We start from the raw sequence: 57,671 nt of genomic DNA, 5'->3' as shown, positions 1-57,671 counted from the left end.
GGGTTTCCCCGCCGGTGGTCTTGCCAACGCCACCTAGTCTGGATAAAGCCAGTCCGGCAGTACGCCTACTGTCTCAGGTTCATCTGGTGTCTTCGGCCCTGTCGGTGGCCTTGCTAGGTCTGACCTTGGTGAGCTATGGCACATCGGTTTACGTTAACCATCAGCTGAGCCAGGCCAACCGACAGCTCAACCGTCTGCAGCGCAGCGAACAGCAACTCACCAACGCCAACGAGATGCTCAAAAACCATCTGGCCCAGCAGGTGGAGGTGAGCGCCATGGGGTTTCAGCCACCTCAACCCGGCAACGTGATTTTTTTGAAACCGGCGCAGCCAACAGCGGCGGTAGCACTGCCTAGTCAGGGGTCTACCTCAGCGCTGGGGCGCTTTGCCCTACCCAAGGTAGATGTACCCCTAGGGTATTAAGCACTAGCCCAATTGTTTACTTGCTGTTGCCCCTATGGCTAGTTCTGCCTATTCTGCCCGTCGTCGTCGTCGCCGTCGTCTTACGTCTAGCCCTCCGGTGGGCGTGGCTCCCACGACAGCTGCGACGCGAGTGCGAGTGCTGTTGGTGTGGGGGTTGTTGGTACTATCGCTCATGGCGATCGCCGGTCGCTTGGCGTGGCTACAGCTAGTGCAGGGAGACAATCTGGCCAGTTTGGCCCAACAGCAGCGCCTCTCAACGCCAGTGCAGCGGCAGTTGCGCCACTCGATTGTCGATCGCCAGGGCAATGTGCTGGCTGCTGACCATGTGGTGTATACGCTCTACGTGCACCCGCGACTGTTTACGCTGTCGATGCAGGAAGTGGCAACGGCCCTCAGTCCCCTGTTAGAGACGCCAGTCTCTAACCTGATGGGTCAGTTTAGTCGCCAGCCCACAGGCATTCGCTTAGTTGATGGTCTGTCTGAGGCCACCGTCGATCGCATTCGTGCCCTACGCATGAATGGGTTAGAGCTGCACCCGCAGCAGCAGCGATTTTACCCCCAGCAGCAACTGTTTGCCCCCATCGTGGGCTTTGTCAATTTTGATGGGCAGCCCCAGGCGGGCTTAGAGCTGGCTTACCAAGAGCAGCTCTCCCTGCTGCCCCCTAGCGACGACACGGCAGTGACGGCAGCCGAGGCCCTCTCTGATCCAGCAGTTTATGGGCCTCCAGACAGTCTTTTTGCCGAAAATGCCGCTACCCCCGACTCAGCTACCGATACCCCACCTCAGCATTGGCCTAGTGGTAGTGCCAGCCTGCACCTGACCCTCGATAGCCGACTGCAGCGGGCAGCCCAGCAAGAGCTACAGGCGGTCGTCGATCGCCATCGAGCGAAGCGGGGCACGGTCATGGTGATGGATGCCCACACCGGCGAAATGCTAGCCCTGGCCAGTGTGCCTACCTATGACCCCAACCAATACTTCCGCGCTGACCTCAGCGATCTGCGCAGCTGGGCGATTAGCGACCTCTACGAGCCAGGGTCTACCTTTAAGCCGATCAACATTGCGATCGCCCTAGAAGCCGGGTTGATTACCGCCGATGAAATCGTCAACGACAGTGGTCAGATTCAGTTTGGCGAGTGGAAAATTAGAAACCACGACTTTGTCACCGCAGGCGGACGCGGTCTCATTTCAGTCACCGATGTGCTGAAGTATTCCAGCAACATCGGCATGATTCGGATTATGCAAAAAATGCCTGCCTCCGACTACTTTGCCTGGCTGCAACAGCTCAGCTTAGATGGTCTTACCGGCATTGATTTGCCCGCCGAGGCAGCTGGGCAAATGAAAAATCGTGAGCAGTTCATCAACAGCCGGGTAGAACCGGCTACTACGTCCTTTGGGCAGGGGTTTTCGCTCTCGCCCATTAAGATGTTGCAATTACAGGCTACATTGGCGAACGGTGGCAAGCTGGTAACGCCCCACGTGGTGCGCGGCATGATCGCCCCCGATGGCCGAGAACTGTGGGTGCCCGATCGCCCTCAGCCCAAAACTATCTTCTCGCCCCAGACCACTGAGCAGGTGCTGACCATGATGGAAGCTGTCGTGGCCACCGGCACCGGTGATTCGGCGAAGGTGCCTGGCTACCGCATTGGGGGCAAGACGGGCACAGCGCAAAAAGCGGCAGCGTCGGGGGGGTATGGCCGGGGTCGAGTGACCAGCTTTGTGGGCATTTTGCCGATCGATGCGCCCCGTTACGTCGTGCTGGCGATCATTGATGAACCCCAGGGTGACGATGCCTACGGCTCCACTGTCGCCGCTCCTCTCGTGAAAAAAGTAACTGAGGCGCTGGTGGTTTTAGAAGGCTTGCCTCCCACCGACAACTAATGTCTAGGCCTTGAAAATCAGGCCCTAAAAATTAGGCTCTGAGACCATACCGCCCAAGTTTTCTACAATGGCTCGGGTGTTGGCCACCATCATGTTCAAGTAGCTATCGCCCTCGCTGCCGGGAGCCCCAATCGAGTCAGAATATAGCTCTTGGGAAGCCAGCCTAACGCCAGCCTCCTCGGCCACGGTGCGAATCAGCTGGGGGTTGATGGTGGTTTCGGCGAAGATGGCGGGCACCCCCAACCCCTGAATAGAGGCTACTAGCTGTTGCACGGTGCGGGCGCTGGGTTGTTCTTCGGTGCTGAGGCCAATTAGGGTGCCGACTACGTTGAGCCCGTAAGCCGTAGCGTAGTACTGAAAGGCATCATGGGTGGTGACTAGCTGCCGCTGCTGGGCGGGAATGGTGGCGGTTTGAGTCTCAATCCACTCGTGAAGTTGAGTCAGTTCGGTGATGTAAGCCTCGGCATTAGCCGTGAACAAGGCCTCGTGATCGGGGGCCAGCTCAATTAGCTCGTCGCGAATCGCTTCGACCATGGGCACTGCGTTACTGACATCGCCCCAAACGTGGGGATCGGGCACTGTGCCGTTGCCGTCAGCTAAATCTAAGGGGGGGACCACTTCGCCCACAGCGACCTGACGAGCACTGACCCCGGCGGCGTTGAGCAGACGAATTAAGTTGGGTTCTAAGTTGTAGCCATTGTAGAGAATCAGGTCGGCTTGCTCAAAAGCAATGGTATCGGCGGGCACGGGTTCGTAGACGTGGGGATCAGCTCCGGGCTGCAAAATACCGGTGAGATCGATCTGTTCGCCGCCGACCTGGGCCGCCCAGTCGGCAATTAAGGTGCTGGTGGCCACTACAGCTGGGCGACCGTCGGCGACCACCGCTGGAGGAGCCGATGCCCCTCTTTCGGCGGAGTCGCAGCCGTTTAATCCTAACCCTAGGGCCATTACCACGGCGGCCAGGCTTCCATACTGTGAAAGTAGATTATTTCGTTGCATTGACTGCATTTCATATTCCTTTCATTTTTACGATACAATATTTTTCATATTCCTTTCATTTTTGAAGAGTGTCTTCCCTCTATGGGGATGCTGGTCAGGCCGAAGGAGTCGCCGCCGCTGGCTTTCTCGGCCATAACGTTTCCCGGTGGGAATTAAACCCCGATTGGGCTACAGATTATCTGCTGGAGGTAGGTTTATGGTGGCTGTTCCTAAAATGATGGTTGACCACCTTAGTGTCAACTACCGTGACGTGCAGGCCTTGCGCAACGTCAACTTAACGGTACGAGCCGGTAAGGTGGTGGGCATTTTTGGTCCTAATGGTGCGGGCAAGAGCACCTTGATCAAGGCGATGCTGGGGCTGGTGCCAGTGGTGACTGGGCGCGTGACCTACGGCGATGACATTCTTGCCCACCAGCTTGACCGGGTGGCCTATGTGCCCCAGCGATCGCAGATCGACTGGACCTTCCCGGCCACGGTGTGGGATGTGGTGATGATGGGCCGAGTGCAGAAAACCGGTTGGTTGAGACGCTTTTCGGCTAGTAGCCGTCAGATTGCCCGAGAGTCGCTAGAGCGAGTGGGCATGGCGGAGTTTTGCGATCGCCCCATCGGAGCGCTCTCGGGCGGTCAGCAGCAGCGGGTGTTTCTGGCCCGTGCTCTGGCTCAGCAGGCTGAGATTTTCTGCTTTGACGAACCCTTTGTGGGGGTTGATCAAAAGACTGAAACGGTCATTTTTGAGATTTTTCGCGAGCTGGCCGCGGCAGGCAACATCGTCATGGTGGTCAACCATGACCTAGGCGAGTCAATTACCAACTTTGATCAGCTGGTGCTGCTCAACAAAGAGCTGATCGCCGCTGGTCCCCGCGACTGGGTACTCACCCGCGACAACATGACTCGCGCCTACGGCGGCCATGTGGGCTTTTTTGGCCATGTCGCTTGAGATGGCGGTGTTGAACTTGGCGGTGCTGGACTGGTTTTTTGAGCCGCTGCAATTTGCCTTTATGCAGCGATCGCTGGCGGTGGCGATCATGGTGGGCGTGATTTGTGCGGTGGTGGGCAGCTACCTGATGGTGCAGCGCCTGGCCCTGCTAGGAGATGCCATCAGCCACTCGGTGCTGCCGGGGCTGGCGATCGCCTTTTTGCTGGGAATTAACATTTTTGTCGGGGCCTTTATCGCCGGGGTGATCAGCACCGTGATGATTGGGTGGATCCATACGCGATCGCCCATTAAAGAAGATGCCGCCATGGGCATTGTGTTTTCGGCCTTCTTTGCCTTGGGCATTACCCTAATCACCACCATCCAGCGGGATAACAAAATCGACCTCAACCACTTTTTGTTTGGTAATATTCTCGGCGTCACCGCTGGGGATGTACGAGATACAGCCATTATTGCGGTTTTGGTGCTGTTGGCGGTGGCGTTACTTTACAAAGAGCTGCTGTTCTATAGCTTTGACCCCCTGGGTGCCCAAGCCGGCGGCCTGCCCACCGGGCTGCTCAACGCCGGGCTAATGGTGCTGATTGCCCTCACCGTGGTGGCCAGCATGAAGGTGGTTGGGGTGATTTTGGTGCTGTCGCTACTGATTGCACCGGGGGCGACGGCCTACCTGCTGGTGCCCCGCCTGCACCAAGTGATGATTTTAGGAGCGGCGATCGGGGTCTTCTCCAGCGTGAGCGGCATGTACTTGAGCTACTACATCAACTTGCCCTCAGGACCAGCCATTGTGCTGGTGGTGTCTACACTGTTTGCGGTGGCGTTTTTGTTTGGCCCCCGCTACGGGGTGCTGGTGGGGCCAGGGCGCGATCGCCCCTGGCGACGACTTCAGCGCCTCTGGCGACCCAGATCGTCTTAAGCAGGGTCTTGGATCTGGGTCTGGTAAGGAGCGAGGGCATTGTCTAGGGCAGGGAAGAACACCGGGGATGTAAATAACGGCGCAAAGAACTGCACCACCGGAATATTTTCTACACGGGGTAAAAAGTCGGATGGGATGGGGCCATCGACCTGACGGCTGAGCACGCCAAACCCAAGGCGTTCGCTGCGGGGCTGCCAGTTGGGGGCGGTGCGCTGAAGCCAGTCGGTAAAGTCAGTGGCATTTTCCATACTGAGCACCAGGTTGGTGATTACCTCGGGGGGCGGCAAGGCCTGGGTAAGGTCGTCCATATCTGCGGGTTGAGTGACCCAGGCTTGCTCTAGCAGGGCTTGGCGCTGAGCGGGGGTCTGCCAGGCCAGGATCGCGTATTTAGCTGGGGTTTCAGGCCAAGGGCTGACGTCAACCGGTTGTCTGGTAGAGAGGGCCAACATACCTTGCTGAAGGTCGCCACCGTGGGGCTGCCAGTCTTGAGCAGCGGCCGCCAGATCGCCCAGCCACCAGCGGAGGCTACCCCTAGCTTGGTGTAGAAAGCGCTCTAGGGTTGGGTCTTCGGTCTGTTGCAGCAGTTCGCCGTAGATCTGCTCAAGGCGATTGAGCACCGCTGGGTACAGGTTAGCGAAGGGGTTCACGCGCATCAAGGGGCTGGTCAGCAGGGTTGGATGGCGCACGATCTCTAGGGCTAGCGCCTCGGTGGCGCAGTTAACATCGCCGGTTTGCAGACAGGCGACGCCTAGGCCAAAGAACAAACCCATTTTGGCGGGCACTAGGGCGATCGCCTTGGTAAACGAGGCTCTGGCATCGGCGGGCTGACCATTCTCGATCTGTAACCAGCCCAGGTTGGCGTGGCCAAATTCTTGGTAGGGCACTGCCTGGTTACCGGCCTGAAACCAGGCGATCGCGTCGTCTAGCAATACCTGACGCAGATCTGGGTCGTCGCCCGATCGCAAAGACAACTCCCCCAAGTTGTAGCCCAGTTGATAGGGGTAGTAGGGCTCCCAGGGGGCCAGGGTGTGGGCCTGTTCGAGCTGAGTGGCGAATCGATCGATGTCCGGGGGCTCGTCGGTGAGGGCTGAGAAGCCATTGCTGGCAGTGCTCCAGGCCCGATGAGTGGGCATTATCCCCAGGCTCATCGCCAGGGCGAGACCCAGGCCCACCCCTGCTAGCCAACGGTGGCGAAAGGGGCCAGATGGGAGGTCGGTGGTGCTAGCACCGGGATGAAACATACGGGCCAGCACAGCGAGGTAGAGAGCGAGGCTACCAGCGATCGCGGGAATGTCGAGTTGGTAATCGGTCAGACTGATCATCCCGAAGGCGAATAGCCCCCCTACGAGGCTCCAGGCGAACACTGGCGGCAGCCCCGCTGGCGTGGTCTGAGCCCCCTGGCGCATCCATCGCAACACCAGCAGGATTAGCGCTGCCCCCAGAGCCAACGGCACAACTATGCCCCAAAGCCCTAGTTCGCCCCACAACTGTGCTGGGGTGCTGTGGAGCTGAAATTGAAGCTCCGCATCGCGCCCGGCCCAGTGGGGGCGGTACTGCTGATACACTAGAGGCACGCTACCCGGTCCTACTCCAGTGAGAGGATGGTTCAGCCCCATGCGCCAACCTGTGACATTGGTAACCACTCGGTAGGACAGTTCGCCCCCGGCAAAATTGCCCTGGGCCAGGTTGCCCAGCATCTGCCGCAGCCGAGGGTTGGCAACCAAGCCCAGCACCAGTAACCCCAGCGCAGAACCGCCTAAGCCCAGGGCCAACGGCTTGGGCAACCGGTTGTAGATCAGAGAAATGCCTACCGCAATGAGGCCGGTGACCATGAGTGCCAGCCAGCCGCCGCGCGAGCTGGTGGTGTAGAGATTTAGCAGGCCCAGCACTACCCCTGTCAGCCACAGCCAGCGCTGCCAGCCCCGCTCGACCCAAGCCAGCGCTGCCAGCAGGGGCAACACCAGCACTAAATAGCCTGCTACGTAGTTTTGGTGGCCAATCGGCTGCCAGTTGCGCAGACTCGTGAGCCCAAAGTTAAAAGCTTGATCGATTCCATAGCCCTGGAGCGTGGACAACCGGGCCAGCTCGGGTCGATAGATCTGAGTTGTCCACAGTACTAGGCTGAGCAGAATGAATCCCAGGGCAATGTAGCCCTGCCAACGCAGTAGGGTGTGCAGTCGCTGAGGGTAACGCAGCCAGCCGCCGAGAGCATAGATCGCGGCGATCGCCCCTATCGCCGCCCAGCTATACCATCGCGCCTGAGCTGGAAACTCGGCCCCCAGGGTAGATACCACTAGGCCGACCACTGCCAATAACGCTACCCAGTCAAAGCCATTGCCCAGCTTGGCTAAGGGTCGATGCCACAGTTGCCACAGCAGCCACAGCATCGGCAGGGTGAGGCCCACCTGCCACAAAAACACCCAGGGCCACGACACCATTAAGGTGCTGCTGCCCGGTATGAGGGTGAACAGCGCATAGAATGTCGCCGTTAGTAAGGCCAGCAGTGTGCCGTCGCTGGGGTCTTGGGCGATGGGTTTGGGCTGGGAAAGAGCGTCCTCGGGCATGGCAAAGAAAAGAGTAGAGGGGTAAGGGGTTGGATAGTTAGCGATTGGGGTGCTTGTGGTTAGTAAAGTATTCCCGCAAGCATCTCCGGCAGAAAAAGGGGGCTAAGCAGCAAGCCTGTGGGGCTGTTCGGCAGATTAATTCTGGCAGACTAATCTAGATCCGAGAGGCGAAAGCGATTGTGGGTGGGGTGGGGCAGCCCTAAAGCCTGAGTTCGCAGGGTTTCAATGCGGCGATCAAGGGAAGGAAACTCGCGGGGCCAGGCGGGGAAGAGGTTGAGCTTGGCTACTAGGGTATAACGCTGAAGGTTTTGCGGCGTCAGCATGAGCGTGATTTGCTTAGCCTGGTAGTTGCGGTAGGCAAAGGTCAACGCACTCCGATATCCTTCGTCTGGGTGGGTGATCAGGGATGTCAGCCACAGGCGCAGGGGCTGGGTGCGCAGACTTTCTTCTATCAGTAGGGTGTCGAGATCTGGTAGTGCATCTTGAGGCTGGGGTGGGGTAGCAGCATAGCGATCAGGGTTGAGCCAGGCAGCGAGCAGCCGTAGCTCGGGGGGCTGCTGGCCTAGGCGCAGATTGTGCGTTACTAACTCTAGGGCGGCGGCGGGATCAGAATCTGCTAAGAGCAACCCCGAAACCACGGGCCGCAGCAGGTTGGGATCGACCTCTATGATGGGTTGCTCGGTCCACCAGGCCAATAAGGTGTGGGTTTCATAAAGAGTGGCAAAGCCAGGCTCGCCGGGAGCGACGTCTCTGAGTAAAACATCATACTCGGCCAGGGTAGCCTGTACCACAGCGGGGTAGATGGCTTGATAGGGCTGCTCTTGCCACTGGGGATGGGTGAGGGCAGCGGGGTTAACCAGGGCTTCTAGGGTAAAGGCGGCAATGGCTGCTGCATCGTTGCCCTGTCTTAACAGCACGTCGCCCAGCAGCCAGTAGCCATAGTGGCGGTGGCGGGGCAACAGCTGCACAGCGCGGGCGGCGTAGGGTAGAGCAGTGGCCGGGTCGGTGGTCTGGTGCAGCACCGCCAGGTTGTGGTTAAACCAGGCATCGTTGGGGGCCGCCTGCTGGGCTTGCTGGGCATAGTCGAGCATGAGCGATCGCACATTCTCCTGGGTTTCTGACTCACCCAGCACCTGCTCTAGCCCCCACAGAGCCTCGCTAGCCACCGCTGAAGCAGTTGGATCCCAATGACTAAGGCGGTAGGCCTTGTACCAGCGGGTATCCGCCAAATTGAGCTGCTGGCTATAAAAGGCCCCATCGGCCAACGCCCCAAAGGCTACGGTGAAGGTAAACGGTAGCCACAGGGGCAGAACTAGCCCCAGCCCCAGGGTGACGGCCAGCCGGGTTGGCGAGGCTATGCCCCACCAGTGCCGCCGTTGCCTAGGGCTGGCAAGGGCGGTCTGATCTGGCAGGTAGCGATCGCCCAACGCCAGCAGCAGCACCACCAATCCCAGCAGCGTGCCTGCAATAGGAATATTCTCGAGTTGATAGTCGGTTAGGCTGGCTGTGCCGTAGGCCAGCAGACTGCCACCAATGCCCCCCAGCAGCACTCGATCGGTCGGGGTGAGGGGTTGTTGCCAAAGCCTGCCCCACAGCCGCACTATCAGAACGATGCCAGCGAAAAACACCGCCAGCCCCAGCCAGCCCAGTTCTCCGGCTACCTGAACCGGCGTGTTGTGCAACTGCTGAATGTGGTCGAGGCCAGCCCCAGCTTCGATCGGGCGATAGAGGTTGGAGACTCGGCTCATCACTCCAGGGCCAACGCCAACCAGGGGGCGATCGCGCAGAATATTGCCCCCTAACCGCAGCATAAACCAGCGATCGAGGGTGGGGCCGTCGGCAGTACCGCCACCACTAAACCAGCCGCGAATGCGGGGATTACTGGCTAAAACTAGGCCCACAGCTACTAGGCCACCCAACCCAGCCCACCCCCAGCGCCACCGCTGGGCAGAGGTGACCCGGCCCAGACGGCTCAGCCACATGGCCAATAGCCACACCACTAGCCCTAGGGCCGCCCCGCGAGAACCACTAATATAGAGCGCGATCCCAATCAAACCACTGGCTCCAGCCGCTGCCCAGCGCTGCCACCCTCGGCTAGCCACGGCCATTGCCACTGCTAGAGGCAAAGTCAAGACAAAATAACCGCCTACAAAGTTGTGGTGCCCTAGGGGCTGGTGATTGCGTAGGGCCGTTAAGAAGTTGTCTGCTGCCCACATGGTTTCGTCGGGTCGCCACAGGGCCAGACTAATGATGGCACTGCCGGTGGCGATCGCCACCAGCCCCCAACCCAGTCGCTGGCGAGTCAGCCAGCTGCGGTCAACACTGTTGCGGTAAAAGTACAGTGCTGCCCCGTAGACCACCACCAAACTCACATTCCACAGAGCCACTCGGGGAAAGGGTGAGATAAGGGACGAGACCCCAAGAATTAGCCCTAGCCCCAGCCCAACTCGATCTAACCCGTAGCCCAGACCGTAGACTGCCCGCTGCTGCTGCCTCCATAGCCCCAGCAGCAGCAGCAACCCCCCGGCCTGCCACAGTACAATCCAGGCCCAGCCCACCATGCGGTAATAGCTTAGGGGTAGCCAGCTAAACACCAGCAGCACCAGTCCCCCTACCAGCCCCACCTGGAGCCACGCTGGGGTAGGCCTGCGCCAAAGGAATGCCCCTGGGCGATCGCAAGTAAGGTCTGTATCCTTTGCCGACGACGGTTCGAGAGAATCGGCGGTCAATAGGCCCCCTTGCCCCAGAGCACAATGCCCAGGGTGGCCGTGAGAATTTCTAGATCTAAGTTCAAAGACCAGTTGTCGATGTAGTGCAGATCGAGGCGAGCGACGTCGTCAAAGGTGTCAATATCAGAGCGACCCGAAATTTGCCACAGCCCCGTCACCCCCGGCAGTACCTGGTGGCGAATGTTATGCCAGCCGTCGAACTTAGCCACGTCACGCACGGGCAGAGGGCGCGGCCCTACCAGGCTCATCTGGCCGCAGAGCACGTTAAACAACTGAGGCAACTCGTCAAGGCTGGTGCGGCGCAACAGACGACCCACCCGAGTAATGCGGGGGTCATACTTGACCTTGAAGAGCACCCCATCCGCCGACTCATTGTGCTGCTCTAGCTCGGCCTGGAGCCGAGGCGCATCGACGACCATGGTGCGAAATTTCCACACCTGGAAGGTTTTGCCGTGCAGTCCTACCCGCTCTTGACGAAAGAAAATTGGCCCGGCTGAGTCGAAGCGAATGGCCAGGGCGATACCGGCCAGCACTGGGGCTAGGGCGATCGCCCCCAGCCCCGCCCCCAGGTAATCCATCCAGCGCTTAAAGCGGTAGTCCCAGCCGCCCATCAGAGGGGCATCGAGACGCAGTGTGGGCAGACCAGCCACGGTTTCGGGGGTGCCCCGGCGATAGAGCATGTCGCGGCTAGTGGGGATGAGTTGCATGGCAATGCCCGCCCGCCGCAGTTTCCAGTACAGTTCTGACGCTAAATCGGCGGAGGGAATGCTCTCGGCCAGCACTAGGGTAGCCCCCGAGGCCACGATCGCATCGTAGGTAGTCGGTGAGTTGGCCGTGGTGGCTAGGGCAGCCCCAATCACCGGCAATTGAGCCCGCTGCGAGAGCACGTCGGCCAGACGCTTAATCTGAGGAGCTGGGGCAATCAAAAAGACTGAGGTCGGTTGCTTGGTTTGAGGGAATGGACTCAGCAGCAGGGTGGCCATGAGCCGTAGGCCTACCACCAACCCTACTCCGCTGAGCCAAGCCGAGAAAAACAGCGATCGTGGCAAATCGAGCTTGGGGTCGTAAAAATACATCAGCACCAGTGACCCTAAGTAAACTAGGCTGAGCAATTTGCCTGCCCGCAGGTGCTTTTGCCCCTGAAACTTGGTGTCGTAGAGACCACCATATGCAAACAAACCCACGGTGCAGACCACCAGTACCCAAAAGGGGCTGGGTAGGCCCAGCCAAGTCCACCATACAAGCTGGGGCGGAATGGGCGAGAAAAACTGGTTGAGCGATCGCGCAATGTACCACGACAGTCCCAGGGCAAGACTATCTGTAGCCAGCAGCACCAGCCCCCGTCGCCCTGTTCCGGTAAAAGCATCGCGCAGCTGAAATCTAAGTCCTCGGGGGGCGCGAATATCTCGGCGGTGGTGAGGCCGCTGTTGCATCACAGCGGGTACAGCACGGTGACAGTGGATAACGGGGGCCATAGCAGTGGGCAGACACACAAAGGGGAGTTGCCCTCAGTATTCCGCAATTGTGCTGAGAATCCATCATGGAACGCCGAGGACCTGGTTATTAGTCTTTTGGAACTCAGTCTTTTAGAACTCAGTAGGTTTGAAGGTTGGCCATTTGGCAGGCTAGCCAATCAAACCTTCAAACCTTTCAACCTGCATAATTGTCAAACCCCAACCTCTTCTCTTACCCATCCAAACGGGCTATCCTAGCCTCCCCCTAAAATCCGATACTTAACGACCTGCGCTCCAAACAACAGCACAAACATAGGATTATTCACCAAGTAGCGCTGCCACAGGCGGCGTGGCTCTTGGCCAAAACGGTAGAGCCACTCCAGCCCCAGGCGCATCATCCACCGAGGCGCTTGGGAGACCTCACCGCTAAAGAAACTAAAGGCGGCTCCGACCCCGATCATCACAGCGTTGACCTGGCCCTGGTGGCGGTGCATCCACTGCTCTTGCTTGGGGCAGCCTAGGCCCACAAACACCACCCGCGCCCTCGACTGGTTAATGCGCGCCACATCGGCGGCGGCTTCTTCGGCGGAAAGCGGGTGAAATGGCGGGGCATGGGCACCCGCAATGGGCAGACCGGGAAATCGCTGCTGGAGATAAGCTGACATCTTCTCCAGCATGGGAGTGGTGCCGCCATAGAGATAGATGGGCAAACCGCATTGGACGGCGCGATCGCACCAGGCCAGCATCAAATCTGGTCCGTAAACCCGGCTCTGGCCAGGGATACCCAGCAGCCGTAGCCCGATCACCAGGGGCATGCCATCGGCCGTTACCAGAGCAGCATCTTCGAGAATACGCTGGTACTGCGAGTCCCAGTAGGCGGTCATCACTACGTGCACATTGGCGGCAACCACGTAGCCCGATCGCCCGGTAGTCGCCCATGTTTGAATGCGATCGCAGGCATCCTCGTAGCTGGTGGCATCCACCCGAGTTTTGAGAATGTACCTGGATTGTAGATCTAACTCCACCATAGCAATACCCCTTTTCCAGTGGTAACTGAGGTTTGGCCCTTTAGCTAATACCCCTAGCACACTCACCGATTTAGGATTGTGAGCGGCTTTCCCAGAAACGCAAAGGCCCCGCTTCAAATTGCCATGATTTGTATCATGCGTCGAGGTTTAGCGCATTTTGTCCACTCCACTCCTCACCTTACCTTGTACATATACCCTTTCTACCTTCTTGCGTCGTAGACATCGATCTTCTGTAGACCGATAAACGACTTCGACCACACACAGGCTTTACATAGACTTTTGTGCCTCCTAAGGGGGCACAAAAAGGGCAATATTATCTAGCAGAGTCCATCGCTTCAATAATTACAAAGCTTTGGATTGCTGCTAAACAGTAAGTCGCCCTGTTGCCAAAGCCCTATGGCAACAAGGATTTCATCAGCTAACCCAGGAAGTTTGACAGCAAGAGGGAACCGTAATTCTGCAAAATCCTGGTGGGAGAACTAGTGTTCTTTAACAGTACATCTACCGACAGATAGGTATTGACACAGTCTGAGGTTAAGCGTATATTAATCTAAGGTTAATTTAGTGAATATACAGACTAAGGCAGTCTCAGAATACGCCGTCTCTAAGTGAAAGTTGTACTGATCCTCGAGTTGTAAATCAGTGTCCAAGGGGAAAATTTCTGTGTGTTCATGTCCCACTTGAATAAAAGGTTACCTGTGGACTGAAGGCGAAACTATATTGAAAAGCCAGTTTTATCCATGCGATCCATGGAGTTTAATGGTTGGTGGAATTCAGGCCACTATTAATTCTTTTATTTTGCTTCACACAAGATTATGCTCATCTATTCAGATATGACTCCAGTGGAAGTGGAGCGCCAAAAAAATCCCGTTTCTTGGTAAAGAAGTGCGGAGTGTGACTTAGATAGCCAGAGATTGGCGGAAGTTAGAACTTAGTCATGATGTATGTTACTCAATTAGGATCCACCACATTATGAAATTGCTACTGGCTTGTACGTCTGGAGGTCATTTCTCAACCATGATGGGTCTCAGATCCTTTTGGGAGAATCATGAGAGAGTTTGGGTTACTCATGAGCATGGAGATACAACTTCTTTATTAAATATGGGAGAAGTTGTACATTGGATACCATACCAAGCTCCCCGAGATTTAACTAGGCTGGTCTTAAATATTCCAAAGACCGTACAACTCGTGTTACAGCATTCTCCTGATATTGTGATATCAACAGGAGCTAGTATTGCTATAAACTTTGGTTATACAGCAAAGATCTTAGGGAAAAAATTTATTTATGTAGAAAGTGTTTCACGGGCTCATCAGCTAAGCATCACAGGTAGGCTCGTTTATCCAGTATCAAATGAATTTTATGTTCAATGGGAAGGTCTAACTAAACAATATGAGCATGCCCAATTCAATGGTTATACAGGCTAAATAACACAAATAGCCTGTTTATAGTAGTTCTTGCAGAGTATAGGACAGATGTTTAAATCTATTAATCTTCAAGGTTTCTTCCAGTCGTAATATTATTCTTAATGGCAACCGAAACTTAATAGAGTTTTTGTGTCTTTTTTTAATAGCTCTTAAGTTTGAGATTTTAAAATTATTATCCTCGTCAAGCATTAAGGATGGTTGCTCTCGGTTGAAGTGTATCTTATGCGTTCAGGAATTATTAAAATCTATAGATTTAACATTAATTACAAAAAAATATTTAGAACGAATGATTAGCGTTACTGTCGGAACAATATCTTTTCCGTTTGATCGATTAATTGAATGGGTTTCTGATTCTTTAGAAGACGGGATAATCCAAGAACCTGTATTCCTTCAGTATGGCTGTAGCAATATTGAAAGAATAGAAAAACATCCACTTGTGACGGCTGTATCAAAAGTTTCTAAAGAGATTCTACAAGAAAAACTAGATGAGTCTAGACTTGTAATTTCTCACGCTGGCCAGGGCTCAACTCGCTATCTTTCATCTAGAGGAATGAGCTTTATAATAGTGCCAAGACTAGCTAAATATAGAGAACATATTGATGATCATCAGCTTCTTTTTTCTGAAGCCGTTGAAGATTTAGGTGTGATAGCGTGCTACTCTAAAGAGCATCTTCAAGATGCAATTATTAATTCACCAGTAGGAGTCAAGAGAGACCTTTTTGACGGCCCAAAATTAGGAGAATACCTCAACAAAAAATACCCTCAAGATTTCTTATTAAGTGCCAGAGAAAATAGTATTAATCGTAGCGTCACTAAATTTGATGGTTACTTGCTAGCCAAAAAAATAAAATTATTTCTAAATAAATGTCAAGAAGTAGTTTCTAACCCTAATATTTTAGATGATAGGGAGTAGTTTGCGTGATAACTTCAATTTTACTGCAAAGTTATTGGCTTGCTAAAATGTATATCCTTAATCATAGTAATACTTCCTGCGATGGCTAAAAAAGATAAAAAACTATCAAGATAATACCCATAAAAACAAATTAATGTTGATTTGCGAGATTGGCCCTGTACTTTGAGTGCCTTGACAAGAAGGGATCGGCGAAGCGATGATTTAACGCAAAAAATCAGCGCCGTCATTTTGCTGAAGACACCGATGCCTATGTACTATTACTCTTCAATGGCTCTCAGGTTCAAAGTGCTGAATCCTCTCGATCTGGTTGGCAGCGAGTATGAAAAATTACATGTTTACGCTATTTTGCTCATTCTCTAATTAGATCAATGAGGAATACTACAACAGTTCTTGAATAAGTAAGAAATGCCCAATGCAGGGAAAACACCGCACATATTACAGTAATAGTCTCCCCTCAAGAGAATATGACGAAAGCCTATTCTTGGTGATTTACAGAAAAATCTTCTTGATGCCTGATTTGTAGAGCAGTTATTGGTTCGCGAGCTTGATAAGTGGTTTAGTGTATCAAAGATTATTCTTAAAACTTTGCTGTAGCGTGTTCAAAAAACAGATAATATTCTATCTAATCCACATAGGGATGTCTTCGACCTAAACTCAATTTGGAAGAGTTGAGGCTTGTGAAAGCCCTGGCTAATACAATAGTAATACGGCCTTAGACACACTTTGTGAGTGCATAGCTACCGAAAGCTTGATTTCAATAAGTTTGTCATTAGTAGGATGGTCTGCTTTGAAATGATTGTTATTCTACTTTATCTAAATGGTAACCGCTATAATTATTCTCTATAGCCGATCGAATCAAATACTTATTGTTGAATCTTGCAATTTAGACACAAGCAATTTCTCAAAACTAAAACTTGACAAATCGCTTACTAAATTTTCATATTTATAAAGATGGATTTAGCTTACAATTTGCCTAAAGTTATCTAAGCTGAAGATCATGCTTCCTGTGGATTTTTGGAAATATAATGAACCGATTTCTTGCAGTTGCAAAAAGACATTGGATGCCTCTTGCCGTCTTTAATCTGGCTGTTGCGGTTATTGCAGGATTGAATGCTCAATCAGTAGAAGATATTTGGTCGGCAAAAGCAAAACTTATTTTGCCCAGTACACCAACAGATTTAAATCTTAATTTGGGTGTATTAGGAGATTTAGGCGGAAATGATGGTTTGATTTTTTCACAGCAAGTTGATTCTCGAAAAATTATAGCTTCGATTTTATTGAGTAATGATTCTTTGATAAAAGTTAGGGAGTTAGATCCAGAAAAAGAGCTTTATGGCCGCATTGATGAGTATAAATCATTATTTAATGTTCAGCCTGATGATAGCTCAACTATCATCACGCTGAGTGTTGAAGCATCAACTCCTGAAATTGCTCATCAACGCCTTGAAACCTTAATAGAAATATTTCAACAACGTTTGAATCAATTGAGAAGAAGTGATGCGGATCAGAGATCAGAGTTTATTCAAAAAGAACTAATTTATGCGGAGTCAACGCTAGCCGAAGCAGAAAGAGAACTGGTCTCCTTTAAAGAAAAGTATAATTTAGTAGATAGTGATAGCCAAACCAAAGAGTTAGTAGGAGCAATTAGTTCTCTTAGGGTAATTCAAGGTGAAGTGAGCGCCCAATTTGAAGCGAGTAAATCTCAGGTGTCTTCCTTATCATCTCGTTTAGGACAAACTCCAGATCAGGCTATCCGTGCTTTGCAGTTATCTGAGGATCAAGATTACCAAGCAATTCAGGAAAGATTATCTGAGCTAGGAGTTGAAATTGTAGATGCAAGAGCCCAATTTACTGATGAGCATCCGCAAGTGCAGTATTTACTGGATCAGAGAGATACATTACTTAAACAACAGCAAGAAGCCATTAACAAAGCTGCTGAAACCACCGCTGGAATTAATCCTTCTATTGGCCAAGGCTACTCAAACTTGGTAGAAAGAATGATTTTAGCGGAGAGTGAAAAAAATGCTTTACAGCAACAAGTTATACAGCTCCAAAGCCAAGTTGGTCAACTAAACCGCCAACTACAGGCCATGCCTTCTGCCCAAGCTCAACTGGCTGTACTACAACGCCGATACGATATTGCTGAAAGCGTTTATAACGGCCTCACAGCTCAGGTTCAAGTTACACAAGTTAACGCTTTCAGTATTTATCCTAATGTTCAAGTTCTTGATCAACCGGCAGGAAGTCCTACGCCAGTTGGCCCTGGCCGTAAGCCCATTGCTCTCGGTGCACTACTAACTATTATTTTTGGAAATACCGCAATTATCTTATTTTTAGAAAGTCGTAATCCTTTGTTAACAGCCAATGATGTTTTAAAGACTGGTTTGCCAATTGTCGGTAAAATTTCTTATTTACGCCAACTCCCCAGGGAAAACTATGATTGTAAAAATATATATCCTGGATTTCAACGTCTTGCCTCTGTGATTAGTATGACATCCCTAGAAAGTCGTACACTTATCATTACTAGTGCAAGCAAAGGGGAAGGTAAAACAACGGTTACCATAGGTTTAGCTAATGCCTTACTGAGCTTAGGATTTCGTGTTCTTGTCGTGGATGCTGATTTCCAAAATTCTCATTTGAAGCTTATCTTATCCTATGAAAACCAAAAAGATGAACATTCAAAAAATCAACCCATTTCTATTAACTCTGGATTAGATCTTTTAGTTCCCAAGCCTAATAAACAAGGAGTTTTTGAGTTCTTGGCACGTGGAGGATTTGAGCAGGTATTAAACTTTGCACAAATGCATGGAAAGTATGACTATGTATTGATTGATACGCCTCCTACTAGCCTAGGTGATGAGACAATGTTAATGTCTCAGTTTATCCATAACATATTACTTGTTGCCTGGCCAAGTATGAGCAACTACAATCCTTTTCATGATAGCCTTGAGCAGCTTAATAGACACCAAGCTAATGTCCTAGGGCTAGTCATTAATGGAATAGGAAATAGGAGGGAAAACTATCTTTATCGCCATCGTGAGGTAGAGATAATATGAGCTATTCTCGCTCAGCCCTGCCTACCCAGAAAAATCAAAATAATGCTCAGCAGATTAGCCTCTTTAACGGTTTCTTTCTGCGTTGGAATGCTCTGGTTCAATCAGAGAAAGTAGTAGTCTTAGGGATCGTCCTAATTCCTCTTTGGTGGTTTTGGGGATGGAGCTATTTACTTCTATTTTTGGGACTAGGTATCCTTAGTCATGATATTTATAGATACGGCTCTATCCGCATTCAAAGACCTAGTCTATTTGTCATAGCCTTAGTTTTATATGGTTTATATGATATCATTTTAACTATTTTTCATGGATTAAATAATAGCACTGAACTTGGGATGCGTGACTTGATTGAACCCGCTAACACTATTTTTAGCCCTGCCTTTATTTTATGGTATATAAAAACTAGAGATATTCGTGTTCGACCACGGACTGTTATTTGGTCATTTTCCTTCTTGGTATTATTAATGGTGGCCGTCTGGGCCTATATTTTCTTCATTCATCGGCAGGCTACTTTTTTGCCTCCACGAAGTTTATTTGGAGCGTTGACTAATAAGCCTTTGCAATACGTACCAGGCTTAGGCAATACAAACTATCTCATTCCTTTTCGACCAGAAGATAGCTCTATCTCAGGTTTATCAAGATATTTTTACTTCTTTCATGGTCCTGAATCTCTAGCTCTCGTAAGTGCTTTCATCTGCCTATTATCTCTTGAGGAAAGATCTAAGCTGTGGAAATATTTACTATTTTTAACTACTTTTTTTTTATTGCTTACTAGTGGGACGAGATCAGTCTGGATAGTTTTACCTTTTGCTTTATTCATATGGTTTCTTCTTAGCGCAGCTAACTCAAAAAGTTCATGGCTTTTTTTCGCTTGCATTGCCACTACTAGCGCTTTAGTTCTAATGTTTCCTGTTGTTACTGATGTCACCACAAATATATTAGCTGGAACTGCGGAGTCAACTAGCGAATTCCGAGGTGATTCTACAGCTGTCCGTTCAGAGATCTATAGGCGAACATACGAGGCTATTCTTAATAGCTCAAATTTTCAGCTTTTTTTTGGCCATGTCGTACCTGGAGAAACGGTATTGCCAGGTTATGCTCCTGCTATGGTTGGTACTCATAGCTTTTATTTAGGCAGCTTATTGTATATCCGAGGCATTTTGGGGAGTGTTCTATTTCTAACATACTGGACATCATTAATTTCTTGGCTTATTCAAACGCGGAAGTCAAGACCTTTTGGATGTGTGATGATGTTTTTGATCTTCAGCCTAACTTTTTGTGTGATGGCGTTTGAATCAGTAGTCATGCCAATTATGTTGATAGCCGTAGTTACTCAGGAACGCGACTATCAGCTAAACAAATTTTAACCCATAAAACCTGCAAGTAAATTAGAAACTATGAATAGTTTAAAAATCTCTCTATCACCATTGAAAACAGTACGATCATTAGTGACCATCATAATTTTTCTTATGGTCATCTCTATCATCGGTCAATTTGCAGTTTACTTTTTGCCTGACTTTCCACTTAGAGATGCTTTTGCAGAAGAGTTCAATGTTGATGCAGAAGGAAATTTTCCATCTCTTTTCTCGTCTTTTATGTTACTATCGTGCTCATTTTTTCTGAGCCTAATACATAGGGCAAAGCGCCAAACTCGAGATCGACACTCTAAATCTTGGATGTTTTTATCTTACATATTCTTCTATTTGTCTCTTGATGAATTGTTAAGTTTGCACGAACGAGTCATACCTTTCTTTGAACGCTTAGGTGCGAGTGGTTTCTTTTATCATGGATGGGTAATCTTAGCGCTTATTATTCTTCCGTTATTAGGACTATTTTTCCTAAAGCTCTGGCTATCGTTGCCAGCTCGGATCCGCACGTTGTTCTTCATTTCTGGAGCTATTTACATTGGAGGGGCATTAGGCATTGAGTTGTTGAATGGAATGTATGCTGATTTATATGGAGAAGAGAATTTCTTTTATGAGATGCTTGTAACTCTTGAGGAGGTGTTAGAAATGTTTGGTCTAACGGTTTTTATATTCGCTCTTCTGTCTTATCTGAGAGTTCTTAATGTAGAAACCTTTGACATCAACGTAATATTTTCTGACGAAAATAATTAGTGTCTCTATGGTCAGCATTTTTGAAATAAGAACAAAAAAAGGAAATGAAAAAGCTAATAATATTGCCGGGAGGATTTCAGTATTTAGGTGGAACTGTAGTTTCACTTTCTCTACTGATACAGGGATTTAAAAGTCTAAATCAGGTGAATAGAATTTGTGTGATTGTTCAAGCTAATTCAATAACACACCAATATCTAAAAAAAACAGGGCAAACTGATTGCTTAGTTCTGATTGATGAAAGTTCGCCTATAAAATGCATGCGTCAGGCGTTTGAATGGATCAACCAGCAACCTAGGCACGATCCTTTATTGCTAGATAATTGGACAAATCGTGAACTAATGCCGCTGTTAATTCTTGAGTCTGTAAGATTAAGGCTAACCAGACGCTCTGTATATCATTTCTGTCATGATTTGTGTGCCTCTAATAACTACCTAGGGTTTCTTTTGCGAAAGCTAGCCTTTACATGTCTTTCCCCTAAGGCTATCTGTAATTCTCAATTTACAGCCAATCATATTCGAGTGCTAATTACTAATATCAAAGGAGTTCTTTATCAGCCTGTAGATACACATAAATTTTCGCCTGGGGCTCAGAATATTCCATCTGCTTTAGTCTCAATTATAGAAAAAGAAAGAAAAATTTTGTTGACGCCCTCACGACTCAACAAGCCCGGTATTGTTAATGACAAAAACTTAAGGGCATTAATTCCAGTTATTGCAGAATTAAAAAGATTAGGACATAACTACCATGGTGTGATTGTTGGTTCAGATCAATCAACTGATGGTAGATATAGTCGAGAGTTACTAAACCAGGCGGAACAATGGGGAGTCGCAGATAGATTAACAATTTTGCCTTCTCAAATAGACATAGAAAATTTTTATCCTTATGCAAGTGCAGTTGTAACGCTTGCTCCTAGAGAACCTTTTGGTAGAATAGTAGTTGAGGCTATTTCTTGTGGTGTTCCTATTATTGGAAGTAACACAGGAGGAATTTATGAAATATTATTGAACTTTGCTCCAGACTGGGCTGTTAATCCTGATTGCCCTAATCTTGTTGCCTACAAAATCATCGAAGTAACAAACTCTCTTGAAACACACAATACTTTGTTAAAAGCCAGAGAATGGGTTGTAGAGAACTGTGGAATTGAGAAATATGCTTCCGAAATTTTACGTATAGTCTCTATACCCATCTAGATTATTTTGAGATTTTTCTAGAGATGCCTTATCGAATAAATGTTACTTTTGAGAAGGAGTAATATTTGAGAATTAACAACTGATTATTCCCCAATCTTAGTCTTCATGAAATCAATCATCTTCTTATCTGGTGCTGTTCCGCCTCAAACTGGTGGGGAGCTATATAACTTCAAGGTCTCTAAGTATATAGCGTCCCAAGGGCTTGAACAAGAGTACGTCAGTCTTCACAAATATAAGCTTTTCTTTAAACTTAACCTTTTGCCTTTTGTAGGTAATTTTCTGATTTCTTTGTTTTTGCTAATTGTGATTAAGAAAAGTGATTCCGTTTTGATTGTAGATCACTACTACAGTAAATATACTGTGCTTCTTCAAGCCTTCAAAAAGGCTTTTGGAAGTGGAAAGATAATCACTCTTGTACATCTTTTTGATGGATATAATAGTGCCGACTCTTTCGGTTTTCGAAGATACATTTTTAGTTTTTTAGAAAAAACGAGACTGGTTTTTTCTGATGTTATTGTCGCAACTAGTGAATATTCAAGAAGGGAAGTTATATCATTAGGAATTAGCCCAGATATTGTTTATTCGTTACCCCCTGGTCTGGATCAGGAAGACTCAAACTTACTTTCTGAATCTGAAAGGAATTCAGAGCCCAGAAAAATACTCTGTGTCGCTAATTTTATTCCTCGTAAGGGGCAAGATTATCTGATCAAAGCCTACGCGAGTATTAAGCCTAGCGGGTATACCTTGCATCTCGTCGGATCTCCAGGCAAACATCGAAATTATTATATAAAAATTCAGAGACTTATCAAAAGTCTGAAATTAGAAAAGCAGGTTTTTCTTCATGATGGCAGGAACAAGCAGCTGGTCAAAGAATTATACCTGGCCTCAAGTATATTTGTTCTTCCTTCCTTTAAGGAAACATTCGGAATTGTTCTGATTGAAGCAATGTATTACAAATTGCCCATTATCACTACTAATGTATCTGCTATGCCTGAACTAGTTAAACATAATGAAAATGGATTGCTTGTTTCTCCTGGCAACATTCAAGAGCTTGCTAGGGCTCTCAAAATCCTTACTGAAAATCCCAATATAGGAAAAAATATGGGAAGCCGAGGCTTTGAATTTGTCAAAACCAGTTATCGCTGGGAAGAAACATGTTCTAAATTCACGAAACTAGTTAAATCTTGCTTGAATGAAAGTTGCTAGGGCTTTAGCATGTCATTAATCAGTACTTTTGACAACATGAAAATAGATGTTCTCATGGTTTCTCGTACTTTTCTTCCTATGGAGGGAGGGATTGAGGAATATGTATACAATCGCTGCCTGCAAGATCCTGATCGTATTGTTGTACTAGCAGCAAATTGCCCAGGGGCTGATGAATTTGATCGATTACAGCCATTTCTTGTCTACCGTTGGCCCAATCCTAAAATCTTGAAAAAGATTCTGTTTGGGGGTTTAATTAAACAGTTTATTTGCTTATTTTGGTCGTTTGTGATTAGCATCAAACTTTACCAAAAACATCGGTATCAATATCTTGAGTGGGGGCATGGGTATGACTTTCTGTCCTTGTTGATTCTTGGCTATTTATTACCTATTAAATACATCGTCTATCTGCACGGCAATGATTTGCTTTGTCCACTAAAAAATTCTCTCTTAAAATCTGTTTTTAGTTTGACTCTGAAGCGAGCTAGTTGTATTGTTTGCAATAGCTCTTTTACTAAAGAATATTTAACTAGTAATTTTTTATTCCTGACTCCTGTTCAGGTGATTAATCCTGGCGTTAGACCTGAAAAGTTTGGCCTTTCTTTTGGTGAATATCCTGATCCAGTATCAGTGAAGGCAGTTCGTTATCAATGCAACATACCAGATCATGCGATTTTAATTTTGTCAGTTGGGCGTCTAGTCAAGCGCAAGGGCTTTGATCGTATGATTGCACAACTTCCTGCGTTGGTAGATAAAGGCTTGGATGTTCACTATTTAGTTTGTGGTCGTGGTGCGATGGAAGGAGAGCTGCAAGAACTTGCGCAGCAGTTGGGGATGGGATCGAGGGTTCATTTTGCCGGCTATGTTCCCGATGTGGAACTGGGTAACTATTACGCGGCCTGTGATGTATTTGCCATGCTCACGTTTTTTGATGCGACGGCTGCCAGTATTGAAGGCTTTGGAATTGTTTATGTTGAAGCTGGCTTCTTTGGTAAACCTGTGATTGCATCACGGGTTGGTGGCGTTGTCGATGCAGTGCACCATTTGCAAAATGGTCTTCTTGTCGAGCCTACTTCACCTACTGATCTGTTAGATGCTTTAAGCCAGCTTTGTGCTGACGCAGATTTGCGAGAGCGTCTTGGAAAAACAGGGCAGGCGTTTGCAAAGCGCCAACCGTCTTACCAGGCACTATACCCATCTGTTATTTCTGCATAAGGGGCTGCAAAGGGTTTATGACATCATCTAATACTGTCCAGTCAGTTGCAAAAAGTAGCCTTTGGCTAACTATTAGCTATGGTTTTTCAAAGGCTCTACAGCTGATCTCACAAATTTTTCTGGCTCGTATTCTTACCCCAGAGATGTTTGGTGTCTGGGGCATGGTGATGGTGATAACAACCCTTGCAGAGCTGTTTAAAGATAGTGCAATTGCCCAAGTTTTAGTGCAGCGAGGTCTAGATAATAAGCCATTAGCGGATGCTGTCTACAGTTTGGGAATCACGATTTCAGTGATCATGTTTGTAGCCCAGAGTTTGTTGGGTTATCCTTTAGCTCAGTTCTTTAATGAGCCCATTGTTTGGCCTCTAACAGCCATCACCGCTCTTATTTTTCTGGTCGGGGCAGGAGCCGGATCTCATGGTGCTGTTCTTTCTCGCCGGATGCAGTTTCGTGAACTGGCGATCGCAGATAGCGGCGCGGGGCTCGCCCGTATGGGAGGCGCTGTCGTTTGCGCCTCAATGGGGTTTGGGGTTTGGTCTTTTGCCATTGCAGAAGTGGCCAGGGCGATCGTAGATGCGGGGCTGAAGCGTTGGTTTAGTCGATATCCGTTTCGCTACTACCTGCGGCCCGACCCGGAAGCCGTGCGCAATGTGCGCAGCTATATTAGCAGTCTGGTAGGCATTAACCTGGCTGTCTATGCCAATACTAATGGCGATAACCTGATCGTAGGTCGATTGCTGGGTGCGCAAGCCTTAGGTTTTTATAGCATGGCCTACCAACTGGCTATGCTGCCTGCTTTTGCGCTGTCTCAAATTAACCGAGTGAACCTTGCCGTTATTTCCCAGCGAGATACTATTGGCCAGCAGCGTTATGTGTGCAAAATGCTGGAACTATGCGCTCTATTGTCTGCCCCAATATATGGAGTGGGGTTTGTGATAGCTCCCTGGTTGATTCCACGGCTATATGGGTCTGAGTGGACTGCTGTAGTTCCCTTATTTCAGGTCATTCTGATATTTGCCTATTCCAGAGGCTTTATGTCTATTCTGGGAACGACTCTCAATGCTCTAAATAAGCCCCAGATTAACGCCGCTATTAATTGGGTATTAGTACCTGCCGCTGTTCCGGCTTTTCTAATCGGTGCTAGGTGGCTGGGAATTATGGGGGTTGCGATCGCTGCCGCAGGCGTTATGGGAATCGGTGCTTCGATTTGGTTTTGGCTAGCCACCAGCCGAGTTATGGCATGCCCTTTTCTACTCCTAGCCAAGCCGGTGATTTTACCCACAGGATCTGCTGCGGTCGCTCTCTGGGGAGCCACTCTTCTACCTGACAATTCGCCTTACAAGCTAGCACTTCAGCCCGCTGTACTGTTGCTAATTTACGGATTCGTTCTATCTGTAGGGTCAGCAGGGCGCATTCCTCAGATGCTTATTAGTTTAGTCCGACAGCTATTCAAGACCGAGCCGCCAGAGGCTAAGCCTTTAAATCCTCGTTAGATTTCAATCCTCATTATTGGCTGCTCTTAATCTACTGTTTACTTCGGATGCCAATGCTGCTTTCCCGCCACTGCCCTCAATCCTCAATTGCTGCGCTGACTGTACTAGCCACGATCTGCGCCGGAGGCTGTATTGTGCCGGGACTAGCACAATCGCCTCCTGATACGCTCCCTCTGTCCACCGTCAATACATTGCCATCGCTGTTGCCTGCTTTAATAGTCCCCAATCGATATACCTTAGGATCAGGCGATCGCTTACGGTTAGAGGTTTTTAATGTGCCAGAGTATAGCCAGGAGTATCAAGTTTTATCTGATGGCACTTTGAGCTTGCCCCTCCTTGGCACAGTTGAAGTGGCTGGGATGAGCCTAGAAGAAGCATCTGCAAACATTACTCAGCGCTATAGTCGTTTTTTTCGAAGGCCTACCATTACGCTCATTTTGTTGCAAGCCCGTTCGGTGCAAATTGCGATTGCCGGTGAAGTCAAACGTCCTGGCTCCTATACAGTTACTCCAGAGGGCAGCCAGGCAGAGAGAATAACGGTTACAAAAGCTATTCAACTTGCAGGAGGTATTACCCAATCTGCGAATATTCGTGATATTCAGGTGGTTCGTTCTGGATACGGAGCAACTGGTTCAGACCAAACAATTGTGATAAATCTATGGGAACTGCTGCAGGATGGCAATTTGAGCCAAGATATCGTTCTGCAAGACGGGGATAAGGTTATCATTCCAGAGGCGTTGACCCTAGAGGCAGAGGACGCGAGGGCCTTGGCCTCCGCTAGCTTTGCCCCAAGTGTGATGACTGTATATGTGGTTGGTGAGGTTGCCAATCCAGGCATAGTGGAGATTCCGCCAAACACACCGCTAAATCAGGCAATCCTCGCCGCCGGTGGTTTTAGTAATCGCGCCAATCAAAATGCCGTTGATTTGATTCGGCTTAATGCTAACGGCACCGTATCCCAGCGGAATATTGACATTGACTTTAGCCGCAACATTGAAGATAGTTTGAACCCAGCTTTACGGAACTACGACACGGTTATAGTGAGTCGCTCTGGTTTGTCGCTAGTCTCGGATATCGTCGGAACTATTTTATCTCCCGTGTCAGGCATTTTGAGGATTCTCGATGGCTTTTAAGCTTACGTGCCTCCTGCCTATTATCCTCCCTATTTCAGTGAGGATAACTGCCAGCTTCTAGTGAGTGATTGGCCATGTAAGTAGTTATTATTCAATAGCCGCCAACTTGAATCTTGGAAGTAGTCAATAGCTTCAGAAGGGGGATGATTAAGCCAAGTGGCCCATTGATGAAAATAGAGTGATCGCTAGATAATTTTCTGGTTGTAGACATAGTTATTATAATAGAAGGAGAATTAAGTGATAGCTAAAACTAGCAAATTATCTTGATCATAATCCACTTCAAATGAATGTATCTTTTAGGTCAGCTTTTAATGTTATTATCTTTGAACTAAACGAAAATCAAAAATATTAATTTTCTCATGAATGATGCTATTAAACTCAAAACAAATGAGTCAAAACAAATTTTCTTCCTAGATTTTATAAAAGCAATTAGTATTGTTTCAGCTGTATCGTATCATTCTGTTTTTGTCCCTGCCTCTACCTATTCCGACTCTTTCCTTATACTTGAAATTCTTTTCGCTCCACTCAGATTTTGTGTTCCTATGTTTTTGGCCATTAATTTTCTCCTGTCTGAGCTTAGTTTTGACAGTAAACCTAATGTTGAAACCTGGAATAGCCTAAAGAAACGATTGTCTCGCCTGACAATCCCATGTATTACCTGGTTCTCAATTGCTATTATTCTGAAGCTGTTAGTAGGAAATCCAATGTCAACGTTAATATACCAAATACTAACCGGGGAAATTTTTACTGGTGGATACTATTTGTTGATTGTGCTCCAGTTGACTCTGCTATATTTCTGTTTCAGAGGTCAGTTCAAGAAGCCGATTGTATTGGCTATTCTTATTGCTGCTCAGATCGTTATCTTTCTGGGAATTAAGTTGGCTCTATCTAGCTCTTGTTGGATGGATATAATAACTCTGCTTAAATTATTAAGACGTCCACTGCTGTTCTATTGGTTTGCTTATATTCCCTTAGGAATTTTCTGTCATAAAAATTTATCTTGGCTAGTATCCCAGTCTAGATGCTTATCTTGGAAAGTAAAAGCTTTTATGTTGGGAGGATTGACTATTCTCTTGGTCGCAGAGTATACTCAGCTCAGCATTCTTACTAATGGCTCTATCCCTCCATTAGAATACTTGATGACATCCTGTCTGCTTAGCATCCCTATATTTTTCTTGTGTTTTGCCTCAGTAACATATCAGCAGCTAGGGACTAATCTAGGGGAAATTACACTACTATTTTCGAAGTACAGTTTAGGGATATTCTGTATTAATGGAATTCTCAGTCAGGTTTTTCTTTCATTAGGCAGTCAGTGGTTTTATAATGCTGAATTTAGCTTTGCGGAAATACTGATTGTCAAAATTTTAGGCTGGATCTTTTTGTTTTTTGTCTCTCTAAAAATTTCAATTTTGCTAGAAAAAATTGGCCTTAAAATGCTAGTTTGTTGAATGGAAAAACTGGGGTTGGTGCTGGGAGCACGTCACTCTGGCGATAAGTATAGTGAGCTTTACTGCCAATTTTATATCCAAGCTGTGTAGAATAAAGCTTAAAGATAAAGTCATAGCCCGTCAAGGAATCGATGGCCTCGGCACTCAAAAACTCAATCCTGTCCCAGAGTTGCTTCCGCAACTGGTCCAAGGTCTTGAAACACTTTCCCTTAAGCGGTGTCTTTAGATGCTGCCAGAATCACTCAACTGGATTGGATTTGGGAATGTAAGGTGGTTGAAAGATAGGGATCAGATTCTCCTGCCAAATCAGCCTCTTGGCTCGATGAGCTTGTGCCTGATCTATCTACATCATCGCTATCTCACTACCAGGGTGTCCGATGCCGCATTGATAAGGTGCTGAAAACACGCCCCGCTTAAGTGAGGAGATCCCTAACATAGATGCGAGCTTGAGAGCGGCTCCGCCACCCCATATACCCGAAAAAACTCGCGGACGAGCCATCATTTAAGCTTTAAATTACTACTTCTTATTCTGTCTCATCTTATGGGGGATCGGTACAAGTTTAGGGATGAGATGCTCTTCAAAGCCCTTGATTCTTGCAGGTTTCATGACTGCGTATTGATGCTTGCTGAATAACTGATTTGTGCCATGGCGATCACCTGAGCAACCGGCAGTTTATTCAGCAATACTTTCAACCACATCTACCGGTGTTTTCCCCGCCGCATAGGCACGTAGGGCATTGATGATGTGAATATTTGCTTTGGGGAAAGGAAATTCTTCGATGGTGTCGAGGGTGACCCAGCGCACCTCGTCGCATTCGATCGCTTGGGGATCGCCGCTTAGGTGGGTGCAGTGGTGCACGTTGAGAGTGACCTTAAAGTGCGAATAGGCGTGGGTGACGGTGCAGAGGCGATCGCCTACCGCAATTTCCATCCCCAGTTCTTCTTGAATTTCCCGTGCGATACAGGCTTCGATCGTTTCGCCCGGCTCAAGTTTGCCGCCAGGGAACTCCCACAGGCCGCCCAACAGTCCTTCTTGCTTGCGGCGATCGATCAAAATCTGGTCTTGCTCGTTCCAGATCACGGCGACGCCGATCTGCTTGTGGGGCAAGGGGCCTTTGGTGTCTGACATGGGCAACTCCGATTGAATATTGCGATTATAGGCTTGGCAGTGGGTCTGCCAAGGGCAGCGATCGCACTGAGGATTGCGCCTTGTACATAGGGTCGCGCCTAAATCCATCAGCGCCTGGTTAAAGTCGCGGGGGTGCCGAGGGTCGAGCAACTGTTCTGAGAGTTGCCAGAGGTCGTTCAGCGCCTTGGCAGGAGGCACCGGTAGCGCTACCAGCCGAGCCAGCACCCGCTTGACATTGCCATCAAGAATGGCGTGGGGCAGGTTAAAGGCCGAGCTAAGAATGCCCCCCGCCGTGGTTTTGCCAATGCCCCGCAGCATCGTGATGGCCTCAAAGTCTTGGGGAATTTGGCCCTGGTAGTCGGCCACAATCTGCTGGGCAGCCTGGTGCAAATTGCGAGCACGGGCGTAATAACCCAGCCCTTCCCAAGCTTTGAGCACAGTTTGTTGGTCGGCGGCGGCTAGGTCTTCTACCGTGGGAAACTGCTTGAGCCACTGCCGGTAGTAGGGCAGCACCGTCTTCACCTGGGTCTGCTGGAGCATGATCTCAGAGATCCAGATGGCGTAGGGGTCGTCAATGTTGCGCCAGGGCAAGGTGCGGCCCCAGGCGGTATACCAGGTGAGCAGGGCTACCCGCAGGGCCTCAACAGGAAAATCCGGCCAGGGCTGATGCGCCTGGGCCGGATTGGGGGAAAACGGGTGCTGGTTTAGAACCCTCGTTGTATAAGCACCTGCGACATCGCGTGCGGTATCACAGCGGTCGAGGTTAGCGGAGGAAAGGGGGGAAAGATCGCTCACTCAGGCTCGATGAGGAAGGCTTGACTACTCAGGGTCAGCGACTGAGTCGACCGACATCAGCGAGTGCTCGAAGGCCATGCGCTGTTCGGCACCCCGTAGAAAATACCCGCTCATCATAGCAGAGGCCAGCAGACGACCTAGGTTTTCTCGGTTGGTGGTGATTTCTACGTCGAAGTGCTGGGAGGGCAGGCCGCCGAGCAGGCCGATGATGTTGTGTTCCATCATCTGCTGGACTTCTGTAGAGGTGGGGTTAGACAACTGAGTAATGGTCTCGGGGCTCATGCTGTGAACGTACTGCATGAGAGAGTTAACTTGCTCAGAGCTTTTGAAGCCATTAAATAGGTCTTGGGCTTTACCGGAAGAGTTGCTCACAATGGATACCTCGCTTGGCTGGCAGTGTTGGTGCGATCGCCTGGGTTTATCAGATTGAGCTGGATGCTGTTAGTGTGCCCTGACTAAGGCGTAACCTCACTACTTATATCTAGATCACTATATTTATTGTCTTCATCGCAGTGATCGGTCATTCCTGAAACCCATGTGATTAAGTTAACAGTCTAGGCTGGGTCGCTGGGTAGGTAGAACCGTACTGCAAATGGAGGGGTTCTGCCCCGCTGTTTAGCCTGCCCCATCGCCCGAGAAGCTCATCTGTGGATAGATGTTGGGGGTGAAGTTAACTATCAAGCTATGTAAGAGATCGCTGAGCTAGGGCTTAGTCACCTTAAGGCAACCATCACCTTGCCACAGTAATTTCTGCCACAATTGCCATTAATGTCCCCAAAATCCCCAAAATGACTCTTTCTTCTGCAGCGGCCCCGGCTTCAGATGCCGATCTGGCGAATGCGGCTCTAATCAACCGTTATTGGTCTGTGCGCCAACTCAGTGCGGCTCTCTGTCAGCCTTTAGAAATTGAAGACTATGGCGTGCAGAGCATGGCCGATGTTAGCCCGCCCAAATGGCATTTGGCCCATACTACCTGGTTCTTTGAGACCTTTCTGCTGCGCCCATACCTAGAGACTTACTTGGAGTTTCACCCCAGCTATGGCTATCTGTTCAACTCCTACTACGAATCGGTGGGCGATCGCCATCCCCGGCCCCAACGCGGTCTACTGTCGCGGCCCACAGTAGCCGACATCTACCAATACCGCGCCCACGTCGATGAAGCGATGGCCAAGCTGCTGAGCCGCCAGGCCGACCATCCCGCCGTGGCAGAGTTGACGGCCCTCGGTCTGCACCATGAGCAGCAGCACCAAGAACTGTTGCTCACCGATCTAAAGTACAACCTGGCCATTAACCCCCTGCGCCCCGCCTATCGCCAAGACGTCGCCGTGGTCAAATGCGCTTGCCCTACACCGCTGGAGTTTGTGGGCTTTGCCGGTGGTCTCTATACAATCGGTCACCAAACCACTGACTTTGCCTTTGATAACGAAGGCCCGGCTCACCCGGTGTATTTGCAAGACTTTGCTTTGGCCAACCGCCTAGTCACTAATGGCGACTATCTAGAGTTTATGGCTGACAAGGGCTATCAAACCGCTGCTCACTGGCTGGCTGAGGGCTGGGCCATGGTGCAGAGTGAAGGCTGGCAGGCCCCGCTCTACTGGGAGCAGCGCGACGGCCAGTGGTGGATGTTTACCCTGGGCGGTTTGCAGCCGGTCAATCTGCTAGAGCCTGTAGCTCACCTCAGCTACTTTGAGGCCGATGCCTATGCCCAGTGGCGGGGCTGCCGTCTACCCACCGAAGCCGAGTGGGAAGTGGCCACTGCTCGCCTGCCGGTGGAAGGCAACCTGCTCACCACCGATCATCTGCATCCTCAGCCTGCTAGCGGCAACCGTCAGCTTCAACAGCTCTACGGCGACACCTGGGAATGGACCCAGAGCGCCTACCTTCCCTATCCTCGCTTTCGCCCCGCCCCCGGTGCCGTGGGAGAATACAACGGCAAGTTTATGTGCAACCAAATGGTGCTGCGAGGCGGTTCCTGCGTCACGCCACCGGGCCATATTCGTCCTAGTTATCGCAATTTCTTTCCGCCCAGCGCCCGCTGGCAATTTAGCGGCCTGCGACTAGCGAAGGGGTGAAGGGGTGGATGGGTAGATGGGTGAATGGATAATTGCCTATTTCCCCACCTCTTCACCCTTCACTCTTCACCCTCCCATTCATTCACTCTTCACCCTTCACTCTTCACCCTTCACTCTTCACTCTCCCATTCATTCACTCTTCCCCTCTCCATGCCCTCCCCCTCCCCCATCAAACCCTCCCCCGTCAAGCTCTACGACTTTCACCCGCCGGTAGAAGACTTTCGCAGCGCGGTGCTGCGGGGGCTAAGTTTGCCGCAGAAAATGCTCTCGCCCCAGTTTCTCTACGACAAGCGAGGGTCTGAGCTATTTGATGCCATCTGCCAACTGCCGGAGTATTACCTCACCCGCACCGAGATGGACATTTTGCGGGCTAATGCGAAGGACATTGCGGCGGCTTTGGGCGATCGCAGCTTAGTTGAGCTGGGCAGTGGCAGTAGCCAAAAGATTCGCATTTTGCTAGACGCTGCGCCCCAGGTGGCGACCTACGTGGGGGTCGATATATCGCGCCAGCACCTGCAAGAGGCCTGCGCGGCGCTGATGGCCGATTTTGATGGGTTAGATGCGATCGCCGTCTGTGCCGACTACACTCAACCCCTACCCATTGAGAGTATTCCTGAGCTGCGAAACCGCCCCACCATTGGCTTCTTTCCGGGCTCCTCGATTGGCAACTTAGAACCCGCTGAGGCAATTGCTTTTCTCAAAACCGTGGCGGTGCTAGGAGATTTGATCGTAGGGGTAGACCTAAAAAAATCGCCGATTATTCTCGAACCGGCCTACGACGATACCCAGGGCATTTCTGCCGCCTTTGCCTTGAATGTATTGGTGAGAATCAATCGAGAGCTGGGGGCCAACTTTGACCTGAGCCAGTTTGAGTATCGGGCGCACTACAACGAGGCCAAAGGGCGGATCGAGATGGCGATCGCCAGCCTCTGCGACCAAACCGTGCACCTAGGCGATACAGAAATTGGGTTTAAAGCGGGTGAAACCCTGCGCACCGAGTGCTCTTACAAATACACCGTCGATGAGTTTCAGCTGCTGGCGATGGAGGCTGGATTCCAGCCCGTGCAGGTGTGGATCGATCGGCATCAGCTCTTTAGCCTCCACCACCTGAAGCAGATGTGACACCGAGTACCTATCCCCCAATTATGAGAGGCTAGACACCAGTGTTATCTGGACTCGCCCCCTATGCAGGTTGACTGGCAAGACGTAAAACCCTACGAAGACATCATTTACCAGAAGGCCGATGGCATCGCCAAAATCACCATCAATCGGCCCCACAAGCGCAATGCCTTTCGTCCCAAAACCATCGTCGAGCTGTACGAAGCCTTTTCTAACGCCCGCGAAGACAGCCGCATTGGCGTGGTGCTGCTGACCGGGGCTGGCCCCCACACCGATGGCAAATACGCCTTTTGCTCAGGCGGCGACCAGAGCGTGCGTGGCCACGGCGGCTATGTGGATGAGGGCGGTGTGCCCCGGCTAAATGTGCTGGATTTGCAGCGGCTGATTCGCTCGATGCCCAAGGTGGTGATTGCCCTGGTGGCGGGCTATGCGATCGGGGGTGGCCACGTGCTGCACGTGGTGTGCGACCTCACGATCGCCGCCGATAACGCCATTTTTGGCCAAACTGGCCCCAAGGTGGGGAGCTTTGACGGCGGTTTTGGGGCCAGCTACCTATCTCGCATGGTGGGGCAAAAGAAAGCCCGCGAAATCTGGTACCTGTGCCGCCAGTACAGCGCCCAGGAGGCCCTCGATATGGGCATGGTGAACTGTGTGGTGCCCGTAGACCAGCTCGAAGCCGAAGGCGTACAGTGGGCGCAGGAAATTCTGCAAAAAAGCCCGATCGCCATTCGCTGCCTCAAAGCCGCCTTCAACGCCGACTGCGACGGCCAGGCGGGGCTGCAAGAGCTGGCTGGCAACGCCACCCTGCTCTACTACATGACCGAAGAAGGCTCCGAGGGCAGGCAGGCGTTTTTGGAGAAGCGGGAGCCTGATTTTCGCCAATATCCCTGGCTGCCGTAGGGGAGTAAAGGGGTGGGAGGGTGGATGGGTGAAGAGTGAAGAGTGAAGAGTGAAGGGTGAATGAGTGGGAGAGTGAAGAGGTGGAGAAGTGGACAACCACCCACCCTTCACCTCTTCACCATTCCATTCATACAGGGTCTCGGAACGAGAATCGAGCTACACTTGTACAAATGAGCGGACAGGTTTCCATGCGAGTCGTTACCTTCAGCGAAGCCAGAAATAAGCTAAAAGCCATTCTTGACCAGGTGGTCAACGATGCCGACTACACCGTCATCACCCGGCGAGATGCGGAGGATGCCGTGGTGATGTCGCTAGACTACTTCAATAGCCTGCTAGAGACCGTCTATTTGCTCAAGTCTCCCGCGAATGTGGCCCATTTAGAAGAGTCGATCGCCCAGTACCGCCAGGGCCAAACCACGGAGCGAGACTTGCTCGATGAGTGACCGCCAGCTAGCCTGGACTGATGCTGCTTGGAAAGATTACCTCTATTGGCAAACTCAGGATAAAAAGACCCTAAAGAGAATTAATTCGCTGATTCAGGCGACCAAAACGCTTCCCTTTGAAGGCATTGGCAAACCAGAACCTCTAAAAGAAAACCTATCCGGTTTTTGGTCGCGCCGCATCGACGATACCCATCGGCTCGTCTACGCTATAGATGATCGCTATTTGACTATTATTTCCTGTCGTTACCATTACTAGTCGTCTGCCAAGCCAAAGGTGACAGGTTAGTGGGTTCAAGGTTTAAAGCGTCAGGTTTCAGGTCTGCCATCAACTTGATCCCTGCCCCCCCTCAACGTTTAGGGCCTGTCAAAATAGCTTGGTCAAGTACTAGGTAATTGGTGATTTTTAGGGCACTACTTACCCATGGATGAGCAGTGCCTACTCTACAAAACCAGGTGCTAAGGGGTAAGGCTCAGGCCCTTGGGCTTGCTACACAGCCAATACCTTGCCCCAATGACCTAGGCTACATTTAAACCGATTGCGCCTGAGCGGGGTGCTTGCCCTCGCAGAACTCCTCGACAATTTTGCTGTTGAAGGCGGGTAGATCTTTCGGGTTGCGGCTGGTGACTAACCCTTGGTCGACGACGACCTCTTGATCAACCCATTTAGCACCGGCATTGCGGAGATCGGTCTTGAGAGACGGCCAGGAAGTTAACGTGCGACCCTTGACCACATCGGCTTCAATCAGAGTCCAAGGGCCGTGGCAAATGGCGGCGACGGGTTTGCTAGCGGCAAAAAATTCTCTGACAAATTGAACGGCGCGATTGTCGGTGCGGAGCTGATCTGGGTTAAAGTGCCCCCCCGGTAGCACCAGGGCGTCGTAGTCGCTGGCGCTGACCTGGTCGAGGGTGCAGTCGACCGGGATCTTGTCACCTTTGTCCTGGTGATTCCAGCCTTGAATGGAATCGCCCTCGGGGGCAACGACATGCACTTGGGCACCGGCTTGCTCTAGTGCTTGTTTGGGGTCGGTGAGCTCAACTTGCTCAAAGCCATCGGTGGCTAAGATCGCCACTTTGCGGTTAGTGAGTTTTTGGGCCATGCTGCTTCTCCTGAATGATCAAAGTTGGCAATAGTGGTATTGCAATGGCTAATGTTTAGCTTAAGTAGCTAGGCTAGGGGCAGCGTCTAGCTGTGGGCGGAATTGATCTATTTGGGGCAGATGCTGTAATTGGCGTAGATTGGGTACTGGCAAGGTGCAGGCGATCGCCCTCAAACTGCGGGGTGAATGCTATCAGCAACATCGTTCTCACCCGGCTCAATACCGAGAAACCGTTGTGATGGCGCTACGACGACTCAAAGGGTGAATGATGCTCAGAGCTATTGATCGAGATCTTTGGGTGATCGAGCAGCCGCTGCGTTACTTTGGCTTGGGCATCGGTACCCGCATGACGGTGATACGGTTGGCGGGCAATCAACTGGTGATTATTTCGCCCATTCAGGTGAGTGAGGCGCTGGTGAACCAGCTGAATGAGTTGGGAACAGTTGCCCATATCATTGCGCCCAATCTCTATCACTACCTGTTTGCCGCTGAGTTTAAAGCGGCTTACCCAAACGCGACGTTTTGGGCGACGGCGGGGCTCAAGGCTAAAAAAACAGAATTAGCGATCGATCGCGCGATTTGCCACAGGCAAGGCTTCGCCAACGCCGCCGCCGATAGTCCGTGGCCTGGCCTGGAGTACTTATTCTTTGACGGGTTCAAAACCCTTGGCCCAGGCGGTCCGGATGCCCTGGAGGAATGGGTGTTTTACCATACCGACAGCCGCACGTTGATTCTGACCGATACGGCTTTTTGTTTTGATGAAAGCTTTCCGTGGCTAACGCAGCTGGTCACGCAAATTGGCGGTGGCTACAAACGTCTGAGCCCATCGCTGCTAGAGCGCGTGGCGACAACCGATAAACAGCCGGTCAAGGCCTCGGTAGAGCAGGTTTTGCGCTGGAATTTTGAGCGGGTGATTGTGGCCCACGGCAGGATCGTAGAGCGCGACGGCAAACAGCAGTTCAAACGGGGCTATGAAAGCTTCTTGGGGTGCTCACTAGCCTGACTACCCTGGTCTACTAGCTTTGGAGCGGCTATAGCAGGCCAGCCCCTGGGGGGCAGATGACGATCGCCCATCTGAGTGGTAGCCTTCGAAAGGCTTATTACCATTCACGTTTATCCCCTATGAACCCGCTACTCGATCGCATTCAGACCAGCCTGCTCGATTTAGTCGGGCAGTTTATTCAGCTCCTGCCGGGGATTGTGATTGGGCTGGTGGTGCTGCTGCTAACCAGGTATGCCGCTCAGGTGGCCCAGCGAGTGGTACGCAAGATGACCCAGCGCCTAGTGCCCAGTCGCTCGCTCCAGTTACTAGCCGTGCAGGTGACTCGCATCGGTACCTGGGTCTTAGGCTTCATTATTGCGGCGGTGGTGGCGTTCCCTGACCTGCGGTTGGGGGATGTCATTGGGCTGCTGGGGCTGGGCTCGGTGGCGATCGGGTTTGCCTTTCAAGACATCTTCAAGAACTTTTTGGCGGGCATTTTGTTGCTGGTCGAAGAACCCTTTCGCTTAGGCGATCAGGTGATGATGTGCGACTACGAAGGCACGGTAGAAGCGATTAAAATTCGCTCGACCCAGCTGCGTACCTACACCGGAGAGATGGTAGAAATTCCCAATGCGATCGTATTTACCAACCCGGTGCGGGTGCTGACGGCCTATCGCAGCCGCCGTACCGACTTAGACATCGGGGTCGATTACACCACGCCCTTACCGCTGGCTAAGCAGACCTTTTTGGCCGTGGTTAGCCGTGCCGAGGGCGTACTTAGCGACCCAGCTCCCGAGGTAGATGTGGTGGGTTTTGGCGACAGCTCAATTGACTTTAAAGTGCGCTACTGGACAACGCCACACATTGGCGATGTGCGGCGGATTAAGTCTCAGGTGTCGATGGCTTTAAAGGCCGCCTGCGACGAGGCGGGCATCTCGATTCCCTACCCGATTCGTACAGTGCATATGTTTGATCAGACCCAGTTCAACGAAAGTGAGCGTCTGACCAACAGTGCTGATGTTAGAGATGGGGCTAGATAAAGGGAATGTGGGTATGGGGCTGAATTCTGCTGATTAACCCCCGAGTGGGCAGGGCAAACGCCGTGTGCTTAGACAAACGTTCAACTGCGGATACAGCCGGGCCAACGCCGTTTGCCCCTACGAGACCGATGCTGAACTGCGGATGCAGCGACCAATGTGGGTGTCAATTTTCAGGATGTGGCTCACCAGCCAGTCTGCCAGTTGCTGATAGATTTCTCGGGCGACAGCTTCACTGGCCTCGCTAGCCTGGTACTTTTCGTGCAGATGGCCAAAGGTCGTAATAAAAGTGGTGTGGGCCTGCTGGTTGACCTCGGCGATCGGGCATTTGTGCTTAGCGGCGCAGGCTTCTTCATGCTCAAAGTGCCACTCGGCATAAAACTTGAGGAACACAAACAGCTTTTTGATGGTGCTGGCTCCTTTGTTGTGCTCGATCGCCAGCCCTAGATCATTTACAGCGGCAATCAGCTCTTTGTGGTGGGCGTCAATCATCGGAACGCCGGTGCTGAGGGAGTCGTCCCAGGTGAAGGCTTGCAGGGTAGTAGGGTTCATGGGGGTAAGGAAAGGGGGAGTAAGGGAGGTGGGGGACGTTGTCAGGGGAGGTATTGAGTGGAGTCAAAATTCAAACCTACTCTTTCGCCACTTCATGGCTCGCCATCAGCAAGGCTGTGAGGGTAGCCAGCCATAGCCCGAGAGCACTGTCGTAGGGTAGGGTGAGGTACAACCAAATCCAGAGGGTGATCGCCAAACCCGGGGGACTGGTGACGAAATCGGCGAGTTTGAGCAGGCCTAAAAATCCTTGCAGAAGTTGCAATGTGCCGTGGGGCATGGCTACACCTTGCTTTTGAGAAAACCGACTAAATTTTGCAAAAACGAATGACTGACCGGGGCGGCATCGGCGGTGATGCTGTGCTCTAGGTCTTCGGCCTCGTCTACAACTAGGGAGGAGGGGGGGGGAGCAGCCATGAGCGGCATTTCTTCGGCCAAGCCCGTCACAATCAGACGAAAGGCAATCTGCTGGGCTTTGGTAATGGGCAGGTTGAGCTGCTGGGCAATGTCCTTGAGCGCCATTGTGCCGTTGGTAAACTCCCACACCTGCCATTCGTTGGGGTTGAGGCGCAGGTTGGGCTTGCGCTCGACGACGCTAACTAAGGCTGATGAGGGGTCGGGTAGTTTTGCGTCGAGGGCACTCCAGTCTTTGAGGGCTCGCAGCCCCGCCAGGGTGACATCGGTGGCGGTGGCAATTAGGCCGGTCATTTCTGAGACGGGCAGCGGTGCTTTGGGGTCAAACTGAAACCACCCATCGGGTAAGGCAAATAGAGCACAGACCTGACGCATGACCTGAGTGTAAAACAGCAGCTTGATCTGTTCGACGTTGAGCACACCCTGATTTTTGAGGCACAGCCCCAGAGGGGTATGAATCTGACAGGTCTGGGCCAGGCGAGAGACGGCGCGATCGCCCATCCACCCGCGCTGGGCAATCAACCGCATGAGGCCCTGCTGGTCGAGGCTGTTGCCCGCCGCGACAATTTGCCCCTGGCGAAACCAAATGTGGTGGTTGCGGCGATCGCTGTTGGTTTGATCGCTGAGGGTACAAATGGTGAGCAGACCCGTCTTGCTGCCCTGCTCCAGCATTTGAAATAGCTCTGGCAGAGAGAAGTCGGCTAAATATCCGGTGACAGTCATGGGGGTTATCCCTATTCTGTAGGCGAGTGGGTGAGTGGGTGCTAGACGGTAGGGGCTAAGGTGCTTTCCCAGGCGTATTGCACCAGGGCGATGACGGCCTGGGCTACTGAGGCCGATTCGTTGGCGTTGACGGCAACGACTGGAGGGCGGCGGCTGGGGTTGGGGTAGCCGAGGGCTAGGGCAATGTTGGCGCTGTCCCAGGCTCCAGGGCAGTCGGTATGGGTGAGGCCGATGATCATGGGTACCTGCGATCGCTGTTTCATGAACATCATGATGCGGCGGGCCTCGCGAAACTCATGGGGCCGGTGGGCAGCCACCAGCAAAATGTAGGCATGGGCCTTTTGAATCAAAATGTCCCACATGAAGTCAAAGCGTGATTGGCCGGGGGTGCCGTAGAGGTGTAGAGCCATATCGGGGCCAAACTGAAGGCGGCCAAAGTCGAAGGCGACGGTAGTGCGCTTTTTAATGAGCAGGGCCTCGTCGGTGGCACGGCGGTCGGTATCAACTACCTCAATTTCGCTGACCGATCGAATGAAGGTCGACTTGCCGGCCCCCACGGGGCCGGTGACCACTAAACGCATGATTTCCATGGTTGGGCGGGGCAATGAATAACGGCGAATGGCGATAGATTGAGCGATCGATGCCCTAGTAGGCTCTAGATCCGCTGATGTACCCCTGCCTACCTGGTGATCGACCGGCTTGTAGCCTATCTTGGCTTTCGGAATCTACAGCCATAGTGAGTAGGGTAGGCAGGGTTTCTGGGGGAGCAATGGGGCCAGACGCTACATCAAAACAGCTTTCAGGTCAGCCAATGTGCGCTTGATTTCGAGCATCAGCAGACCCTGCTTAGCCGCCTTATCGGCCAGCACCAGAAATACCGCATCTTCGCCGCAGCTAGTCAGAATGCCGTAGCCTTTGTCGCCTTCTACGAAAATACGGTCAATACCACCTCGGGCCAGTTCGCTACCAATGCGATCGCCTAGGGAAAGCATGGCTGCCGACATCGCCGAAACCCGTTCTTCATCCATGCCGCCGGGCAGACTGGCGGCTAAAGGCAGACCATCGGGGGTAACTACGGCTGCCCCTTGGATATCCGTAGTGGAGGTGACAAAGCTTTGTAAAATGTTGGTGAGTTTTTCGGTGCTAATCGCCATGGTAATTCTCTCTTTTTGGAGGGGGAATAAGTGAGCTAAACATTGAAATTATTGAACAAACTCGCTGATGAGCGCTACATTGCCCCAGCACCGGTAGCAATCAGCCGTCTGAAGAGGCCCTCAGACCAACCGGTCTCTCTCAGGACCGCTGCCGAAGAGACTTCGATATAGGCTTGCTCAATAAAGGCCAGGTCAACCATGCAGATTTTGCTGAGGGCATCGCACAGCTGTTGGTCTTTGCCATCGGCTTTGGCTCGTTTGCCCGCTTCATGCACCACTACGGCCATCGCCGGCACCACGTGCTGAGGCCCAATGCCAATGCGCACATGAATCAAACCAATGCGCCAGCGACGTTCGGCATAGGCATTGGCCCAGTCATCCATACCGGTAAACATTTCATGGAACCAGGCCACAAAAGTTTCACGCAGGCGGTGGATTCTACCTTCAGACTCGTTGAGAATGGCGCTCATTTCAGCATCGCGGCCCAGGTATTCATAGAAATAGTTGGCCATTTCGGGCGCAATTTCTAAACCCCAATCGGCGTTAGACTGAAGCACTTTTCGGTCTGTGGGGCTAAAGTCGATGCGTGTCACCATCTTAGACATAAACTCGGTCGGCTCAAGACTCATGGGGGCAATCCCTTAAAAGATGTTTCGTGTCAACATCCTTGTTTTATCGCTTTAGCTTGGGTGGTCAACATGGCGTGAATACCTAATATTGTGAGAAATGGGGATTTAAGCGATCGTTCTAAAAATATCTCTGCTCTTTGTAGTTTGGTGACAATTTTGGCGGATATAGCTTTAAAGCGGGAACGTATTTATTGCTTAAATCGGTGCTAAAAACACTCCCATCAAGGTGAAGCGTTGTAACTAAGTTGAACAACACTGCGGCTGTTAATGTCGCCCCTAGGAAGCTATGACCCGCCTTTGAGCGATCGCACTTCAGAAACCTATCGGTTGTTTATGTCGAAAATGAGAATTTAACTGGCCTTGCCTGTAAGCAAATGTAACGTTTTTTCAGTTTTTACTCTGCTCCAACCGGCTGCCCCGCTGAGTTCTGACTGGCTTTAGCAGAAATACTGACTCAAGTATTGAAGTTACATAAAGTAGAAACTGGGTTGACCGGCGCATCATCTGAGTAAATTCACGGAGAGCGGCGATACATTTCTTCAAATAACGGCGCTATGGAGGGCCGTTAGCAGCCGATGCAGCGGCCAGAACGCTATATAGTGAGAGGCGATCGCTATATAGTGCAGCCAACGGGCCATCGCTAGCCCGCTGCCAACGCCAGCGTAAGCGTGTGACCTAGACCACTTTTGGCATTTAGAGGCAGTTAGACCCATGACCCGACGACCCACGGCAGAAGAGGGGATCGATCTAGCACCTTATATAGATCACTCGCTGCTCAACCCCATCGCAACCTCAGAGCAGGTGGCCCAGTGGTGTGCAGAGTGCGATCGCTACGGGTTTGCGGCGGTGTGCATTGCCCCTAGCCATGTGGCCCAGGCCGTCGATCTGTTGCACAACAGCAAGGTCAAAGTCTGTACTGTAATTGGCTTTCCCACCGGGGCCGCCACCTCAGCCACTAAGCTCTATGAAGCCCAAGAGGCCGCTGAGCGTGGTGCTGACGAACTCGACGTGGTGATCAACCTGGGCTGGCTCAAAGAGGGTAAAACAGAAGCCATTCATCGCGAAATCGCCACCATCTGCGAAGAAACGGGTCTCCTGGTCAAAGCCATTCTCGAAACTGCCGTTCTCAGCTCTGCTGAGATCGCCCTTGCGGCCGAAGTCTGTATGGATGCCGGAGTGAGCTTTCTCAAAACCAGCACCGGTTGGCAGGGCGGAGCCACGGTCGAAGTCGTGCGCCAGCTCTGGCAACTCACCCAGGGGCGGGTGGGCATTAAAGCCTCGGGCGGTATTGGCACCGCCGCCCAGGCGGTAGCCCTGGTGCAAGAAGGCGCTACCCGCATTGGCACCTCTCGCGGAGTCGAGCTGCTGCGCCAGCAAAAAGAAGACCCTATCCAGTCCTAGGTCTCAGGGCCTGTTGTTGTTCACCCAGGCGCGGCAACACTCTCTTGCCGATCGCTCCGCAGATATGACCTACGCTAAGAGTATCTGCTGAGTCTTTTGCCATGACGCTGACTGAACGCATGCTCTCGGGTCTGCCCGGCAATCCCCTGATGGGCCTTCAGCGGGCCGACGAGCTGTGGCTGCGCTACCGCACCGGCAGCCTACCTGCCACACAAGTTATTCACCAGGCTACAACGCCGCTAGCATCGATCGAGTGGGATGTGGTGATCTGCGGTGGCACCCTGGGGGTGCTGGTGGGGGCCGGGCTGGCCCAACGGGGCTGGCGCGTGGCCTTGCTAGAGCGCGGTGTGCTCCAGGGGCGCGAGCAAGAGTGGAACATCTCGCGGCGGGAACTGGCGGCGCTGGTAGACCTGGGGCTGTTGACAGAAACCGAGCTAGATTCTGCGATCGCCTCAGAGTACAACCCCGCCCGCATTCAGTTTGGCGATGGAGACCCTCTCTGGGTGGAGGATGTGCTGAATGTCGGGATAGACCCTAGAGAGCTGCTAGAGCAGCTCAAGGCTAAGTTTTTACAGGCGGGGGGCAAGCTGTTTGAGCACACCGCCTTTGACTCGGCCTGGGTGCATCCTAACGGGGTGCTGGTCAAAGCGGGTGAATCCCTAACCACGCGGTTGCTGATCGACGCTATGGGGCACTTTTCGCCCCTGGTCAACCAGGCGCGGGGGGCCGCCAAGCCCGATGCGGTGTGCCTGGTGGTGGGTACCTGTGCCCAGGGCTTTCCTCAAAATGACACAGGGGATTTGATCGCCTCGTTCACTCCCCTGCGGCACCAGTGCCAGTACTTTTGGGAGGCATTTCCGGCGCGGGATGGGCGCACCACCTATATGTTTAGCTATATGGATGCCGACCCCCGGCGGCTGAGTCTGAGCGAGTTTTTTGAAGAATATTGGACGCTGCTACCGGAGTATCAGGGCGTGACCCTGGCCGATTTGCAGGTCAAACGGGCGCTGTTTGGCTTTTTTCCCTGCTACAAAAACAGCCCGCTGCGATATCCCTGGGGGCGCACCCTGGCGGTGGGCGACAGCAGTGGTAGCCAGTCACCACTCAGCTTCGGCGGGTTTGGAGCCATGATTCGCCATCTAGAGCGGTTGGTAACAGGAATTGATGAGGCTCTAGGATGCGATCGCCTCACCGCCTCTGCTCTCGGTGCCCTTCAGCCCTACCAGCCCAATCTATCTGTCACCTGGCTTTTTCAGAAATCGATGAGCGTACGGGTAGATCAATCTCTCTCTGACCAGCACATCAACACGATGCTGACGGCAATTTTTACCGCTATGGCAGGGCTGGGAGAGCCAACCCTCAAACCCTTTTTGCAGGATGTGGTGCAATTTCAGGCTCTGAGCAAGACCCTGGCGGCGACGTCGTTAAAATATCCAGGTTTGGTGACTAAAATCATTCCTCAGGTAGGGATAGGGGCTTTGGCCAATTGGTTGGGGCACTATGGTAGTCTGGCCGGGTACAGCGCTTTAGCACCCCTAGTTCGTGCCCTTGGGCCCGTATTTGAGTCACTGCCTCCGGTTCAGCGATACTATAGCCATCGTTGGCAAGACAGGCTGTTCTACGGCAGCGGCAAGGACTACGACGCTTAAATGAAGAATTCTGCATTGCCCAGTAAGCATCTTTACGATGAGTTGCAACGTTCGCCAGACCAGGTCAGTCTAGCGAGGGCAGCTCTGTACATCGCCCAAGAAGACTATCCCCATCTAGTGGTAGAAGACTATCTGGCGATGCTCGATCGCATGGCAGCCACCCTTAGCCAGCAACTGCCTGCCGATCGGTACCCGCTGAGAATGATTCACGCCATCAACGGCTATCTGTTTACCGAGCTTAACTTTCGCGGCAACAGCATCGACTACTACGACCCGCGCAACAGCTTTCTCAACGAGGTCCTAGAGCGACGGGTGGGTATTCCCATTACCCTGTCGCTGGTGTATTTAGAGCTAGCCCAGCGGGTGGGATTTCCCATGGTGGGCGTGAGCGTGCCGGGGCATTTTCTCATTCGCCCCACAGTAGATGAGATGGATTTGTTTATTGACCCCTTTCACCAAGGGGAAATTCTCTTTGAGCAAGACTGTAGACATCGCTTAAAACAGATGTTTGGCGAGGCGGCACAGCTTGAACCGCAGCACCTGGCCCCCATTACTCCGGCCACGTTTTTGGTGAGAATGCTGACCAATCTGAAGCTAATTTACTTGCAAAATCGAGATGTACCTAAGGCCCTAAATGCCATCAATCGCATTTTGCTGATTTACCCTGAAGCCGTGAGCGAATGGCGCGATCGCGGCTTGATCAACTACCAACAGGGGCTACTCCATAAGGCCCAGATTGACCTAGAGCGTTATCTCTACCAATATCCCGATGCCGCCGATGCTTTTGAAATTCGCCGAGTGATTGAGCAAATCGAGAGCGTGCAGGATGAACCATGACCAACACCCTCAAATCCCCAGACTCTACCGATAACCCGCCGCCCACTGCCTCTCCTCTGCTGCGGTTCTATCGATCGCCCCTAGGTAAAAAGCTGATCACTGGAGCCACTGGACTAGGCCTAGCAATTTTTGTGCTGGCTCATATGGCTGGCAATCTGGTGCTCTTCATCAGCCGCGATGCCTACAACGCCTATGCCCACTTGATCGAAACCCTGGGGTTTGCTTTCTATGCCCTAGAGCTACTGCTGCTGGCGGTGGTGCTGCTGCATGCCTCAGTGGGCATTGAGATTTTTGTGCGGCGGCGGCAGGCCCGGCCCCAGGGCTATAGTACTTACCAATCGGTGGGCAATCCCAGCTACCAAACCCTCAGCTCCCGCACCATGATTGTGACGGGTGCTGTGCTGGCGGTGTTTTTGCTGTTTCACCTGCACAACTTTAAGTTTGGCATTTACTACCCCACCCAACTCGGTGGTCAAACCGTACGCGATCTAGCGCGCCTAGTGATCGAAGACTTTCACAGACTGCCCTACGTCGTAGGCTACACCACCGTGATGGTGCTGCTGGCCTCTCACCTGCGTCATGGGTTGTGGAGCGCCTTGCAATCCATCGGGTTGCTCAATGCCAGGGTGCGACCTGTGGTTTACGGAGCGAGTGCGTTAGTTGGGGCCGGGATTGCGGTTGGCTTTATTGTGTTGCCCTGGGCAATCTACCTGGGCTTGGTGAGGTAGGTGGTGATGCAGCTATTCGCTGCTTGATAGCGATTCATCTTCTTTACAATCCGCAACATTCCGGTTAGGGTAATGACATACATACCCCGCCTGTCCTTCACTGACGGGCCTTAAGTCAACCTAACTGCAATTATTTCCATCATGACCACGACTCTCCAAAGACAACAATCTGCCTCCCTGTGGGAGCAGTTTTGCCAGTGGGTCACCAGCACCGAGAACCGCCTGTATGTGGGCTGGTTCGGCGTACTGATGATTCCCACCCTGCTGGCTGCTACCGCCTGCTTCGTGGTTGCGTTTATCGCAGCCCCTCCCGTCGACATCGACGGCATCCGTGAGCCCGTCGCTGGCTCTTTGATGTACGGCAACAACATCATCTCCGGTGCGGTTGTGCCGTCCTCTAACGCCATCGGCCTGCACTTCTACCCCATCTGGGAAGCCGCTTCCCTCGATGAGTGGCTGTACAACGGTGGCCCTTACCAGTTGGTGATTTTCCACTTCCTCATTGGCGTCTTCTGCTACATGGGTCGTGAGTGGGAACTGAGCTACCGCCTGGGCATGCGCCCCTGGATCTGCGTGGCTTACAGCGCACCTGTGGCCGCTGCTTCCGCTGTGTTCTTGATCTACCCCCTGGGTCAAGGCTCCTTCTCTGACGGCATGCCTTTGGGTATCTCGGGTACCTTCAACTTCATGCTAGTGTTCCAGGCTGAGCACAATATTCTGATGCACCCCTTCCACATGCTGGGTGTAGCCGGTGTGTTTGGTGGTTCTTTGTTCTCGGCTATGCACGGTTCACTGGTGACCAGTTCACTGGTGCGTGAGACCACCGAGACCGAGTCTCAGAACTACGGCTACAAGTTTGGCCAAGAAGAAGAGACCTACAACATCGTTGCAGCCCACGGCTACTTCGGTCGTCTGATCTTCCAATATGCCAGCTTCAACAACAGCCGCAGCCTGCACTTCTTCTTGGGTGCGTGGCCTGTGATTGGCATCTGGTTCACCGCACTGGGCATCAGCACGATGGCGTTCAACCTGAACGGGTTCAACTTCAACCAGTCGATCCTTGACTCACAGGGTCGTGTGATTGGCACCTGGGCTGACGTGATCAACCGGGCGAACCTGGGTATGGAAGTGATGCACGAGCGCAATGCTCACAACTTCCCCCTCGACCTCGCTACCGCTGAGGCTCCTGAAATCATCGGCTAGTCTCTAGTCCATTGATTTGAAAAAGCGTCTCCTTTCGGGGGCGCTTTTTGCGTATATATGAACCATGTGGCAATGGGTAAGCCCAACGGCTCACAACTGGTCTCGCCATCAGGCGATCGCAAGGCCGGTGAACTTAGCCCAGATCCGCATTACATCACTCCGATTCCCAAACGGTCAACCTATAGGGGGCGAATGGGATTTGCCCTTCTAAATCGGGGTTTCCCAAATCCGAGTTGGGAAACCCCAATTTAGAATCAGGAACCCCGAAGGGGCGTAGCATGCTACGCCCCTACACATCGGGGGATTGATTCAGGATTCAGTCTTAGTCCTTGACGAGTCTTGAGGAATCGTCGCTGGTTTTTGATTAAAACCGAATCGAGTTACCGTTGATGCCCTCAAAGGCAAACTCACCTATCTCTTCTCGGTAGGTACTGCGGGCATCGCGCAGCATGCTGATGGCCAGCCGCTCACCCAACAGATTACCGCCGGTTTCGATGCCGCAGCCGGGGCGACGAGCACCCGCATTGGGCCCGGAAGTGGTGCCATCGGTGCGCCAGTGCATCCCAGCTCCATCGCGGAATAGCGTTACATTCGCGATCAGCTTGTTCAGCTCACCGTGGATGGTCAGTGGCTCACCGCAGTAGTCGCCCAGTTTAGAACCACCGTCCACAGGCACCTTGGGGTTCGGGAAGGGACCGTCGGCGAAGTAGGCCTTGGCCACAGTGGCCGCTGCTGCGACAAAGGCTGAGTGGCCACCGGGATAGGCCGGGTGGGTGGGTGACCCCTCGGGGAAGCCCATGGGCAGCAGCCAGCTACCCTCGCGATCGCCCCGATCTTGAGCCATATTTTGCTGGCGGTTGTGCTCATAGATCCGGTTGAGCACCTTGGTCTGCCGCCAAACCTCGGCTCCCTCACCAAACAAATCGTTGAACTTTTCATCATTGCAGGGGTTGCCAGCTGCCCCGCCCAAAATGCCTCGACGGAAGAGTTCTAGCCGCTGGGCATAGACCTCGGGCCGCAGGCGACGGTGCACACACCACTTCTGGAACCAGGCGTGCTTAAGGGCGTAGACCCCAGCCAGCCCACTTTGAATAGTGATATCTGGTCCACCCAGGCTGCCAAAGGGCTCAGCGGTGGTAATGGCTCGATTCATGCCGTAGGGAATTGCCTTAGCGCGCTTCGCTTTAGCGTTCAACAGCATAATGGTTGCCCACAGCCCTGCCTGGTGGGGAAAGTCGATGTGAACCCACTGTCCACCATCCCGCAGGGTAGTGATATAGCGGCTGCCATCAATGATGTCGAGACCACTGGGGTCAACATCCCCATTGTTAACCTGATTCCAGGTATCTAAATCAGTCATGTAGTCGAGCCCAGGCCGAGGATAGCGCTGCTGCTGCTGAATGGGCTGGTTGCCAAACTGAAAGTCTTGGAGCAAGAACTGAGACACATGGGGGCCAACGTCACAGCCCGCATAGGGGCCTCTAAAGAGGGTTTCAGGGGTGCAGACAAAACCAAATTGATCGGCAAACCCTAGGGCATTGAGATCGTCGCAGGCGGCTCTGACCAAGCCGCTAGTAGCGTATCGATCAAAGGGCACATCGCGACAGAGAGCCATCCAGTAGCGTTCTACCATGTCGATGGCCGTGCTGCGGCTGGCGAAGGCGGGGGCAGCGGCAATGCGAGCTCCGTTCGAGTCGTTGCCTGTGGTTTGGTAAGCAAAGGCATTCAGCGGATTCACTAGCTTGCGCACGCCACCCCCCAGCTGAACCTGCTCTAGGGCCGCTTGGGTACCGGCTTGCAAGGCATCCAGCAGCGATTGCAACGAGCTGGGGTCGACCAGGCCGTTGGCGTTGTGGGCCAAGCCTTTGGTAAAGGAAGCAAAGCCTGGAAAGCCAATGTGCTTAAACCGATCTTCATCCCCATTGACAGGGGGTGGTGTCACGTCAAACCCGTTTGACGCATTGTCGCGCTGTTGGTCACGCAGCCGAGCGGCCTCGGCCCGACGGCCCTCATAGTCTCGCTGTTGGGCGTTAGGGTAACAGTCAGACATAGCAATGTTCCTCAATGAATGAGCTAGAGAATGGGCTATTGAATCGCCAAAGACAGGTTGGATGACCTGCACTTTTGGAGGGGCCGCCGGAAGCGCCAGGACTGCTGGCCCCTCAGGGGTGAGTTGCCGTTGCAAAAATTTGAATATCGTCCTGTAATCCATAGGGCAAAAGGGGGGTGAACCAGAACTTTTGAGCCGAAGTTCTGACAGTCGTAAAGCACCGCTGACGCAGCCGCCAGATCAGGTTTTGGCTGGGCTGTTGGCTGTCGAAAAAGTGGTTTTTTCGCTATTTCCCTAACTTAATTGAGCCTGTGCGCAGACCACAGTACCCGCACGGGTAAGATTTAATCGACTTGCTTGACCTAACCAGAAAATCACGACGGTAAAGGGGTTTCAGTTTAATTCTGTAGAATCGAGAGGCTTTAGCCTCGATGTGAGTATCTTTGGGTAATTCTCTGGTAGCTGTATATTGGGCTGGACTTCACTCTAAGAAAAAGCAGATTTTGGCTATAGATGAATTAATCTGCAGAAAAAATTTTGGCAGGTGCATCATGAAAATCCCCTCTACCTCCCTTTCATGAAGGGGAGGCAGAGGGGAGCTTAAATAGCTTAAAACTATGGGTTTTAGAACTGAATCAACGGGTGTCTCACTAAAACGGGAATCGCACCAACTAGGGTGAAAATAGTGAGCCTGTTGAGGCCGAATTCATTGAAGCGGGCCAGCGATCGCACCAAAACATGCCTAACTGTGTCTGTAGCGATCGTAAACTGCCCCTAGGGCTGCACAATGTTGGTCACCGTGCCGGTTGACGTAGGTGGTTGCCCCGTAGTGTGCCTGCGGGCTGGAGCGTCGAACCAGGTAAGATTGTCGATGCGATCGCGCCCTCGCAAGCCTAGATCCAAGCAGCTCAAGCCTAAATTTTAACTATGGCAGAGTACTAGCCTCACGAGATCGCTAGCATTTCCTCACCCACATCGCTATTGTCCTGGTGTGAGCTAGACGGCACTTGCAATATGTCAGTCAGTAGGGTGGCGGGGGGTTGGCTGTGGGGCCAGGCAAAGGCATGGCGAAAGGCGGCTTCCTGGCAGGCTTGCAGCTCCTCAAAGCCAATCACATCGTGGGTTAGCAGGTTCTCGTACTCAAAGGGCAGCCGCACGTTGTGCAACCCGGCATTGTCGGTGCAGATAGCGATGTCAACCCCAGCCTCAAAGCAGCGGTCAAACACCACCTTGAGCTGGTGAATCTCCTCTAGAGTGCCGGTCTTGAGGTAGGTGGTGGGGCACACCTCCAGGCACTGGCCTCGCGCCGCCACCTCGGGCAGCAACTCTGGGTGCCGCAGGGGGATTTGAATGCCGTGGCCGATGCGCATCAGGTAAGGCAGCAGCTTGGGGTGGTCGCCCTCGGTGGTTTCGTAGAGGTGGCCGGTGGTCTTGAGGCCCAGGTCTTGGGCGCGCTGGTAGAGCTGGGTAAACTCATCAATGCGATCGCCGTATTTTGCATCGCCCCCGGCCACATCCACTGCGCACACGTACTGCGGATACTGGCCCGCCAGTTCTACAATCGCCCGGTTGACCTCAGCAGGCAGCTTCGAGTGCATGCAGAGAATCTGCTTGGTCACAATCGGATACTCGGGCTGCTGGCTGGCCCGGCCCACGATTTCTACAATCTCGGCCATCGCCTCAATGCGCTGATTTTGGGGTAGGTGCTCCGGGGTGCGTAGGTAGGGGGTGTAGCGCAGCTCCAGGTAGGCCAGGTTCTCAAAGATGTAGGCCCCGCGAATCAGACGGTAGATAAAGTAGGGCAGCGCCTCGTGGGTCTGCACGCTCTCGACTAGGGTGTGCAGCTCCAGGTATTCGGCCAGGGTGTTGCGCGGCCGGGTGTAGAACCGCTCAAAGGCCGGGTAGTCGGCAAACTGGCCCGAGAGATCGGGGCGGTTGCGTTCAAAGTAGCGCCACAGCACTCGCGGTACCACCGAGCCGCCTAGGTGACGGTGTAGCTCAGCATATAAACTCATGGCAACCTCCGCCTTTTACTAACTTGATTAGGTATAAGCAATCAGACCCAGCCTGGTGCTGGATCCTAAAACTTGGGCTTGGTGCGCTCGTCGGAACGTGATCTCGATGCGATCGCAGATCTAAAGCAAATCTAAAGAAATGTGAACTAGCTGTTCCTACCGTTCTATCGCATATTTCACTAATTGGGTATAAGGTTAAATACATTTAATTTGTGCGGGGTTTGGGCTGAAAGGGGGCTCACTCTCCACCAGAGTCCCCCGGCAGCGCTGAAACATTTAAGTTGACACAATGACATTTACCTAGTGATAATGGGAATTTGTGTGAACTTTAGAGCCTGAAATTCCCTTGGCAAACGTTGTAGTGATTGGGGCCCAGTGGGGCGACGAAGGTAAGGGCAAAATTACCGATTTGCTGAGTCGTTCAGCAGACGTAGTTGTGCGCTATCAGGGCGGTGTCAACGCGGGTCACACCGTCGTTGTTAAAGATCAAACCTTCAAGCTGCACCTGATTCCCTCTGGGATTCTCTACCCCGATACCGAGTGCGTGATCGGCAGCGGCACCGTGATCGACCCCAAAGCCCTGATCGGCGAACTCGACAAGCTCGACGAACTCGGGATTTCTTCTAAAAACCTGTTTATTTCCAACGCTGCCCATGTCACCATGCCCTACCACCGCCTGATCGATCAGGCGTCGGAAGATCGGCGGGGTAACCACAAAATCGGCACTACCAAGCGGGGTATTGGCCCCACCTATGCCGATAAGTCGGAGCGCATCGGCATCCGCATCACCGATCTGATGGACTACGATCGCCTGCGCAAGCAGCTAGAGTGGACGGTCCAGTACAAAAACGGCATCCTCGAAAAGCTCTACGACCTGCCCCCTCTCGACCCAGCGGCGGTAATCGACGAATATATTGACTACGCCGAGCGGCTGCGCCCCCACATTATCGACAGCTCGCTTCATGTCTACCAGGCCATTCGCCAACGCAAGAATGTGCTGTTTGAGGGTGCCCAGGGCACTCTGCTCGACCTTGATCACGGCACCTACCCCTACGTCACCTCCTCCAACCCGGTGGCGGGCGGAGCCTGCATTGGCACTGGCATTGGCCCTACGGTGATCGATCGCGTCATCGGGGTGGCCAAGGCCTACACCACGCGGGTGGGCGAAGGCCCCTTCCCTACAGAGCTGACCTGTGGGGTGGGTGAGCTACTGTGCGATCGCGGCGCAGAGTTTGGTACCACCACCGGTCGCCGCCGCCGCTGCGGCTGGTTTGACGCGGTGATTGGTCGCTACGCGGTGCGTATCAACGGCCTCGACTGCTTGGCCATCACCAAGCTCGATGTGCTCGACGGTGTCGACGAGATCGAGGTGTGCGTGGCCTACGAGCTAGATGGTGAGCGTTGCGAAGAGCTGCCGGCTAGTGCCGATGCCTTTAGCCGCTGCAAGCCCATCTACAAAACCATGCCCGGCTGGAAGCAGCCTACCGATCACTGCCGATCGCTCAGCGATCTGCCCAAGGCGGCCCTAGACTATCTCAAGTTTTTGGCTGAGCTGATGGAGGTGCCGATTGCGATCGTGTCGCTGGGGGCTAGCCGTGACCAGACCATCATCGTAGAAGACCCCATCCACGGGCCAAAGCGGGCGCTGCTCTACGAGAATGGCGAGTCTCAGGTGGCTTAGGCCTGGGCAGGGTTTGTTGTTTGAACGTATTCTTAACGGGGGGATTTTCCATGGAACTGACGATTGAATGTAAAGCGCGCGATTCTAAAGCCAAGCCCAATGCTCTGCGCCGTCAGGGGCTGCTACCTGCGGTGCTGTATGGCCACGAGGGTACCGAGTCTGTATCGTTAACCGTCGATCGGCATGCGGCTGAAATGCTGCTGCGCAAAGCAGCGGTCAACAACACCATGATTGATCTGCAAATTCCTGACCTGTCGTGGAATGGCAAGGCGCTGCTGCGCGAGGTGCAGTCGCACCCCTGGAAAAACGCGCTGTACCACCTCAGCTTCTTTGCGGTGAAGGCACAAGATGCCGTAGAAGTGGGCGTTGCCCTCAACTTTGTGGGTGAGCCCACCGGCGTTCAAAACGAAGGCGGCGTGCTCAACACCGAAGTCAACGAAGTCACTGTCAAGTGTAAAGCGATCGACATTCCTGAAACCATTGATGTCGATGTGTCTGGGTTGGCAGTGGGCGATTCGCTTACCGTTGCCGATCTGGTACTGCCTGAAGGTGCTGTGGTAGCGGGTGATCAAACTCAAACGGTAGCCACTGTGCTCCAAGGCCGCAAGGCTGAGGGTGAGGACGGTTCTGAGTCTGCTGCTGCCGAGCCTGTAGCGGCCGAATAGTCTCAATCCAAGTGATTAAATCACTTTCGCCTACTGCATGGGTGTACCTGTAGTAGGCGATGCCGACTTCAAGTCTAGGGGCTGGGAACTGTTTCCTGGCCCCTTTGCAATGTTATTAGCAGTCTTTGGCAGGTAGGTTATGGTTGCTTCCGCGCTTCCTGAGTTAATTCAGCAGATGTGTCAGCCCGGGTTTTATCCTCACCCGGTGGTGGAACCCATCCAGCTAGTGCAAACCCACGTGTCTTACGTGCTACTCACTGGTGATTATGCCTACAAACTCAAAAAGCCGGTAAATTTCGGGTTTCTAGACTATTCGACCCTAGAGCAGCGGCACCACTTTTGTCAGGAAGAACTGCGGCTGAACCAGCGAGGCGCAGGCCCACTTTACTTAGAGGTAGTCAGCATTGCGCAGACTGGGGATGCCTACCATCTCAATGGCGAAGGCGACCCAGTCGAATACGCCGTCAAAATGGTGCAGTTTCCCCAAGACACCCTGCTGAGCGCTCTCTACGATCGCGGTGAACTGACTACGGCTCTAATGGCAGATCTGGCGGCAGCAGTGGCTGATTTTCACCAGGGGGCGGCGACCGACGACCACATTCGCACCTTTGGGGCTGTCGAGCAAATCCGCCAAGCCTTTGACGAAAACTACGAGCAGACCACAGGGTTTATCGGCGGCCCCCAGACCCAGGCGCAATTTGATCAAACCAAGGCCTATACCGACGCCTTTTTTGACTCCCAGGGCAGCCTATTTGAGCAGCGGGTTGCCCAAAACTGGATCCGGGCCTGCCACGGCGATCTGCACCTCAACAACCTATGCCGCTGGCATGACCACCTCTACCTCTTTGACTGCATTGAGTTTAACGAGCCCTTTCGCTACGTCGATGTTATGTACGACGTGGGCTTTGTGGTGATGGATCTGCTGTCGAAGGACTGCGCCGAGCTGGCTACCGTGTTTTTGAACCACTACGTCGAGCGGACTGGCGACTGGGAAGGCCTCCAACTGTTGCCGCTGTACATTAGCCGCCAGGCCTACGTGCGGGCCAAGGTGACCTCCTTTTTGTTGGGCGATCCCTCGGTGGATGAGACGGCTAAGCGCAAAGCTGCCGAGACCGCCGCTGGCTACTACCGCCTAGCCTGGTCGGTGTGTCAGCCGCAGTCTGGCCGAGTCTATATGATGGCCGGGCTATCGGGGGCGGGAAAATCTACCACCGCTCGCTTGCTTGCCCAGACGACAAATGCGATTCACCTGCGCAGCGATGCGGTGCGTAAACACCTGGCTGGGGTGCCGCTCGATCAGCGTGGGGACGACAGCTTGTATACGCCAGCCATGACTGAAAAAACCTACGATCGCCTCCTCACCCTGGGTTTGGCCCTGGCTAAGGCAGGCTACTCGGTAATTCTCGATGCCAAGTACGATCGCCAGGCGCTGCGCCAAACCGCCTGTGAGGCAATCGATCAGGCAGGCTTGTCCCTGACTATTCTGCATTGCACTGCTCCTCTAGCGGTACTAGAACAGCGGGTGCGCGATCGCACGGGTGACCTGGCCGACGCCACCGTTGCGGTTCTGCGGCAGCAGCACATGGAGCCCTTTACCGACGTCGAGCAGGGCCTAGTAACGGCGATCGATACCACCCAAGACCTGCCACCGCAGATAGCCGTTATAGTAGGGGCGTAGGCGATCGCCTCGCCCACAGCGCACCCTAGAGGATGTACCGGTGGCCGATAAGATTATTCCACCAGCGCTCAAAATTTGGCTGGCCTTTCTGTTTTTGTTTTTGCTGCTTGACTATGGCATCGTGCCCAGCATTTTGCTGGGGGCCTTGGCTGGTTTTGCTGGGGGCACCATTCGCGCTTGGTGGACTACCCCTGGCGGCGAACCGACCACAACCCTAGAACTGCCTGCTTCTCTCCGGCAGCTCAATCCCCGTCGGCTACCCCTGGGAAATCTCCTCGGTCGGAGGAGCACCCAGCGTTTGCCTAGGGCGCGTCGATAGGAGATGAGCGGCCCCAGCCGGGCATACTGAGCGGGAGACTTACCCCCCCTTGCCCGCCATGGCAGAACGAGCATACTGGTTGGCCTGGTCCCAGGCCAAGGGCCTCGGGCCGATTTTACTCAAGCGTTTGCATAGTCACTTTGGCACCCTGGCCGCCGCTTGGCATGCCGAGGGGGCCGACCTGCTAGATGTGGAGGGTATTGGTCTAGGACTAGGGTCTAGCCTGATCGAGTATCGACAGACCGTTGCGCCGTTAGACTTGCTGTCGCGTTACGAACAGCAGCACCCCAACTTTTGGACCCCCGCCGACGCCGAATACCCAGCCCTACTCTACGAAATTACTGACCCACCGCCCCTGCTCTACTATCGGGGGCATTCAGAGCTGACTAGTGCCCTGCAAATGATGCCTTCGGTGGGGGTGGTGGGCACCCGTGGCCCCTCTGACTATGGCCAGCGCTGGACTCGGCGTTTGGCCCAGCAGTTAGCTGCCCACAATATCATTGTGGTCTCTGGTCTGGCCAAGGGGGTTGACCGCTTTGCCCACCAGCAGACCTTAGACAGTGGCGGGCTGACGATCGCCGTATTGGGTACCGGCGTCGATCAGACCTATCCCCAGGCGCACCAAGCTTTACAGGACAATATTGCCCGCCAGGGGTTGTTGCTGAGCGAATATCCCAACGGCACCCCGCCCGATCGAGCCCATTTTCCGCGTCGTAACCGCATCATTGCTGGGCTAAGCCGAGCGGTGGTCGTGACCGAGGCCCCGGCGCGATCGGGGGCGCTGATTACGGCGCATTTGGCCAATGACTATGGGCGCGATGTGTTTGCGGTGCCGGGCTCTCTCGATAACCCCAACAGTGCAGGTTGCTTGGCGTTAATTAACCAGGGTGCCCAGATGGTGTTGAATGATATGACCTTGGTGACGGCTCTAGGGCAACTCCCCCAGCTGAGTGCAGCCCCACCGATCGCGACAGAACCCAGGGCCGATCGCACTCCCCCCAGCCACCTCCCGCCCCCGCCCCTGCCTCCGGCCATGGCCCAGGTGTTGGCTGCCATTCCCGATGAACCTGCTAGCCTCGATTGGTTGGTGCAAGAGCTGGCCCAGCCCACCGGAGACCTGTTAGCGACCCTGGTGCAGCTAGAACTGCTGGGGCTGGTCAACCAGTTGCCGGGCATGCGCTATCAGCGTTGCTAGTCGTCGTCCCAGGCGGACTGGACGCAGTGCTGCTGCAAAAACTCAAACCGCAAGCTGCCCAGCTTAATCAAATCGCCATCCTGAAGATCATGGCGCTGGGCAGGGGCTAAGCGACGACCATTCACCCAGGTGCCACCAACACTGCCTAAGTCAATGATAAAAAAACCCCGCAATGGATCAAAGTTGAGGGCCGCATGGCAGTCGGCAATGCCGGCTTGGGGCATGGTGAGGGTGCAGCTGCGGCTTTGGCCGAGTAGCCAACGGGTGCTACAGAGGGTGACTTGAATGGCGCGATCGGGGCTGATATTAGTGCTCAGAAAAGCCCGCTCGTCGGCCACAATACCCTGCACATAGGCATCGGTGCGGTAGCAGTGGTTTTGGGCGGTCAAAATTGGGTCAATAATGTCGGCGACCTGCTCTAGGTCATAGCTTAGGTTACGAAAGAGGGTGTCTAAAATCCAGGGGGGAGAAGCCGCCTGACTGCTGTCACTGGGGCTCGGGGGTACAGTGCCCAAGGGCCACTGATCCGCATTGGCAGAAGAAGATCGTGAGGAAATCATAACGAACCGTCAAATTACCGCTAACTACATCTCTAGAGCAGGTCACCCGCAAACCGCAGCAGCCTAGGCCATAGCCCGTCTGTGGTGTGGTTGAGATTGTGGTGTACCTGGTTAATGCACCCGCACCAAAGGCTTAGTTACCTGGGCGTTGGAGAAACTCCTCAGAGAATGGGCAAATCACACGTGACGATTTTCCTCAAGCATTTAACCCGGCTGGGTTAAACTCCTTGCCATTAAACTGGGTTTCTGTGGGTTACACAATGCCGGGGCTGGGGGTACTTATAAAAGCTTTATGATTCCTCCGCAGATTTACGGATGAGCTTCAAGGAGCTGCTGTTTACTTAAAAACCGTCCCCAAATCTACGGTGTGCCAAGCGATGGTCAGCCTGGATAACTGCTATATCATCGGGATGGTGTCCATGCTTTTGTCTCTGGGGTGAACCTGTGGTCAACCCATTAACCCGCGCTCAGCCGCCCTTGAGCTTTATTCCCCCAGGGTTAAATCCTTGGGTATTGGCCCTGACGCGGCTAGGCC

At 52.3% G+C, this 57,671-nt stretch carries 52 protein-coding genes (2 of these 52 running past the window's edge); 34 read left to right on the top strand and 18 right to left on the bottom strand.

The window, feature by feature from the left end; translation table 11 throughout:
• Nucleotides 1-422, top strand: partial view of a hypothetical protein gene (locus tag RRF56_RS14555; RefSeq protein ID WP_317033890.1) — the 3' portion only. 136 nt of this gene lie to the left of the window's left edge; only the last 422 of its 558 coding nucleotides appear in the window; its start codon lies beyond the left edge, outside the window; its stop codon occupies nt 420-422.
• Between the two features lie 34 nt (nt 423-456).
• On the top strand, nt 457-2,301 hold the full coding sequence (locus RRF56_RS14550; RefSeq protein ID WP_317033889.1) for a penicillin-binding protein 2: 1,845 nt from the start codon (nt 457-459) through the stop codon (nt 2,299-2,301).
• Nucleotides 2,302-2,325: 24 nt separating this feature from the next.
• On the opposite strand, the gene RRF56_RS14545 is transcribed toward RRF56_RS14550, so the two are convergent.
• Entirely contained in the window at nt 2,326-3,300 is a 975-nt protein-coding gene (locus RRF56_RS14545; RefSeq protein ID WP_317033888.1) for a metal ABC transporter solute-binding protein, Zn/Mn family, read from the bottom strand.
• Nucleotides 3,301-3,496: 196 nt separating this feature from the next.
• On the opposite strand from RRF56_RS14545, the gene RRF56_RS14540 reads away from it, so the two are divergent.
• Both RRF56_RS14540 and RRF56_RS14535 read left to right on the top strand, forming a co-directional pair.
• Entirely contained in the window at nt 3,497-4,237 is a 741-nt protein-coding gene (locus tag RRF56_RS14540; protein WP_317033887.1) for a metal ABC transporter ATP-binding protein, read from the top strand.
• Between the two features lies 1 nt (nt 4,238).
• Nucleotides 4,239-5,147: a metal ABC transporter permease gene (locus RRF56_RS14535; protein WP_410510611.1), complete on the top strand. Its 909-nt coding sequence runs from the start codon at nt 4,239-4,241 to the stop codon at nt 5,145-5,147.
• Here the strand turns inward: RRF56_RS14535 and RRF56_RS14530 are convergent.
• The 4 genes from RRF56_RS14530 to RRF56_RS14515 all read right to left on the bottom strand — a co-directional run bounded on the left by RRF56_RS14530 (nt 5,144) and on the right by RRF56_RS14515 (nt 12,922).
• Complete coding sequence (locus tag RRF56_RS14530; RefSeq protein ID WP_317033885.1) at nt 5,144-7,711, bottom strand: O-antigen ligase family protein; 2,568 nt, start codon at nt 7,709-7,711, stop codon at nt 5,144-5,146. The genes RRF56_RS14535 and RRF56_RS14530 overlap by 4 nt on opposite strands.
• 149 nt (nt 7,712-7,860) lie before the next feature.
• A complete protein-coding gene (locus RRF56_RS14525; RefSeq protein WP_317033884.1) occupies nt 7,861-10,440 on the bottom strand; it encodes an O-antigen ligase family protein in 2,580 nt (859 codons plus the stop codon).
• Nucleotides 10,437-11,915: a sugar transferase gene (locus RRF56_RS14520; protein ID WP_317033883.1), complete on the bottom strand. Its 1,479-nt coding sequence runs from the start codon at nt 11,913-11,915 to the stop codon at nt 10,437-10,439. Before RRF56_RS14520 ends, RRF56_RS14525 begins: the two co-directional genes overlap by 4 nt.
• A 233-nt stretch (nt 11,916-12,148) precedes the next feature.
• Nucleotides 12,149-12,922: a WecB/TagA/CpsF family glycosyltransferase gene (locus RRF56_RS14515; protein ID WP_317033882.1), complete on the bottom strand. Its 774-nt coding sequence runs from the start codon at nt 12,920-12,922 to the stop codon at nt 12,149-12,151.
• 972 nt (nt 12,923-13,894) lie between these two features.
• On the opposite strand from RRF56_RS14515, the gene pssD reads away from it, so the two are divergent.
• The 11 genes from pssD (at nt 13,895) to RRF56_RS14460 (ending at nt 28,112) form a co-directional block, all read left to right on the top strand.
• Nucleotides 13,895-14,347 (top strand): PssD/Cps14F family polysaccharide biosynthesis glycosyltransferase, encoded by a 453-nt coding sequence (pssD, locus tag RRF56_RS14510; RefSeq protein ID WP_317033881.1) that lies wholly within the window; start codon nt 13,895-13,897, stop codon nt 14,345-14,347.
• A gap of 286 nt (nt 14,348-14,633) precedes the next feature.
• The gene (locus RRF56_RS14505; protein ID WP_317033880.1) at nt 14,634-15,260 is read left to right on the top strand and encodes a glycosyltransferase; all 627 of its coding nucleotides are present in this window, start codon (nt 14,634-14,636) and stop codon (nt 15,258-15,260) included.
• A gap of 1,025 nt (nt 15,261-16,285) precedes the next feature.
• A complete protein-coding gene (locus tag RRF56_RS14500; RefSeq protein WP_317033879.1) occupies nt 16,286-18,316 on the top strand; it encodes an exopolysaccharide transport family protein in 2,031 nt (676 codons plus the stop codon).
• Entirely contained in the window at nt 18,313-19,680 is a 1,368-nt protein-coding gene (locus RRF56_RS14495; protein ID WP_317033878.1) for an O-antigen ligase family protein, read from the top strand. Before RRF56_RS14500 ends, RRF56_RS14495 begins: the two co-directional genes overlap by 4 nt.
• A 102-nt stretch (nt 19,681-19,782) precedes the next feature.
• Nucleotides 19,783-20,430, top strand: a complete 648-nt coding sequence (locus RRF56_RS14490) for a hypothetical protein (RefSeq protein ID WP_317033877.1) — start codon at nt 19,783-19,785, stop codon at nt 20,428-20,430.
• Between the two features lie 44 nt (nt 20,431-20,474).
• Complete coding sequence (locus RRF56_RS14485; RefSeq protein WP_317033876.1) at nt 20,475-21,620, top strand: glycosyltransferase family 4 protein; 1,146 nt, start codon at nt 20,475-20,477, stop codon at nt 21,618-21,620.
• 105 nt (nt 21,621-21,725) lie between these two features.
• A complete protein-coding gene (locus RRF56_RS14480) occupies nt 21,726-22,826 on the top strand; it encodes a glycosyltransferase family 4 protein (protein WP_317033875.1) in 1,101 nt (366 codons plus the stop codon).
• A gap of 9 nt (nt 22,827-22,835) precedes the next feature.
• Entirely contained in the window at nt 22,836-24,038 is a 1,203-nt protein-coding gene (locus RRF56_RS14475; protein ID WP_317033874.1) for a glycosyltransferase family 4 protein, read from the top strand.
• 17 nt (nt 24,039-24,055) lie between these two features.
• Complete coding sequence (locus RRF56_RS14470; protein WP_317033873.1) at nt 24,056-25,531, top strand: lipopolysaccharide biosynthesis protein; 1,476 nt, start codon at nt 24,056-24,058, stop codon at nt 25,529-25,531.
• A gap of 53 nt (nt 25,532-25,584) precedes the next feature.
• Nucleotides 25,585-26,664 (top strand): SLBB domain-containing protein, encoded by a 1,080-nt coding sequence (locus tag RRF56_RS14465; protein ID WP_317033872.1) that lies wholly within the window; start codon nt 25,585-25,587, stop codon nt 26,662-26,664.
• A gap of 359 nt (nt 26,665-27,023) precedes the next feature.
• On the top strand, nt 27,024-28,112 hold the full coding sequence (locus RRF56_RS14460) for an acyltransferase family protein (protein ID WP_317033871.1): 1,089 nt from the start codon (nt 27,024-27,026) through the stop codon (nt 28,110-28,112).
• A 673-nt stretch (nt 28,113-28,785) separates the two neighbouring features.
• Here RRF56_RS14460 and mutY read toward each other — a convergent pair.
• Both mutY and RRF56_RS14450 read right to left on the bottom strand, forming a co-directional pair.
• Nucleotides 28,786-29,877, bottom strand: a complete 1,092-nt coding sequence (gene mutY / locus RRF56_RS14455) for an A/G-specific adenine glycosylase (protein ID WP_410510610.1) — start codon at nt 29,875-29,877, stop codon at nt 28,786-28,788.
• A gap of 183 nt (nt 29,878-30,060) precedes the next feature.
• Complete coding sequence (locus RRF56_RS14450) at nt 30,061-30,408, bottom strand: DUF760 domain-containing protein (RefSeq protein ID WP_317033869.1); 348 nt, start codon at nt 30,406-30,408, stop codon at nt 30,061-30,063.
• A 416-nt stretch (nt 30,409-30,824) separates the two neighbouring features.
• On the opposite strand from RRF56_RS14450, the gene egtB reads away from it, so the two are divergent.
• The 5 genes from egtB (at nt 30,825) to RRF56_RS14425 (ending at nt 34,826) form a co-directional block, all read left to right on the top strand.
• Nucleotides 30,825-32,108 (top strand): ergothioneine biosynthesis protein EgtB, encoded by a 1,284-nt coding sequence (gene egtB, locus RRF56_RS14445; RefSeq protein ID WP_317033868.1) that lies wholly within the window; start codon nt 30,825-30,827, stop codon nt 32,106-32,108.
• Between the two features lie 150 nt (nt 32,109-32,258).
• Nucleotides 32,259-33,230, top strand: coding sequence for an L-histidine N(alpha)-methyltransferase (gene egtD / locus RRF56_RS14440; protein WP_317033867.1), 972 nt, complete (start codon nt 32,259-32,261; stop codon nt 33,228-33,230).
• A gap of 63 nt (nt 33,231-33,293) precedes the next feature.
• Nucleotides 33,294-34,127, top strand: a complete 834-nt coding sequence (gene menB / locus RRF56_RS14435) for a 1,4-dihydroxy-2-naphthoyl-CoA synthase (RefSeq protein ID WP_317033866.1) — start codon at nt 33,294-33,296, stop codon at nt 34,125-34,127.
• 188 nt (nt 34,128-34,315) lie between these two features.
• A complete protein-coding gene (locus RRF56_RS14430) occupies nt 34,316-34,570 on the top strand; it encodes a type II toxin-antitoxin system prevent-host-death family antitoxin (protein ID WP_317033865.1) in 255 nt (84 codons plus the stop codon).
• The gene (locus RRF56_RS14425) at nt 34,563-34,826 is read left to right on the top strand and encodes a Txe/YoeB family addiction module toxin (protein ID WP_317033864.1); all 264 of its coding nucleotides are present in this window, start codon (nt 34,563-34,565) and stop codon (nt 34,824-34,826) included. The genes RRF56_RS14430 and RRF56_RS14425 overlap by 8 nt, the downstream gene beginning before the upstream one ends.
• Nucleotides 34,827-35,097: 271 nt before the next feature.
• On the opposite strand, the gene RRF56_RS14420 is transcribed toward RRF56_RS14425, so the two are convergent.
• A complete protein-coding gene (locus RRF56_RS14420; protein ID WP_317033863.1) occupies nt 35,098-35,667 on the bottom strand; it encodes a type 1 glutamine amidotransferase domain-containing protein in 570 nt (189 codons plus the stop codon).
• A gap of 139 nt (nt 35,668-35,806) precedes the next feature.
• Here RRF56_RS14420 and RRF56_RS14415 point away from each other — a divergent pair, with 139 nt between their 5' ends.
• The 3 genes from RRF56_RS14415 (at nt 35,807) to RRF56_RS14405 (ending at nt 37,689) form a co-directional block, all read left to right on the top strand.
• The gene (locus tag RRF56_RS14415) at nt 35,807-35,932 is read left to right on the top strand and encodes a hypothetical protein (protein WP_317033862.1); all 126 of its coding nucleotides are present in this window, start codon (nt 35,807-35,809) and stop codon (nt 35,930-35,932) included.
• On the top strand, nt 35,933-36,670 hold the full coding sequence (locus RRF56_RS14410) for a DUF4336 domain-containing protein (protein WP_317038336.1): 738 nt from the start codon (nt 35,933-35,935) through the stop codon (nt 36,668-36,670).
• A gap of 119 nt (nt 36,671-36,789) precedes the next feature.
• Complete coding sequence (locus RRF56_RS14405) at nt 36,790-37,689, top strand: mechanosensitive ion channel family protein (RefSeq protein WP_317038335.1); 900 nt, start codon at nt 36,790-36,792, stop codon at nt 37,687-37,689.
• 117 nt (nt 37,690-37,806) lie between these two features.
• Here the strand turns inward: RRF56_RS14405 and RRF56_RS14400 are convergent, their stop codons facing one another.
• The 6 genes from RRF56_RS14400 to RRF56_RS14375 form a co-directional block, all read right to left on the bottom strand.
• Nucleotides 37,807-38,238: a hemerythrin family protein gene (locus RRF56_RS14400; RefSeq protein ID WP_317038334.1), complete on the bottom strand. Its 432-nt coding sequence runs from the start codon at nt 38,236-38,238 to the stop codon at nt 37,807-37,809.
• A 76-nt stretch (nt 38,239-38,314) separates the two neighbouring features.
• Nucleotides 38,315-38,515, bottom strand: coding sequence for a hypothetical protein (locus RRF56_RS14395; protein WP_317038333.1), 201 nt, complete (start codon nt 38,513-38,515; stop codon nt 38,315-38,317).
• 2 nt (nt 38,516-38,517) lie between these two features.
• Complete coding sequence (locus RRF56_RS14390) at nt 38,518-39,372, bottom strand: DUF4388 domain-containing protein (RefSeq protein ID WP_317038332.1); 855 nt, start codon at nt 39,370-39,372, stop codon at nt 38,518-38,520.
• 41 nt (nt 39,373-39,413) lie between these two features.
• Nucleotides 39,414-39,962, bottom strand: coding sequence for a GTP-binding protein (locus RRF56_RS14385; protein WP_317038331.1), 549 nt, complete (start codon nt 39,960-39,962; stop codon nt 39,414-39,416).
• Between the two features lie 192 nt (nt 39,963-40,154).
• Nucleotides 40,155-40,526, bottom strand: a complete 372-nt coding sequence (locus RRF56_RS14380; protein ID WP_073608058.1) for a roadblock/LC7 domain-containing protein — start codon at nt 40,524-40,526, stop codon at nt 40,155-40,157.
• A 74-nt stretch (nt 40,527-40,600) separates the two neighbouring features.
• Nucleotides 40,601-41,155, bottom strand: coding sequence for a protoglobin domain-containing protein (locus RRF56_RS14375; protein ID WP_317038330.1), 555 nt, complete (start codon nt 41,153-41,155; stop codon nt 40,601-40,603).
• Between the two features lie 711 nt (nt 41,156-41,866).
• On the opposite strand from RRF56_RS14375, the gene deoC reads away from it, so the two are divergent.
• From deoC to psbA, 5 genes are all read left to right on the top strand, one after another.
• Nucleotides 41,867-42,556 carry a deoxyribose-phosphate aldolase gene (deoC, locus tag RRF56_RS14370; protein ID WP_317038329.1) on the top strand — a complete coding sequence of 230 codons (690 nt, stop codon included), beginning with the start codon at nt 41,867-41,869 and terminating at the stop codon, nt 42,554-42,556.
• Nucleotides 42,557-42,657: 101 nt separating this feature from the next.
• On the top strand, nt 42,658-44,205 hold the full coding sequence (locus tag RRF56_RS14365) for an FAD-binding oxidoreductase (protein ID WP_317038328.1): 1,548 nt from the start codon (nt 42,658-42,660) through the stop codon (nt 44,203-44,205).
• A complete protein-coding gene (locus tag RRF56_RS14360) occupies nt 44,206-45,042 on the top strand; it encodes a SirB1 family protein (RefSeq protein WP_317038327.1) in 837 nt (278 codons plus the stop codon).
• Nucleotides 45,039-45,770: a succinate dehydrogenase cytochrome b subunit gene (locus tag RRF56_RS14355; RefSeq protein ID WP_317038326.1), complete on the top strand. Its 732-nt coding sequence runs from the start codon at nt 45,039-45,041 to the stop codon at nt 45,768-45,770. Before RRF56_RS14360 ends, RRF56_RS14355 begins: the two co-directional genes overlap by 4 nt.
• A gap of 141 nt (nt 45,771-45,911) precedes the next feature.
• Complete coding sequence (gene psbA, locus RRF56_RS14350) at nt 45,912-46,973, top strand: photosystem II q(b) protein (protein WP_317034894.1); 1,062 nt, start codon at nt 45,912-45,914, stop codon at nt 46,971-46,973.
• A gap of 364 nt (nt 46,974-47,337) precedes the next feature.
• Here psbA and RRF56_RS14345 read toward each other — a convergent pair whose 3' ends face one another.
• The 3 genes from RRF56_RS14345 to RRF56_RS14335 all read right to left on the bottom strand — a co-directional run bounded on the left by RRF56_RS14345 (nt 47,338) and on the right by RRF56_RS14335 (nt 51,038).
• Entirely contained in the window at nt 47,338-49,023 is a 1,686-nt protein-coding gene (locus RRF56_RS14345) for a hypothetical protein (protein WP_317038325.1), read from the bottom strand.
• 774 nt (nt 49,024-49,797) lie between these two features.
• The gene (locus tag RRF56_RS14340; protein ID WP_317038324.1) at nt 49,798-49,926 is read right to left on the bottom strand and encodes a hypothetical protein; all 129 of its coding nucleotides are present in this window, start codon (nt 49,924-49,926) and stop codon (nt 49,798-49,800) included.
• Between the two features lie 41 nt (nt 49,927-49,967).
• Nucleotides 49,968-51,038, bottom strand: coding sequence for an adenosine deaminase (locus RRF56_RS14335; RefSeq protein ID WP_317038323.1), 1,071 nt, complete (start codon nt 51,036-51,038; stop codon nt 49,968-49,970).
• 346 nt (nt 51,039-51,384) lie between these two features.
• Between RRF56_RS14335 and RRF56_RS14330 the strand changes: the two genes are divergently transcribed.
• The 5 genes from RRF56_RS14330 to dprA all read left to right on the top strand — a co-directional run bounded on the left by RRF56_RS14330 (nt 51,385) and on the right by dprA (nt 56,576).
• Nucleotides 51,385-52,719 (top strand): adenylosuccinate synthase, encoded by a 1,335-nt coding sequence (locus RRF56_RS14330; RefSeq protein WP_317038322.1) that lies wholly within the window; start codon nt 51,385-51,387, stop codon nt 52,717-52,719.
• 50 nt (nt 52,720-52,769) lie between these two features.
• Complete coding sequence (locus RRF56_RS14325; RefSeq protein ID WP_317038321.1) at nt 52,770-53,384, top strand: 50S ribosomal protein L25/general stress protein Ctc; 615 nt, start codon at nt 52,770-52,772, stop codon at nt 53,382-53,384.
• A 139-nt stretch (nt 53,385-53,523) separates the two neighbouring features.
• Complete coding sequence (locus tag RRF56_RS14320; protein ID WP_317038320.1) at nt 53,524-55,062, top strand: AAA family ATPase; 1,539 nt, start codon at nt 53,524-53,526, stop codon at nt 55,060-55,062.
• Between the two features lie 40 nt (nt 55,063-55,102).
• Nucleotides 55,103-55,381, top strand: coding sequence for a hypothetical protein (locus tag RRF56_RS14315; RefSeq protein WP_317038319.1), 279 nt, complete (start codon nt 55,103-55,105; stop codon nt 55,379-55,381).
• Nucleotides 55,382-55,439: 58 nt separating this feature from the next.
• Nucleotides 55,440-56,576, top strand: a complete 1,137-nt coding sequence (gene dprA, locus RRF56_RS14310; RefSeq protein ID WP_317038318.1) for a DNA-processing protein DprA — start codon at nt 55,440-55,442, stop codon at nt 56,574-56,576.
• Here dprA and RRF56_RS14305 read toward each other — a convergent pair.
• Complete coding sequence (locus tag RRF56_RS14305; protein ID WP_317038317.1) at nt 56,573-57,136, bottom strand: FHA domain-containing protein; 564 nt, start codon at nt 57,134-57,136, stop codon at nt 56,573-56,575. The genes dprA and RRF56_RS14305 overlap by 4 nt on opposite strands.
• 444 nt (nt 57,137-57,580) lie before the next feature.
• On the opposite strand from RRF56_RS14305, the gene RRF56_RS14300 reads away from it, so the two are divergent.
• Nucleotides 57,581-57,671, top strand: the 5' portion of a protein-coding gene (locus tag RRF56_RS14300; protein ID WP_317038316.1) for a 1-acyl-sn-glycerol-3-phosphate acyltransferase. It continues 1,349 nt past the right edge of the window; the window shows 91 of its 1,440 coding nt (coding positions 1-91); the start codon lies at nt 57,581-57,583; the stop codon falls past the right edge of the window.

This window comes from Nodosilinea sp. E11, from assembly GCF_032813545.1.
In the GTDB taxonomy this organism is placed as follows: domain Bacteria; phylum Cyanobacteriota; class Cyanobacteriia; order Phormidesmidales; family Phormidesmidaceae; genus Nodosilinea.
This window is presented reverse-complemented; position numbering and strand designations above follow the sequence as displayed.

Coding starts and splice junctions, on each gene's coding strand:
- RRF56_RS14550 (WP_317033889.1), top strand. CDS start 457: ATGGCTAGTTCTGCCTATTCTGCCCGTCGTCGTCGTCGCCGTCGTCTT.
- RRF56_RS14545 (WP_317033888.1), bottom strand. CDS start 3,300: ATGCAACGAAATAATCTACTTTCACAGTATGGAAGCCTGGCCGCCGTG.
- RRF56_RS14540 (WP_317033887.1), top strand. CDS start 3,497: ATGGTGGCTGTTCCTAAAATGATGGTTGACCACCTTAGTGTCAACTAC.
- RRF56_RS14535 (WP_410510611.1), top strand. CDS start 4,239: ATGGCGGTGTTGAACTTGGCGGTGCTGGACTGGTTTTTTGAGCCGCTG.
- RRF56_RS14530 (WP_317033885.1), bottom strand. CDS start 7,711: ATGCCCGAGGACGCTCTTTCCCAGCCCAAACCCATCGCCCAAGACCCC.
- RRF56_RS14520 (WP_317033883.1), bottom strand. CDS start 11,915: ATGGCCCCCGTTATCCACTGTCACCGTGCTGTACCCGCTGTGATGCAA.
- RRF56_RS14515 (WP_317033882.1), bottom strand. CDS start 12,922: ATGGTGGAGTTAGATCTACAATCCAGGTACATTCTCAAAACTCGGGTG.
- pssD (WP_317033881.1), top strand. CDS start 13,895: ATGAAATTGCTACTGGCTTGTACGTCTGGAGGTCATTTCTCAACCATG.
- RRF56_RS14505 (WP_317033880.1), top strand. CDS start 14,634: ATGATTAGCGTTACTGTCGGAACAATATCTTTTCCGTTTGATCGATTA.
- RRF56_RS14500 (WP_317033879.1), top strand. CDS start 16,286: ATGAACCGATTTCTTGCAGTTGCAAAAAGACATTGGATGCCTCTTGCC.
- RRF56_RS14495 (WP_317033878.1), top strand. CDS start 18,313: ATGAGCTATTCTCGCTCAGCCCTGCCTACCCAGAAAAATCAAAATAAT.
- RRF56_RS14490 (WP_317033877.1), top strand. CDS start 19,783: ATGGTCATCTCTATCATCGGTCAATTTGCAGTTTACTTTTTGCCTGAC.
- RRF56_RS14485 (WP_317033876.1), top strand. CDS start 20,475: ATGAAAAAGCTAATAATATTGCCGGGAGGATTTCAGTATTTAGGTGGA.
- RRF56_RS14480 (WP_317033875.1), top strand. CDS start 21,726: ATGAAATCAATCATCTTCTTATCTGGTGCTGTTCCGCCTCAAACTGGT.
- RRF56_RS14475 (WP_317033874.1), top strand. CDS start 22,836: ATGTCATTAATCAGTACTTTTGACAACATGAAAATAGATGTTCTCATG.
- RRF56_RS14470 (WP_317033873.1), top strand. CDS start 24,056: ATGACATCATCTAATACTGTCCAGTCAGTTGCAAAAAGTAGCCTTTGG.
- RRF56_RS14465 (WP_317033872.1), top strand. CDS start 25,585: ATGCTGCTTTCCCGCCACTGCCCTCAATCCTCAATTGCTGCGCTGACT.
- RRF56_RS14460 (WP_317033871.1), top strand. CDS start 27,024: ATGAATGATGCTATTAAACTCAAAACAAATGAGTCAAAACAAATTTTC.
- egtB (WP_317033868.1), top strand. CDS start 30,825: ATGACTCTTTCTTCTGCAGCGGCCCCGGCTTCAGATGCCGATCTGGCG.
- egtD (WP_317033867.1), top strand. CDS start 32,259: ATGCCCTCCCCCTCCCCCATCAAACCCTCCCCCGTCAAGCTCTACGAC.
- menB (WP_317033866.1), top strand. CDS start 33,294: ATGCAGGTTGACTGGCAAGACGTAAAACCCTACGAAGACATCATTTAC.
- RRF56_RS14430 (WP_317033865.1), top strand. CDS start 34,316: ATGCGAGTCGTTACCTTCAGCGAAGCCAGAAATAAGCTAAAAGCCATT.
- RRF56_RS14425 (WP_317033864.1), top strand. CDS start 34,563: ATGAGTGACCGCCAGCTAGCCTGGACTGATGCTGCTTGGAAAGATTAC.
- RRF56_RS14420 (WP_317033863.1), bottom strand. CDS start 35,667: ATGGCCCAAAAACTCACTAACCGCAAAGTGGCGATCTTAGCCACCGAT.
- RRF56_RS14410 (WP_317038336.1), top strand. CDS start 35,933: ATGATGCTCAGAGCTATTGATCGAGATCTTTGGGTGATCGAGCAGCCG.
- RRF56_RS14405 (WP_317038335.1), top strand. CDS start 36,790: ATGAACCCGCTACTCGATCGCATTCAGACCAGCCTGCTCGATTTAGTC.
- RRF56_RS14400 (WP_317038334.1), bottom strand. CDS start 38,238: ATGAACCCTACTACCCTGCAAGCCTTCACCTGGGACGACTCCCTCAGC.
- RRF56_RS14395 (WP_317038333.1), bottom strand. CDS start 38,515: ATGCCCCACGGCACATTGCAACTTCTGCAAGGATTTTTAGGCCTGCTC.
- RRF56_RS14390 (WP_317038332.1), bottom strand. CDS start 39,372: ATGACTGTCACCGGATATTTAGCCGACTTCTCTCTGCCAGAGCTATTT.
- RRF56_RS14385 (WP_317038331.1), bottom strand. CDS start 39,962: ATGGAAATCATGCGTTTAGTGGTCACCGGCCCCGTGGGGGCCGGCAAG.
- RRF56_RS14380 (WP_073608058.1), bottom strand. CDS start 40,526: ATGGCGATTAGCACCGAAAAACTCACCAACATTTTACAAAGCTTTGTC.
- RRF56_RS14375 (WP_317038330.1), bottom strand. CDS start 41,155: ATGAGTCTTGAGCCGACCGAGTTTATGTCTAAGATGGTGACACGCATC.
- deoC (WP_317038329.1), top strand. CDS start 41,867: ATGACCCGACGACCCACGGCAGAAGAGGGGATCGATCTAGCACCTTAT.
- RRF56_RS14365 (WP_317038328.1), top strand. CDS start 42,658: ATGACGCTGACTGAACGCATGCTCTCGGGTCTGCCCGGCAATCCCCTG.
- RRF56_RS14360 (WP_317038327.1), top strand. CDS start 44,206: ATGAAGAATTCTGCATTGCCCAGTAAGCATCTTTACGATGAGTTGCAA.
- RRF56_RS14355 (WP_317038326.1), top strand. CDS start 45,039: ATGACCAACACCCTCAAATCCCCAGACTCTACCGATAACCCGCCGCCC.
- psbA (WP_317034894.1), top strand. CDS start 45,912: ATGACCACGACTCTCCAAAGACAACAATCTGCCTCCCTGTGGGAGCAG.
- RRF56_RS14345 (WP_317038325.1), bottom strand. CDS start 49,023: ATGTCTGACTGTTACCCTAACGCCCAACAGCGAGACTATGAGGGCCGT.
- RRF56_RS14335 (WP_317038323.1), bottom strand. CDS start 51,038: ATGAGTTTATATGCTGAGCTACACCGTCACCTAGGCGGCTCGGTGGTA.
- RRF56_RS14325 (WP_317038321.1), top strand. CDS start 52,770: ATGGAACTGACGATTGAATGTAAAGCGCGCGATTCTAAAGCCAAGCCC.
- RRF56_RS14320 (WP_317038320.1), top strand. CDS start 53,524: ATGGTTGCTTCCGCGCTTCCTGAGTTAATTCAGCAGATGTGTCAGCCC.
- dprA (WP_317038318.1), top strand. CDS start 55,440: ATGGCAGAACGAGCATACTGGTTGGCCTGGTCCCAGGCCAAGGGCCTC.
- RRF56_RS14305 (WP_317038317.1), bottom strand. CDS start 57,136: ATGATTTCCTCACGATCTTCTTCTGCCAATGCGGATCAGTGGCCCTTG.